33 protein-coding genes are annotated in these 43,015 nt (G+C 37.7%); 21 read left to right on the top strand and 12 right to left on the bottom strand.

What is annotated here, in order from left to right; translation table 11 throughout:
- Window positions 1-71 precede the first annotated feature (71 nt).
- From H5084_RS15465 to putP, 6 genes are all read left to right on the top strand, one after another.
- Complete coding sequence (locus H5084_RS15465) at window positions 72-551, top strand: peptidylprolyl isomerase (protein ID WP_028867224.1); 480 nt, start codon at window positions 72-74, stop codon at window positions 549-551.
- A gap of 164 nt (window positions 552-715) precedes the next feature.
- Window positions 716-946, top strand: a complete 231-nt coding sequence (locus tag H5084_RS15460; RefSeq protein ID WP_028867225.1) for a glutaredoxin family protein — start codon at window positions 716-718, stop codon at window positions 944-946.
- A gap of 495 nt (window positions 947-1,441) precedes the next feature.
- Complete coding sequence (locus H5084_RS15455) at window positions 1,442-2,206, top strand: helix-turn-helix domain-containing protein (RefSeq protein ID WP_028867226.1); 765 nt, start codon at window positions 1,442-1,444, stop codon at window positions 2,204-2,206.
- Window positions 2,207-2,632: 426 nt separating this feature from the next.
- Window positions 2,633-5,767 (top strand): bifunctional proline dehydrogenase/L-glutamate gamma-semialdehyde dehydrogenase PutA, encoded by a 3,135-nt coding sequence (gene putA / locus H5084_RS15450; RefSeq protein WP_182691321.1) that lies wholly within the window; start codon window positions 2,633-2,635, stop codon window positions 5,765-5,767.
- An 11-nt stretch (window positions 5,768-5,778) separates the two neighbouring features.
- Window positions 5,779-6,492, top strand: coding sequence for a hypothetical protein (locus H5084_RS15445; RefSeq protein WP_182691319.1), 714 nt, complete (start codon window positions 5,779-5,781; stop codon window positions 6,490-6,492).
- Between the two features lie 30 nt (window positions 6,493-6,522).
- A complete protein-coding gene (gene putP, locus H5084_RS15440) occupies window positions 6,523-8,019 on the top strand; it encodes a sodium/proline symporter PutP (protein WP_182691317.1) in 1,497 nt (498 codons plus the stop codon).
- A gap of 268 nt (window positions 8,020-8,287) precedes the next feature.
- On the opposite strand, the gene H5084_RS15435 is transcribed toward putP, so the two are convergent.
- The 5 genes from H5084_RS15435 to H5084_RS15415 all read right to left on the bottom strand — a co-directional run bounded on the left by H5084_RS15435 (window position 8,288) and on the right by H5084_RS15415 (window position 14,455).
- On the bottom strand, window positions 8,288-9,010 hold the full coding sequence (locus H5084_RS15435; protein WP_028867230.1) for a YebC/PmpR family DNA-binding transcriptional regulator: 723 nt from the start codon (window positions 9,008-9,010) through the stop codon (window positions 8,288-8,290).
- 189 nt (window positions 9,011-9,199) lie between these two features.
- The gene (locus H5084_RS15430; RefSeq protein ID WP_182691316.1) at window positions 9,200-10,909 is read right to left on the bottom strand and encodes a DUF342 domain-containing protein; all 1,710 of its coding nucleotides are present in this window, start codon (window positions 10,907-10,909) and stop codon (window positions 9,200-9,202) included.
- A gap of 180 nt (window positions 10,910-11,089) precedes the next feature.
- Window positions 11,090-12,721 (bottom strand): YdiU family protein, encoded by a 1,632-nt coding sequence (locus H5084_RS15425; RefSeq protein WP_182691314.1) that lies wholly within the window; start codon window positions 12,719-12,721, stop codon window positions 11,090-11,092.
- A gap of 148 nt (window positions 12,722-12,869) precedes the next feature.
- On the bottom strand, window positions 12,870-13,220 hold the full coding sequence (locus H5084_RS15420; RefSeq protein ID WP_028867233.1) for a RidA family protein: 351 nt from the start codon (window positions 13,218-13,220) through the stop codon (window positions 12,870-12,872).
- 281 nt (window positions 13,221-13,501) lie between these two features.
- Window positions 13,502-14,455: an HPP family protein gene (locus tag H5084_RS15415; RefSeq protein WP_028867234.1), complete on the bottom strand. Its 954-nt coding sequence runs from the start codon at window positions 14,453-14,455 to the stop codon at window positions 13,502-13,504.
- A gap of 372 nt (window positions 14,456-14,827) precedes the next feature.
- Here H5084_RS15415 and H5084_RS15410 point away from each other — a divergent pair, with 372 nt between their 5' ends.
- The 4 genes from H5084_RS15410 to H5084_RS15395 all read left to right on the top strand — a co-directional run bounded on the left by H5084_RS15410 (window position 14,828) and on the right by H5084_RS15395 (window position 19,698).
- Window positions 14,828-15,667, top strand: coding sequence for a LysR family transcriptional regulator (locus H5084_RS15410; protein ID WP_182691312.1), 840 nt, complete (start codon window positions 14,828-14,830; stop codon window positions 15,665-15,667).
- A 711-nt stretch (window positions 15,668-16,378) separates the two neighbouring features.
- Window positions 16,379-17,404: a zinc-binding alcohol dehydrogenase family protein gene (locus tag H5084_RS15405; protein WP_182691310.1), complete on the top strand. Its 1,026-nt coding sequence runs from the start codon at window positions 16,379-16,381 to the stop codon at window positions 17,402-17,404.
- 260 nt (window positions 17,405-17,664) lie between these two features.
- Window positions 17,665-18,213 carry a thioredoxin family protein gene (locus tag H5084_RS15400; RefSeq protein WP_182691308.1) on the top strand — a complete coding sequence of 183 codons (549 nt, stop codon included), beginning with the start codon at window positions 17,665-17,667 and terminating at the stop codon, window positions 18,211-18,213.
- Window positions 18,214-19,407: 1,194 nt separating this feature from the next.
- Window positions 19,408-19,698, top strand: a complete 291-nt coding sequence (locus H5084_RS15395) for a hypothetical protein (RefSeq protein WP_259396846.1) — start codon at window positions 19,408-19,410, stop codon at window positions 19,696-19,698.
- A 538-nt stretch (window positions 19,699-20,236) separates the two neighbouring features.
- Here the strand turns inward: H5084_RS15395 and H5084_RS15390 are convergent.
- The 3 genes from H5084_RS15390 to H5084_RS15380 form a co-directional block, all read right to left on the bottom strand.
- The gene (locus H5084_RS15390; protein ID WP_182691306.1) at window positions 20,237-20,842 is read right to left on the bottom strand and encodes a YitT family protein; all 606 of its coding nucleotides are present in this window, start codon (window positions 20,840-20,842) and stop codon (window positions 20,237-20,239) included.
- Between the two features lie 554 nt (window positions 20,843-21,396).
- The gene (locus H5084_RS15385) at window positions 21,397-22,524 is read right to left on the bottom strand and encodes a zinc-binding dehydrogenase (RefSeq protein WP_028867240.1); all 1,128 of its coding nucleotides are present in this window, start codon (window positions 22,522-22,524) and stop codon (window positions 21,397-21,399) included.
- Between the two features lie 122 nt (window positions 22,525-22,646).
- Complete coding sequence (locus tag H5084_RS15380) at window positions 22,647-23,327, bottom strand: glutathione S-transferase family protein (protein ID WP_028867241.1); 681 nt, start codon at window positions 23,325-23,327, stop codon at window positions 22,647-22,649.
- Window positions 23,328-24,069: 742 nt separating this feature from the next.
- Here H5084_RS15380 and H5084_RS15375 point away from each other — a divergent pair.
- Both H5084_RS15375 and H5084_RS15370 read left to right on the top strand, forming a co-directional pair.
- Window positions 24,070-24,654, top strand: a complete 585-nt coding sequence (locus H5084_RS15375; protein ID WP_182691304.1) for a sugar O-acetyltransferase — start codon at window positions 24,070-24,072, stop codon at window positions 24,652-24,654.
- 266 nt (window positions 24,655-24,920) lie between these two features.
- A complete protein-coding gene (locus H5084_RS15370; protein WP_182691302.1) occupies window positions 24,921-26,402 on the top strand; it encodes a carboxypeptidase M32 in 1,482 nt (493 codons plus the stop codon).
- A gap of 268 nt (window positions 26,403-26,670) precedes the next feature.
- Here H5084_RS15370 and H5084_RS15365 read toward each other — a convergent pair whose 3' ends face one another.
- A complete protein-coding gene (locus H5084_RS15365; RefSeq protein WP_182691301.1) occupies window positions 26,671-27,591 on the bottom strand; it encodes an ornithine cyclodeaminase family protein in 921 nt (306 codons plus the stop codon).
- 339 nt (window positions 27,592-27,930) lie between these two features.
- Between H5084_RS15365 and H5084_RS15360 the strand changes: the two genes are divergently transcribed.
- From H5084_RS15360 to H5084_RS15340, 5 genes are all read left to right on the top strand, one after another.
- The gene (locus H5084_RS15360) at window positions 27,931-28,920 is read left to right on the top strand and encodes a GlxA family transcriptional regulator (RefSeq protein ID WP_220485984.1); all 990 of its coding nucleotides are present in this window, start codon (window positions 27,931-27,933) and stop codon (window positions 28,918-28,920) included.
- A gap of 20 nt (window positions 28,921-28,940) precedes the next feature.
- On the top strand, window positions 28,941-30,080 hold the full coding sequence (locus H5084_RS15355) for an MFS transporter (RefSeq protein ID WP_182691299.1): 1,140 nt from the start codon (window positions 28,941-28,943) through the stop codon (window positions 30,078-30,080).
- A gap of 251 nt (window positions 30,081-30,331) precedes the next feature.
- A complete protein-coding gene (locus tag H5084_RS15350) occupies window positions 30,332-31,921 on the top strand; it encodes a hypothetical protein (protein ID WP_182691298.1) in 1,590 nt (529 codons plus the stop codon).
- Between the two features lie 316 nt (window positions 31,922-32,237).
- Window positions 32,238-32,561 carry a hypothetical protein gene (locus H5084_RS15345; protein ID WP_182691297.1) on the top strand — a complete coding sequence of 108 codons (324 nt, stop codon included), beginning with the start codon at window positions 32,238-32,240 and terminating at the stop codon, window positions 32,559-32,561.
- A gap of 345 nt (window positions 32,562-32,906) precedes the next feature.
- Window positions 32,907-33,260, top strand: coding sequence for a hypothetical protein (locus tag H5084_RS15340; protein ID WP_182691296.1), 354 nt, complete (start codon window positions 32,907-32,909; stop codon window positions 33,258-33,260).
- Window positions 33,261-33,478: 218 nt separating this feature from the next.
- Here the strand turns inward: H5084_RS15340 and H5084_RS19810 are convergent, their stop codons facing one another.
- Window positions 33,479-33,883, bottom strand: coding sequence for a type II toxin-antitoxin system ParD family antitoxin (locus tag H5084_RS19810; RefSeq protein WP_259396845.1), 405 nt, complete (start codon window positions 33,881-33,883; stop codon window positions 33,479-33,481).
- 236 nt (window positions 33,884-34,119) lie between these two features.
- Here H5084_RS19810 and H5084_RS15325 point away from each other — a divergent pair, with 236 nt between their 5' ends.
- Window positions 34,120-35,007: a DMT family transporter gene (locus tag H5084_RS15325; RefSeq protein WP_182691294.1), complete on the top strand. Its 888-nt coding sequence runs from the start codon at window positions 34,120-34,122 to the stop codon at window positions 35,005-35,007.
- A gap of 195 nt (window positions 35,008-35,202) precedes the next feature.
- Window positions 35,203-35,730 (top strand): hypothetical protein, encoded by a 528-nt coding sequence (locus H5084_RS15320; RefSeq protein ID WP_220485983.1) that lies wholly within the window; start codon window positions 35,203-35,205, stop codon window positions 35,728-35,730.
- A gap of 675 nt (window positions 35,731-36,405) precedes the next feature.
- Here H5084_RS15320 and gcvP read toward each other — a convergent pair.
- Together gcvP and gcvH are read right to left on the bottom strand one after the other, a co-directional pair.
- A complete protein-coding gene (gcvP, locus tag H5084_RS15315; RefSeq protein ID WP_182691291.1) occupies window positions 36,406-39,321 on the bottom strand; it encodes an aminomethyl-transferring glycine dehydrogenase in 2,916 nt (971 codons plus the stop codon).
- Window positions 39,322-39,507: 186 nt separating this feature from the next.
- Window positions 39,508-39,885, bottom strand: a complete 378-nt coding sequence (gene gcvH, locus H5084_RS15310) for a glycine cleavage system protein GcvH (protein ID WP_028867254.1) — start codon at window positions 39,883-39,885, stop codon at window positions 39,508-39,510.
- Between the two features lie 366 nt (window positions 39,886-40,251).
- On the opposite strand from gcvH, the gene H5084_RS15305 reads away from it, so the two are divergent.
- Both H5084_RS15305 and gcvT read left to right on the top strand, forming a co-directional pair.
- Window positions 40,252-40,878 (top strand): helix-turn-helix domain-containing protein, encoded by a 627-nt coding sequence (locus tag H5084_RS15305; protein WP_028867255.1) that lies wholly within the window; start codon window positions 40,252-40,254, stop codon window positions 40,876-40,878.
- A 448-nt stretch (window positions 40,879-41,326) separates the two neighbouring features.
- Window positions 41,327-42,445, top strand: coding sequence for a glycine cleavage system aminomethyltransferase GcvT (gene gcvT / locus H5084_RS15300; protein ID WP_182691289.1), 1,119 nt, complete (start codon window positions 41,327-41,329; stop codon window positions 42,443-42,445).
- Window positions 42,446-43,015 lie beyond the last annotated feature (570 nt).

Below are 43,015 nucleotides of genomic sequence, written 5' to 3'. Positions count from 1 at the left end.
TAGTAAAGTAGTTTAGTAACAATTAATCAATATCAATTATTTAGTAACAAAAAAATTAACAAGGATATAAAATGCAAATAGCTAAAAACAGTGTCGTTGAATTCCATTATCGCTTAACAGAAGGTAATGAATTATTAGAAGACAGTAATGGTAATGATCCGCTTATTTATTTACACGGCGGCGGTGGTCTATTTGAAAAAATGGAGCAAGCCTTTGTAGATAAAACAGTTGGTGAAAAATTTGAAGTAACCTTATCTCCTGAAGAGTCTTATGGTGAACGTCGTGAAGGTGCGTTACAACGCATTCCGATTAAACACTTACAAGGTGCAAAGAAATGGACTGCTGGTATGACTGCTGTGGTTGAATCTAACCAGGGTAAACAAGAAGTCACCATCGTTAAAGTAGGACGTTTTAATGCAGATTGCGACTTGAACCATCCCTTTGCCGGTAAAACTTTAACATTTGCCATTGAAGTAGTCAGCGTACGTGCGGCAACTGAAGATGAGTTATCACACGGCCATGCACATGCAAAAGGAGGTTGCGGTCATTAGACCATAAAGCGCAAATAAATTTACACATTTGATTGTTATTTGTGTGCGTTTTTACGAATTTCGCCTGTGTTTATAGTGGTGCCGTTGCCATGCTTCATTGCATGTTCACAGGCGTTTTAATTTCAAATTAAGCACCTATTATTTGAACCGAAGGAATCCCTAAAATGAAACGTGTTTCATTATATACGATGGCAAATTGTCCTCATTGTAAAACAGCTAAACAATATCTTGAGCAACAAAAAATAAACTTTAGATTAGTTGATGTTAAAAGTGCTGCTGGCCAAAAAGAGTTTGCAAAAACCGGATACCGAGGTGTACCTGTATTGAAAATAGGCGACCAGTTCTTGAATGGTTTTAGTGTTAAAGGTTTTCTTAATTTATACAACAATGATTAAATTATACAATCGGGCAATGCCTACCTAGCAGGTTAATCGTTTGAGACCGGCAGTGTTTTATTTTTGAGGGCTGATTGGATGTCAGCTGCCCCTGTTCGTTGATATAAAACGTTTACTTTGTGTCACTAGCCTCTATTATTTTGCATACTCTAATTAACTCGTTTTAACCTTCCTATCAATTTACTGCTTTTGATTTTTGTTCATATCCATTTTATCAATCTGTATACAATTTTATTAGTAATGTCATGTTGCACAACAATAAATTCGATTTGTACTTGTTATCAATCATCAATCATCAATCATCAATCATAAATTATCAGTTACAAGTTGCTGGTTGTTAGCTAGCTTTTGAAAATGCTTAACAACCGCTCATTTTATTGCTAATAAATGACCACTTAATGACAGTCGTTCAAAAATATAATTTTTTTATTAGGTAATTCAACATTTCGCTTTTATATTTGGATTTTTAATATTACGCATTACAAGGAGTGAGTTATGAATCTAATTGAAACTGTTTTAATCCGACCGGCTGAAGTCATAACTTTACCCAATGAAATACAGCATCATGACCACGATCATCATCAATTAGTGATTGCATTAAATGGTAACTCTGAATTTAGCATAGAAGGTATGCAGAATATTATTATACCAGGGCAGGGATGTGTGGTGACTGCCTCATCTGATCATGCTTTTAATGGTTTAGGCTTTGCCGAGATATTAACACTAAATTTACCCACTGAGTCTCAATTAGATAATTATACCGCTCAACATATTCAACCTTTGATTCATTCTAATCAATATTTTAAATTAGATACCCAGTTTCAAATACTATTACAGTTATTAGTAAAGGAGATGCGCCAAGCCCCTGATGATATATTGGTAGCAGAAGCATGTAAAAATACAATTATTGCTTTATTACAGCGTCATATTAAAACCGACCTAAGTAAAAAGAATCGCATTAATATAGAAGTGATTGATAATTTTATTATTCAACACATTACCACTAAGATCAGTGTCGCTCAGCTAGCCGGTTGTGTGTTCTTGGGAGAAAGTCAATTTCACTTATTATTTAAGCAACAAATGGGCATGACCCCGCATCAATACATCATGCAAGTGAGAATGAATCTTGCAAAACAGCTACTAGAAGACCGCTCTTTGACATTAGCGATGATCGCCAGTGCCAGTGGCTTTGCTAATCAAAGCAGTTTTACTCACACCTTCACTAAGTTTCAGGGAACTTCTCCTTCTCGGTACCGCTAATAATTCAACCATCGAAATAACGTCAACAACCTTTTTACTTCAAACTAATTAACTTCTCTACCTCAACGGATGCCTTTACTGGCTTAGAAGTAGGGAGGGGGGCTCTTGCAATTCTTTATAGTCAATCACCACTTCAAAAGTCATCAGGTTAAACCTGACCTTAATGTTCGAGCTAAGAACATATAACTATAGCAGAGGGCATAAATGCTATTTATAGCTAAAATCCGCGCATAATTAATCATTTTTTATAAAGCTGGATTATAATTTTCCATGACTCAGGTCACAAAAAAAAATCGATCGTACTTTTTGACATATAAATCGTAGTTTTAGGTAAGAACTTAAAAACTTTTACCAATACTATCCGTGCTTAGTTACATTTGCATAACATAACATTAACAGGTGTTATGACTTTTAGGAGAGTTGGGTATGTCATCATTTATTGCAACGGATGTGTTGCACAAAGATTTTATAAATACAGAGCTAGCAACGCTTTGGGCGCATATTTCACCATTGTATATGGCTGATGAGTCTGCTTGTTTAAAGCAATTAATACCACTTGCTACGCCATCTAAAGATGAATCAAATACGATGGCAGATTATGCGACGGATTTGATTAAGCGTGTGCGTAAAGATAAAAATGCTGTGCAGATGATTGATGCATTATTACTAGAATACAGTTTAGATACCAAAGAAGGTATTTTATTAATGTGTTTAGCTGAAGCATTAATGCGTATTCCTGATGCAGCAACTGCAGATGCCTTAATTAAAGATAAACTCAGTGTTGCTGACTGGAAATCTCATCTTAAAAAATCAGATTCTATTTTTGTAAATGCCTCAACTTGGGGTCTTTTATTAACGGGTAAAATTGTTAATTTAAAGAAAACGAGAACCAATAGTACAACCAATGTTGTTAATAGCTTGGTTAATAAAATGTCTGAGCCTGTTATTCGTAAAGCCATGCATCAAGCGATGAAAATAATGGGGCACCAGTTTGTATTGGGCCGCAATATCGATGAAGCACAAAAGAACGGTAAAGGGTTTACTAACAAAGGCTGCAGTTATTCCTTTGATATGCTTGGTGAATCAGCGCTAACTGCCAGTGATGCCAAAAAATATTACGCTGCATATTTAACCGCTATAGAGTCAGTAGGCAGCAAGTCTATTAATAAAAATCAGGCTAATAATGCCGCGACGGTATCGATTAAATTATCTGCGTTACATCCTCGTTATGAGCCAGCTAACAAACAACGCGTGATGACTGAAATGTTTGACTCGGTGTTATCTTTAATAGAAAGAGCGCGTGCTTTAAATGTTGGCTTAACGATTGATGCAGAGGAAGCGGATCGTCTTGAGCTTTCATTGGCATTATTTGAAAAATTATACCGAGATCCAAAGACGCAAGGCTGGGGTAAGTTCGGTATTGTGGTGCAAGCTTACAGTAAACGTGCTTTACCTGTTTTAGTTTGGTTGGCTGCATTAGCTAAATCCCAAGGTGATGTTATTCCTTTACGCTTAGTGAAAGGGGCATACTGGGATAGTGAAATAAAATTATCTCAACAAAATGGTTACCCGGCTTATCCTGTCTATACGCGTAAAGAAGCAACTGATGTTTCTTATTTAGCCTGTGCACGTTTTCTTTTATGCGAACATGTTAAGGGCCTTATTTACCCGCAATTTGCTAGCCATAATGCACACACGATAGCCGCTATCAATTCGATGTCGACTCACAAAGAGTTTGAGTTTCAAAGATTACACGGCATGGGAGATGCGTTATATAACCATGTAATGACCATGTCTAATAGTAATGTACGTATCTATGCCCCAGTAGGGAGCCACAAAGATCTATTACCTTATTTGGTGAGACGTTTATTAGAAAATGGCGCAAACAGTTCATTTGTACATCGTTTAGTTGACGCTGATTGTCCTATTGCTGAACTTATTGAGCATCCTGTTGAAACATTATTGAAGCGTCAATCATTGCATAATAGTTTAATTGAATTACCGCCTGCTATTTTCCCTGATCGTAAAAACTCGTTCAGTGTAAATATTGACATAGAAAGCGAAGCACTTCCTTTTGAGAAAAAAGTGGAAGCATTCACAGGCCATTTTTGGAAAATGGGGCCGATTGTTGATGGGACTCATTACAATGATGTTACTGAGAAAACAGACGTTTACCAATGTACAGCTCCCTACGACCGTACGATTAGTGTTGGGTCTGTTGTGTTTTCTGAAACCCAGATGATTGAACAAGCACTAACAACTGCACATCAATATTTCCCTGAGTGGACTAATACCGAAGTACAGCAACGTGCTCAGTACTTGTATAAACTTGCTGACTTACTTGAATCGAATATGCCTGAGTTAATTGCTTTATGTCACCATGAAGCAGGTAAAACAATTCATGACTGTATCGATGAAGTACGAGAAGCAGTAGATTTTTGTCGTTATTATGCTCAACAAGCCGTTGATAACTTCTCGAATGCTGAAACAGATGTCAGCTTTGATGGCATTACGCAACAAATTCGCCATCAAGGTAAAGGTGTGTTTGTTTGCATCAGCCCTTGGAACTTCCCGTTAGCTATCTTCCTCGGTCAAATTGGTGCCGCGTTAGTGGCTGGTAATACAGTGATTGCAAAGCCTGCAGAACAAACTTCGTTAATTGCTGTACGCACTGTTTTATTGATGCTTGAAGCTGGATTCCCTAGCCAAAGTATCCAATTATTAACCGGTAATGGTGCCCAAATTGGTTCTGCGCTAACCGCTGATCATCGTATCGCTGGTGTTGTATTCACTGGCTCTACGGGGACTGCGCAAGTGATTAACCGCAATCTAGCTAAACGCCCATTATTACCGGCTACCTTTGTAGCAGAGACGGGTGGTCAGAATGCAATGATTGTTGATAGTACTGCATTACCAGAGCAAGTTGCTCGTGACGTTGTTCGTTCAGCTTTTGCTTCTGCAGGACAACGTTGTTCGGCATTAAGGGTGTTATTTATTCAACAAGATGTTGCAGAACGTGTTATTGAATTAATTAAGGGAGCAATGCAAGAACTTGCCGTTGGTTTACCTTATCTTCATAGCACCGATGTGGGACCTGTTATTGATAAAACAGCAAAAGACAAACTCAACGCGCATCTTAAAAAAATGACCGCTGAACATAAGTTATTAGCACAAGTGGCTTTAAATGACAGTTGTGCAAAAGGTGACTTCATTTCACCTACAGCGATCGAGATTGATAATCTTGGACAATTAAGTGAAGAACAGTTTGGGCCGATCTTACATGTGATCCGTTTCAAAGCGGCTGAATTAGATAACGTGATTGAACAGATTAATAACACTGGTTTTGGTTTGACGATGGGTGTGCATAGCCGAAATGAAAGAGCTTATACACATATCGCAGAAATGAGCCGAGTGGGTAACTGTTATATCAACCGCGATCAAGTAGGAGCCGTAGTAGGTGTACAACCTTTTGGTGGCCAAGGTCTATCTGGTACTGGCCCTAAAGCAGGTGGTCCACGTTATTTACATCGTTTTACTCAACAAATCGTAAGTTCATGTTAGGAGAAAGTACCATGTCAGAATCAGTAACTGTAATGATCAAGCAAGCAAAAAAATCATGGTTAACATGGAATGATATCAATATACATCAACGCATAGGGATCACTGCCCAGTGGGGCGAGCGTTTAAAAGATAATCCAAATATTGGCGACACGCCGGCACACGTGATTGAATTTCATAATCGCCAAGCTGTTTCGTTAATTGCAGAATCGCAAATGATGCCAGGGCCAACGGGGGAGAGCAATATACTGAGCACCTCTGGTCGGGGCATATTTTTGATGATGATGGAACAGGACTCCTCCGTTCCAGCATTAGTGGGGCTATTAAACTGTGCATTAATTGCAGGTAATAGTGTTTTATTACTATCTAACTCTAATAATAAGGAAATTGTCGCGAGTTTACAGCAAGCTTGTTCATTATCTGGTGTTGAAATGCCAGTGTTCATCGTAAACGAGAAGGAAGCATTACAGGCTATCATTTCAGACCCTAATATTGCCGGTGTTTGCTATGTAGGTAATGAGGCACAGGCAATTAGTTTGAATCAAGCGTTAGCAGCTCGAACAGGACAAATTGCTCAATTAATTGCAGAAACGGATTTAGCACTGTTACCAACAGTACGAGATCAACATTTAGTATTACGCTTTATTACCGAAAAAACGTTGTCGACAAATGTCACTGCGGTAGGTGGTAACGCTACTTTATTAGCTTTAGGTTGCGGTGAGCAATGAGAGCATTAATGATCAAAAACGGAGTGATCTATGATAGAAAATAATTTTACTATAATAGCAACATTTATGGTGTACCTCGTCATGATGTTAGCTATTGGTATTTATGCTTATAAGCGTACCTCTGATGCGAAGGACTACTTCCTAGGTGGACGCCGCCTAGGACCATGGCCAGCAGCATTATCTGCAGGTGCATCGGATATGAGTGGGTGGTTGTTGTTAGGTTTGCCAGGTTATGCCTATGCTGCTGGTTTAGAATCATTATGGCTGGCAGGCGGTTTATTAGCTGGGACGTGGTTGAACTGGTTGATCGTGGCTAAGCGTTTACGTACTTATAGTATTACCGCTAACGATTCTTTAACTTTACCAGCGTTCTTATCACGTCGTTTTGCTGATAAGTCAAAAATAGTGCAAAGTTTAGCGGCTTTCTTTATCCTTATGTTCTTCCTTTTCTATACTAGTTCAGGTTTAGTGGCCGGTGGTAAATTATTCGAAACAGTATTCTCTATGGATTATACGGTTGCGGTCATTATCGGTACTGTCTGTGTCGTTTCATATACGTTATTTGGTGGATTTTTAGCGGTAGCATGGACTGACTTAGTGCAAGGTTTATTAATGTCAGCGGCATTATTAATTGTGCCAATTGCAGCTATGAACGGTGGGGTGGATCAATTATCTGCTGACTTGTATGCAATTAACCCAGAGCTGTTATCTATTTGGAATGGTGTCGATGGTGAGCCTTTATCTTGGATTGCAATTGTATCCTTGGTTGCATGGGGATTAGGGTATTTTGGACAGCCTCATATCTTAGCGCGTTTTAAAGCAACACGTAGTAATAAAGACTTAACCACTGCACGTCGTATCGCTGTGATATGGACTGCATTATCAATGACAGGTGCGGTATTAGTTGGTTTAGTGGGTATGTTGTATATGAACAACTCATTAACTGGCGGCCTTGAAGATGGCGAAAAAATATTCATGGTATTAGTGAACACTATCTTCCATCCTGTTATCGCTGGTATTTTATTAGCGGCTATTTTAGCAGCTATTATGAGTACTGCTGATTCACAATTATTAGTTTCTTCGTCTGCTTTAGCTGAAGATTTCTACAAACAACTGATCAAACCTAATGCAACGTCGAGTGAAATTGTAATGGTAGGTCGTTTAGGTGTTGTGTTTATTTCATTACTTGCTTTGTATCTCGCAATGTCGCCTGATAGCTCTGTATTAGGCCTTGTTTCTTATGCTTGGGCTGGATTCGGTGCTGCATTTGGACCGGTACTTATCTTAAGCTTATATTGGAAACGTATGAACCGAAGTGGTGCTATCGCAGGTATGTTAGTGGGGGGGATTACAATTGTTCTTTGGAAACAGTTATCTGGTGGTATATTCGATTTATACGAAATTGTACCAGGGGTGATTTTTGCTACTATCTCTATCGTAGCAGTGAGTTTATTCACTGATGAACCATCAGCTGAAGTAATGGCTCAATTCGATAAATATGAAAGGCAATTAAAAACACTTGATTAATTAAGGGTCAAACCCTAGACGATTAAGTGACTATTCATTCGTTATTAAAATGCCACTATTGAGTGGCATTTTTTATGCAAAAAATGTGCTCGACTAATTGATAGCAAACCCATTAATTATGTGAGCAAATATTACGCAGGAAAAATGCATCATTTCAACCAACAAGGTTGATCAGTTAGTTAACGGAGTTAGTATTAGATCACAGGTATAAAAAAACCACACAGAGTGTGGTTTAATCGATTTTATCAGAGTCTGTAACTGTTAATAACTACTCTGGCAAAACTGCATTATGATATACGTTTTGTACATCGTCACAATCTTCTAACATCTCGATAAATTTCTCGAATTTCTCGACATGTTCTTCTGTTATCTCAGTATCTGTTTGCGGTACGTAAGTGATCTCTTCAACTTCAAGCTCTACATCTGGGTAACTCGCATGCAATGCGATTTTAGCGTTGTTAAACTCTGTGTGAGGGCAGAACACGGAAATCTTTCCATCTTCACTGACTACGTCAACGACATCTACATCAGCCATCATAAGGTCTTCTAAAACGGCTTCATCATCTTCACCTGCAAATACAAATACAGCTTGATGTTCAAACATATGTGCAACTGTGCCGGGTGAACCAATTTTAGCACCTGTTTTATTAAAACAGTTACGTACATCAGTCCATGTGCGGTTACCGTTATCAGTTAAACAGTCTACAATGACAGAGCAACCTCCGGGGCCAAAACCTTCATAACTAGCACGTTCGTAATCTTCACCGCCACCACCTTTTGCTTTCTCAATAGCACGTTCAATAACGTGAGCAGGTACTTGGTCTTTTTTAGCGCTGTCGATCAAACGACGAAGTGTTAGATTACCCTCTGGATCAAAGCCGCCATTTTTAGCGGCTACATAAAGCTCTTTACCGTATTTAGAATAAACTTTAGTTTTAGCGCCTGCAGTTTTAGCCATAGACTCTTTTTTGTTTTGATATGCTCTTCCCATCTGAATGCTCTCTTTTTTCTTAAAATGATTGTCTGGAAAAATAATGGCAAGAATTTTAGCCTGTAATTGCTTACGGTGCTAGAGGGGGAACGCTAAATTTAAGGGATTAAAGAATGATATTGTTAATTTTGTATGTTTATAAGCATAATATGACTATAAATATATGTTCCGGTTGATAGGAAATAAATTCTAGCTAGCTTCATAAGGTGATATGCGTAAGTTTTTATCAAATAATGAGACCGTGCTTGGCCCATATTCTTCATTACTACACCAAGTTTGATTTCCAAATGACACCGTGGTATCACTAAATAGCTTTCTAGTTGCTGTAATAAAACAGGAGTTGTAACTTGCCTCGATGTCGGATTTAGTTATTGCCATCTCATTTTGAATTCGATCGCTCGCATCTCGATACTGCTGTTTTTCTAGCATAATTTGACGCTTTGCTTTTTTACGTTCAGCGATGTTCAATATCGCATCTGCTTTTTTATCTGCCTGTTTAAATTTATCTAAAAAATTATTTACTAACTGTAAATCATGTAACTGAACGTCTTTCACTTTTTCTAAATTAGATACATCACCCTTCAATTCTATGATCGTTTTTGTGCTACCACTTGTACCTATTATTGCCGTTATTATGTTACTTTTTACTTTGGTGAGCCCACCAATAATCGACCCTTTTGTTAATGACTTATTATGTACTTTAATTGAACCATCACACTCAGTATCACAATGAATTAATTGAGTACTTAACAACAAATCTTTACCAATTTTGAGACGAGCATATTGCGCAAGAGTGCCTGTGAAATTACCTTGGCAATTGATTTCACAACTAAACTGTTCTTCTTCAGTATTTTTATGGTAACCAATAACAGTTTGCTGAACGGTTAAGTCACCACCACAGGTTATATGAGCAGAATCAACCCTTCCCATTACTGTTACATCACCTCGCACATTAACATTCATCCCTTTTTCTACATCGCCAGTGATCACTACGGTACCGTTATAATCAACATGACCTGTTTTGTTAGTGACTTCCTCTAATAGCAGTACATCATCAATACTAATAAAACCTTGTTTCTCGATTGGTACGCCGTATTTAGTCGCGATTAATTGCAGCGGGTCAGCTGGGTTAATTTGCACATTGTCATTTATGACAAAAGGATGATCTATGCCTTGTTGCTGTGGTACTGTTTCTGAGGTTACTGTTTTACCAGGCTCTCCTAAATAAACAGGTGTTTTTTGCATTAACACAGCACCCACGTCAACGGTGATAAACTCACCAAGGTTAAGCATATCAACCTTGCCATTTGGCAGAATAGTAGGAGCAGGTTTACGATGATTATCGGTGCTGACTAATTGTTTAAACTCAGCATCGATTCCGTCAATAGGAGGCAGGCCTTTAGCTATCTTTAATGTATATATTCTGCCAGGGTAGGAATGTCTGCAAATATCTAATAGTTGAATTATATACAGGGTAGATAGGCCGAACTTAATATCTAATTGCTCACAACGCTTTTTTATATCATCTAAGGTGATTGATTTACCCCCATAGGCGACCGTAATTCTGGCGTAAGCGCTCATTTTATCGTTATCTATATCTATATGTAATATGGCATCTACTTTATTGGCTATCGCAATAGGTGGGAAGTCGATACTTTGTTCTTGCTCACTTTCGCCTAATCCTTCACGCAACATAGTAAAAACGGCAATAGCTTTATTAACGCCATCAATATTGAGTTTATAGCGTGGCAGTGTAGGATTTTGTAATAGACGAACAATATCCTCAACAGAGATCACTGATTCAGTTTGAAAAATCTTTAATGTTAACTGTGAACTATCAGGAGACAACATTACATGTTGTACTGATAAAGATAGTGCCTCTGTCATCGTTTCGGCCATAAATACCCATTTAGAGATGTATATTAAGTGATAATATGAGTCTTATATCAACTCTAGTGTCAAATATCAACACATACCAAATGTCAACACATATCAACTTAAAGTCTATTTATTTAAAGTAACATAAATTTAAATATTGAGGCTTATATTTATGCTGATATTGTGAGTTTACATAATAAACTATGAACTACATGAAAGCGCAGAGCAGCCAAATTTATTAGTCGCCCAATCCGGGCGTTTTACTGCAAACTCTTGATACTGTTTCTGTTCTTGATAAGGTGCCTTTAATAATTCAGCCAAGGTTAACACCCTAGAATAATCTCCTTGTTCAGCGAGTTCTATCGCTTCTTGTACTTGAAAGTTACGCAAAATATAACAAGGGTTCACTTTATTCATGGCCTCTTTCCGTTGCTCGTCATTAACTTGTTGAGTGCTTAATCGTGTTTGATATTGGCTTAGCCACTCTGCAAGCTGTTCTAAATATTCAGGCGTAATTTCTTCTAATTGATAAAAACACGTCGCAAAATGGGTTAATAATACAGTTCGGTCTGTAATATATGTATGCTGAGAAAAAGTAGCAAGGTGACGATAAAATAACGTCATATCGGTATTAACCAAGGACATTACTTTTTCTAACGCTTTACACAATAGTAAATCCGTTTCATCCTGCTTGCTGTTTTTGGGGTTAGCTTCGAGACCCAGTTTTGCTTGCATCATTGCTAGCCATTTTTGTTGGTAGATATGATTGTAATCATTTAATAATTTCTGCAAAGGTTCTGCTTCATTAATTAAAGGGTAAATAGCATTACCTAATTGGAATAAATTCCACTGCCCAATATACCCCTGTTGTCCAAAGCGATAACGTTTCTCTGCTGCATCGGATGTATTAGGAGTCCAATTTAAGTCAAAATTATCAATCCAGCCATAGGGACCAAAATCAATAGTTTCACCAATTAAAGACATATTATCGGTGTTTAATACACCGTGTACAAAACCTACGCGCATCCATTCAACAATTAAATGAGCAGTGCGCTGAGAAATTTCTTGAAACCATTGCAAATAAACAGATTTATCAATTTCACCCGATGAAGGCAGCAGTTCTGGATAATCATTATTAATGCTAAATGCGACGGTTTGTTTTAATAAGGTCAAGTCACCACGAGTAGAGGGTAATTGAATCGAACCAAAACGTAAAAATGAAGGAGAAACGCGGGCAACGATTGCGCAGGGCTCATAGGCCGCCCTACCATCGTATAATTTGTCGCGTACGACTTCTTCACCGGTTAAGGTCAAGCTTAACGCTCTAGTAGTGGGAATGCCTAAATGGTACATAGCTTCAGAACATAAATATTCACGGATAGATGAGCGTAGTACTGCCATGCCATCGGCGCGACGAGAGTAGGGAGTTTGCCCCGCACCTTTAAGTTGTAACGTGACGTATTCTTTTCTTTCTGCACCATTATTAAACAATGAATATTGGCCTAAGTTAATCGCTCGGCCATCACCTAATTGCCCAGCCCATTGACCAAACTGATGTCCGCCGTAATTCATTGCATAAGGCTGCATAGTCGAGGGTAGGTTATTACCACTAATTAACTCTGAAAACTCAGTTGATTGTAATGCCGCGTCACTAAAGCCGAGTGTGTAAGCAAGTTCAGTATTACAGCATATAATTTTGGATAACTTAGTGGGGGTTGGGGTAACGTATGAGTATGCAGCATGTTCCACACTACGGCAGGTATTACTTAACTCAGTATCTGCAGGTAATTGTGAAACAAATACAGGATGTAGTGTCGGCAATAATGAACTCATTCAGTTTTCCTAACGGTAAAAAAAGAGGAGAACATATCGATGCTATTACAATACACACTTATTATTTACAGGGTCTGTAAACATCGATATGGTTATTCAGCATCATGTTTACTCAGGTAACATATTCAGCCAAATATTAAAGCGATTGTTATTTAACCGCCGCTATCACAGATATTTCAACTAACAATACATCTCTTGCCATACTCGCTTCAACACAGGCGCGTGCAGGTGCATGACCTTCAGGAACCCAAGCATCCCACACTTCGTTCATGCCAGCAAAATGTAACGCCATATCTTTAACGTAAATAGTGGCAGATAGCATATGTTCACGTGAACTACCTGATTCTTTTAATAGCTCATCTACCTTATCTAACATAGTTTGTGTTTGCTCTTTGATATCTTTAGTCGCATCAGCACAGACTTGACCACATAGGTATACAGTGCCGTTATGTTTTACTACACGACTCATGCGTTGTTTAGTTTGTTGACGTTCAATCATTGCTTTTCTCTCGTTACTGTTAGTTAATGAAATATTAAATAATTGTAACGTGTCAGTATTAAAAGGCGAGTTTTTTAGGTTATTTATACTTACCAGCACTGAAAATGCATTTCAAATAAATTTATGCAGTAAGGAAGTATACTAAAAATTAGACTCGTTAATGGAAGAGAGGCACTTCGGTGGGTGGATAGATGTTTTAAAGCATTGATACACGATTAATCAATGCTTTCCATGCAATTAGCGATGCCAGTTATGAAAGTTGGCATGTATATGGCCAACTTTTAATGAAGTCTTGACCATATACCGATATCATTTTTTGTAACTTTAAACTTAGACCAAGCCGTAAACGCGTTAACTGAGCATGAGCCAGACAAATTGGTGTGTTCGCCAGCCAACACAAGGTATTTTATTGTCTTTTTTCTATCTATTGCTAGTACTTCCCTTATCTCCCATTCTTTCCCTATTTTGCCATTGCTATAGCGTTGACCTAATTCAATCGTGTCCGGGTGAACGTTATCATATTCAGCATGTTGCTTGGCTTTTTCAAAGATTTCATTCCAACCTTCATCGGTCATATCGATAAATGATCCATGTTCAGTTACCGCTTTCATAAAATCTTCAACGGTAACTTCATTGGTTCGGGCACCCGGTGAAATAGTGGTAGTTAGGTTGTACTTGTAATATAAATGAGACGGATAACGACGCCAGTGAAAGGGATAGTTGAAAGCAATAGCCACTGAAATGATGATTAAGCAGTTTAATAATGTTGGAATCAGTAAGTAGCTATAACCTAATTGGTGGATCGTATCACCACCTAAAACGGCCCCCAATGCAGTGGCTCCACCTGGCGGATGTACACACCTCAACAATGACATCGCCATGATCGAGATTGATACAGACAAAGCCGCAGCGGTTGCTAGATCTTGACCTAAATATTGATAACAAGTCACTCCGATAAACGCACTAATGAGATTACCGGCAATCACTTGCCAAGGCTGAGATAAGGCACCATGAGGCACAACAAACACAAGAACTGAAGTGGCTGCAATAGGGATTAATATATAAATATTGGCATGCACATTAAAGTAACTTAATACATCTTTGGAGATATAAATAATACAAAGTGTCGCTAATAAAGCAGTGAATGATGAAACAATGATCTCCTTAAAAGTGGGGCCTATTGTCGGGATACCTAAAAATAATTTTATCTCTTTGGTAAATGCGCTATTTATCATTCAGTAAAACCCACCGCGTTGTATTGAGTGTTACAGTCATTTCCTAATCTAAATCGATAAAACAAGCAGAAAGTGACCTTACGATTAACCAGTTGGACGATTGTTAGCGCTGTCTTGATCAAATAGATAAAAATGCTTGTTGTGCCGCTTATAGAAACCCCGAATAACGTGAATAGATGAATAAGATTCGACGACTTAACAATATTAAAAGGATTAATATAATTCTCCTGAAATAAATCGATGATTTAAGTGTGCACTATTATTGGTCGTGAGCACTTCTTTGGTGCGTTAGGATATAGGAAATGAATGAATCATGTATAATGAATAATATATCGATTTATTATTCAATATTTTCATATAAAGGTGGGTGTAGTGGATTATATATTAGCCAAAACGTTTCTGACTATTTGCGACTTGAACACTTTTGGTGCAGCCGCTGTTGAGCTGAATGTCACACAAACAACAGTAACAGCGCGTATAAAGTCGTTAGAGAAAAGCTTACAATGTGCTTTATTTACGCGTAACAAAAGTGGGGCATCATTAACTAAAAATGGTGCGCATTTCAAATCTTACGCCACCCAAATTGTGCAAACATGGGACGCTGCAAAACGAGATTTACCCTTACCGGAAACCGTCAAAGGCAGCTTAGCGATAGGCGTAGACTTAACGTTATGGAACCCCATAGCTGCAACACTCATTTCTCATTTAAACGAAACATCTTCAGAGTTGGTAATAACCATTGAGGTGGGTGATAACAAGCAAATGTGTGAAAAAGTACGCGCTGGTGGGTTAGATATTGCGCTTGTACATCAACCAGAATATAGCGCACCTATTGTGGTAGAGCATTTGTTAGATGAAAAGCTAGTCAGGGTTCAATCCGTCAATAAACCTTTCCCATATCTCTTTGTAGACTGGGGTGACAAGTTCAAAAAATTACACGATTCTGCTTTACCAGAGTTAGCTAGAAGCAATATTTCGATTAGTTTGGGGCCTGTGGCTTTGCAAGTGATGCTCAAAAGTGGAGGTAGCGGCTATTTTCGTACAAGGGTCATTAACAGATATATAAAGCAAGGCATCTTAGAATTGACACCAGACTCTCCGCAGTTTTCTTATCCTGTGTATCTGATTCGATACGCTCAAAAAGAGTTAAATATTGCAAACTTAAAGCAACACCTGATTAAAGTGTTAGAAAGTGAAGATGACTGGTTTTAATTACTATCCCTAGTATTTAAGTGAGCTGTAATTATTCAATTTATTGGTTTTTAAAACCGATAAATTGTAATTTTTTAAGTTGAATTATCTTTATAAGTTCATACATTGAGTTTTTATCACTATTAAGCTGTTTTTTTGTTAAGTGTTCTTCAATGCACTTTTATTCACAACATGGCATTAAAGAGTAGTGAGTGTTGTTTACCTTATTGAAGGTAAATATCTATCAATGACTTCACTATTTAACTTAAACGTTGACTAATGTTTATCCAACATTTTCTTAACTCAGAATCACCTTAGTTAAAAAATGTTAGTTAAGAATACATTTGTTCATCATCCTTTTTTCAATCAACTCTTTAAGACATAGATTTTCAAAAAACTTTTCAAAACACTTTTGATACATTGGGAGCTTTTCTTTCAAACTATCGCGGATTACTCGTGTGGTGGGTATGTTCGAGAGTTTATTATGAAAAATAAAGCACAGCTCAGTGGTTATATCGCAGCGGCTCTTGTCATGCTGAGGTAGTGCAGAGGTACTGTTGCGAAACTCTGCAACTTTAAGAATAACTTGTAGATTTTCTAATAGTATATTCTCCAATATTTTTTGATAATGTTTCAAATCTTGTGCTGTTTAATGAGAATAAAACAAGGGCTATTATACTTCCCATCAAACATTCATTTAAACATAAGACAGACATTTAACGGGAACATATTATGAAAGCCATTGGATATACTAAATCATTACCTATTACCGACGTTGCATCTTTAACAGACATCGAGTTACCACAACCTATTGCATCAGGCCGCGACTTATTAATTAAAATCAAAGCGATTGCAGTTAATCCAGCTGATTATAAAGTGCGCTTAAATATGGCACCATCAGAAGGCGAACATAAAGTTATTGGTTGGGATGCAGTAGGCGAAGTCGTAGCAACTGGCGACAAAGTATCAAACTTTAAACCAGGTGACACTGTTTATTATGCAGGTGATATTACGCGTCAAGGTTGTAATGCTGAATACCAATTAGTTGATGAACGTCTTGTGGGTAACAAACCAAAAAGCTTATCAGATGCTGAAGCAGCGGCATTACCATTAACGGCGATCACCGCTTATGAAATATTGTTTGAACATCTTGCTATTAAACAACAAAACCCAGATTCAAAAGATGTTTCTAAAGAAGTTATTTTAGTGGTTGGTGCTGCGGGTGGTGTTGGCTCTATCTTAGTACAGTTAGCTAAAGCCATTACCGGCGCCACTGTTATTGCGACCGCATCACGTGCTAGTTCTTCTGATTGGGTTAAGAAATTAGGTGCTGATCATGTTGTTGACCATACCAAACCATTATTACCACAAATAGAAGCGTTAGGCCTTGGTTCAGTAACACATGTTGCTAGTTTAAATAGCACGGATAGTTACTTTGAAAGCTATACAGAGCTACTGGCACCTTTTGGTAAAATAGCGATGATTGATGATCCAAAAGCGTTGGATGTGACTAAGTTGAAGATGAAAAGTCTTTCACTACATTGGGAATTCATGTTTGCTCGTTCAATGTTTAATGCAGCAGATATGGATGAACAAAGTAAATTGCTAAACCGTGTAGCAGATTTGATTGACCAAGGTTATATCCAAACAACTTTGGGCCAACACTTAGGCGCGATTAATGCTGAGAACCTACGTTCAGCGCATGAGCTTTTAGAAACAGGTCGTTCAATTGGTAAGATTGTTTTAGAAGGTTTTTAAGCGATTTCTAAGCTGGCTATCTTAAAAAAGACTAAAAATTATTCTGTGCACCTTCATTGTTTGTGTCTAACAATGAAGGTGCACTTAATTTACTTATGAATCACATAGTTTAATCATGATACTAAAGTGGGAAGATAAAGTTGATTTGAACCTGCTTTCCCACTTTTTACTAAATCAGATTTTGTTTTTTGAATCTAAGATTTATTCACAGTATTGCTCTGTAAACAGTCATTTTATAACTTACCAATGGGATTTTAATTATGTTACTCGATACACCAATTTGTAATTTTGGCTGGAAAGCCACTGACTTTACATTAACAGATGCTTTTGGTGAGACGTTCACAATGAGCGAACAACTAGGAGAAAAAGGTTTATTAATTGTCTTCATTTGTAACCATTGCCCATACGTTCAGCGCATTGGCCATCGCCTAGCAGACGATGCAAAGTTACTGATTGCAGATGGTATTAATGTATTGGCCATTATGTCTAACGATTATGACAATGTAGCAGCTGATTCACCGCAGAATATGAAATTATTTTCTGAAAAATATGCTTTTACGTTTCCTTATTTAATCGATAAAGATCAGTCAATTGCTAAGCAATATCGTGCAGTATGTACGCCAGACTTCTTTGGGTTTAATAGCAAAGGTGAACTTCAATATCGAGGGCGACTAGACGATGCACGCATGGCTGACGCAGAAAATAGGGTACCTGAACTAATCAATGCAATGCGTTTGATAGCTAACACCGGCCAAGGCCCAGAACAGCAAACGCCGAGCATGGGTTGCTCAATAAAATGGCGAGCATAAGATTGCTCATTTGATAATGTATATTCTCTTTAACTTAATTGAATCTCGACAACGACAACTACAACGACAAACCAATCCAATAAGAGCCAATGATAGCTATCATTTTATATAAAGAAATAGCTATTATGTTAACTATAGAAGTAGGAATGCTTGTTTGATGCTTTCTTAGCTCTTTCTTGATACTAGCTGGTTAGAAAGAAAAAAACACATTCGCATGATGACGAGCAAATAGACGTTTTTTGGATTAAAGTTAATATAGTTTTGAATTCTATATATACAATCTTGGAGCGTTTATTCTGCATAGAATTTTAAGCACATATTTTCGTTGTGTAGTGGTCACTGTCAATACGAAAGCATTCTGTTTAATACGTCGTTGTAGCTCATTCTTATCTCGTATCATCTGGCTTTTTATACCTTACTTACGTACATTTAATTAATAAAATGTATATTTTTAGAATAAAAAACATATGAGAAATATCGAGATGTTCACCTCAGTGATGAATAGTTTAGACTGTTTAAATCATAATTATCGTCAAATCCGAAGCAGGGTATGTGATTCAAGGTAGATGGTTTGCGGAAGATTCGAGTCGCGAGTTAGGGTAAAGAGAAGCATGGTGTTTAGCGAATTATCTATTACTTCCTTGATGGGAAGTGACGCTTTTATTTGATCACTATTTATAGCAAATTGCGGAATTGATTTTTAGTGGGTTTGTTTTTTTTAACTTTTTTAAGTGAGTCTGGCTAATCCATAATTAATCAATATGCGTAATCTCAATTTTTTAGACTCCTACGTAAAAAACATAACCCCTTACTCGCTGTAACCCTTTGGATAACACATGCTGCAATATCAACCATAGAAACGACAAGGTAGTTAATATTAAAGTGATTAAGGCATTAATAAATTCACGAACCTGGGCCAAGATAAAGTCTATTCCTAATAAATCGTTAATGTGAAATGCACTGTTTTGTTCATACTGTTCCTTATAACGACGAAAAGTTAAGGAATAGTTTACATCAAGCCAAGGGCAAAGCCCTTTAGGCTCAATAACACAGCCTAATTAGCCTCACAAACGTTTTTACAACTCAATTTAATCAATCATTTATCGAAAAATCAATAATCTATTTGAATCTCAATAAAAGATAAAATACTGTGTTTATATTGGTACAATTTTTATAATTAAAATTCGAGCGAGAATGATAAATTATAAAGCCTCGTTAGCTGATAAACCTGGGAAAGGGATTTTAATAATGTTAAAGCAATTTTGCGATCATTGCGGTGAAGAAACTGAGCATAGAGAAATTATCAAGCAGAAGCCTTCAAAGTACGGTAACAGTAGAAAAGAACAATTTAAAGCTTTCCTATCTGGATTTTTTGCAGGCACAGTGAGCCCCGCTGGAGCTTCGTTAGATCTCATTGACAGGTATGTTGTTTGTAAAAAATGTGGCCATAAAAAACGAGAAAACCTTGGTGATGAATTTCAATAACTTAACCACGGAATAAGTTAATTAAATGGATGTATTACGGTTATCATCGTCTTTGCAAAAGAAAAAGCCGCAAAAATAACATCAACCTACACGGCAGTTATTAGGGCGCTATGTTTCTTGGGGGCTGTGATTTTAATGGGGGACAATGATTTTAATTTTTCTCACAACATTATTAATATATGCGATCATTTCGTCGTTGGCTTGGTTAAAAACAAAAAACGTAGTATTTACTGGAGAGACCTTTGCTCTCCTTTAGTGTTACCTTTTTTTGGTTAATTCTTTGATTTTCTGGCTATGGTTTTAGTGGTTTTTATGACGTTGTTATTATTTTAATTTCTAGCGCTTTGTTCCTGAACATATGTGCTTCATCCTTGACCGATATTATACAAACTATAAAATAAACTCTTATCTTATGATGATTTTAGGTTTTATATTGCTATTTTTGTTACGAACATATTATGCAATATAGCTTGGATTGATTGAAATACAACGATGCGATTCAGGTACACCACATGCTCTTTAATTCCATTATTTTGTACTATCTGGCGCTATAACGGCCCGGTTTATGGTTTATAACCAGTATTAAGTTATAGGAAATAGCACCAACGATGGATAAAGCAATGGCACTCAAATCAACAATGAAAACGGCAAGAATAAGAACAATACAATCCACAGCCATTTGAAACTTACCAATGGAGATACCGTGTTTTTTTGCTAAGTATTGCGCGAGAATAGTGAGGCCACCTAAGCTCGCTTGATGTCTAAATAATCCAAGTAAACCAGATCCCACCAATAATCCGCCAATGAACGCCGCATATATCGGATCCAAATATTTAAATTGCATAAAAGAAGGGGCGTATTCAACAAAAATAGACAGAAGAAAAACTGAAATAAAGGTTTTTATTGTAAAAGCTAATCCCAGTTGTCGGTATGACAAATAGTAAAAAGGCAGATTAATAACAAAAAACACATAACTAAATGAATATGAAGAGGCATATTGTCCTAAGAATGCTAAACCCGCCGTGCCACCAATAAGTAACCCTGTCGATTTGAAAAATGTAATGCCAAGTGCAGCAAGTAAAGTGCCGATCAGTATGCCTTGAGCATCTTCAAACAATGAGTGTTGAGCTGATTTTGTAGACATAAGGAGCCTAATTATATGTTTGAGAATAAAAACTAAGGATAAATTAATGTACTTTGAATGTTTGAAGCCCTTTAGGTCATTAACGACCTATTCCACTTCTTTACAACAAACTATTAAAAATTAAAGAATAATTAGCAACAATTAACAATTAATAGCAATAATTAGACCAATAGTTAATATTCAATACCCCACATAACAATGGCGCTAATCTAGTTCTGTTTTAGCTATAAAACAACCTCATTATCAAAGAAAGTTGCATTAATAGGGTGCAACAATCACAAATACTTGCATTGAAATTGCACACGTCACTTTTTAAAGGACTACCTTTTAACATTCCTACGTTAAGAGGGGATGTTCTATTTATTCAAAGTAGTAAAGACATGAGCATTGCACTATCGAAACAACGGTATGGCAAACAAAGGTATGAATAAGTCAGGTAATAAAAAAGCAGATACCATTATTGGCATCTGCTTTACTTAACACTTAACTCTTAACACTAAGAACTAAGCACGTAACCTACTAAGCGGTGATGTTTTAGGTCTCTCTACAAGATGTTATTTTTGAGGGGTAATGAGGTATTTTTCACCCGTTGCTTGCTTAGAATAAGCGGCTATTGACTGTAGTTGTAATGCTTCAGACAATGACACTTCATGTGTGTAGTGGCTAGCAAAGGTGGTGGTGATTTCATCTGCTACACGTTGTCGCATTGCAGCTACCGTTTCAGTGCCTAATTTACCAAGCGCATTGAATAATAAGAATCCATTCACACCCCAAGCAAAACCAAAGTTACGATTTATTGTAATAGGACCGCGATTTAATGCGCCATAAATATAAACTTGTTTGAACGTGTCAGAGCCGTAAATAGTATGCTCTTTCATGTCACGTGCTGCAGCGACTTCCATACAGTTAAGAATATCACTGGTTAATTGACCACCACCAATCGGATCAAATGCAATCGTTGCACCTGTTTCAATAATTGCTGCGGTTAAGTCATCAAGGAAAGACTCACTGCTTGAGTTCACAATGTATTTAGCGCCCATGTCGCGTAATAGTGTTTCTTGTTCAGGTTTGCGCACAATATTAATTAAATCAATACCGTCTGCAATACAAATACGGTTTAACATTTGCCCGAGATTAGAGGCTGCGGCTGCATGAATTATCGCCTTATGACCTTCTGCTCGCATGGTTTCAACCATTGTTAATGCGGTAAGCGGGTTAACAAAAGACGATGCGCCTTGCTTAGCCGTTGTGCCTTCTTTTAATACAAGGCAGCTCTTTATATTAGCACAATGATATTGGCGATAAGTACCACCACCAATCACTGCAACCATTTTACCCATTAGGGCTTGTGCCGCTGGGGATGGGCCAGCTGCGACTACTGTTCCAGCACCTTCGTTGCCAACAGGGGTTGCTTTACCAACGCGTGTTTTAAGCGAAGGCATAAACTGAGCTGGTACATCTGCGCTAATAATAGGGTTGTTTTCTGTACCAGATTGGACTGCCGTTGATAGATCTGCCGCGCTAAATAGAACACCTAGATCTGATGGATTTAAGGGCGCTGCTTCAATGCGAATAACCACTTCATCGGCGCTAGGTTGTGGCATCTCGATGTTTTGTAAGGCAAGTGTTAGTTTGTTATCTTCGCTGATAGTTGAAGTCAGTTGAATATTGGTATTTGTCATTTATATTATCTCCTGCAAATAAGTAAGGTATTAACTAATTATTTTTGGTTTGGTTATATTTTTATGAATGAACTAATTCAGTAAAAGAATCTTTTTATTTTCGTTTTAGTGTCATCGAGCAATTACTGTTTAGCCTTTGATGCTCTTATTTGAGCGGTTACTTTTTTAATAAAGTCGGGCATATTTGCTAAGCGATCGGCTTCAATTTTTTGAGCAATCGAAGATTGACTCATAGACTCATTCCATTCTGTCATTCCAGGGATCTCAGCCAGTACATCCCATTCAAGTTGGCTAGATGCAAATTTACTGACAATGCTATTAACATAATGTACGTAAATGTCAGCCATAGTGAATTGTTCACCCGCAATCCAAGGTGAAAATTGAGATAAATGACTTATTGCAGTAATACCACGTTTTAATACTTGGCGTACTTCTGCTTTAACGGGTTCAGGCGCTTCAGTACCGGAAAGTGCATAAGGTATAAAACGTCTGCTTGGCAGCTCAAAGTAAAGCTCTGCTATTTTCATTATTTGACGCACAACAGCTCGTTCGCCACTGTTTTCAGGGTAGAGTTGAATCTCAGGGTAAGTTTCTTCTAGAAAGTCACAAATAACACTCGACTCAGAAATATTTAAACCTTCGGCAGTGGTGATAGCAGGTACTTTGCCTACAGGGCTGATTGCTAATAATTCTTTGCTGCCCGCGTAGAGGAGGTTTTCTTGGAATGGCAACTGTTTATAGAGAAGTACATGTTTCACTAGGTTGTAATAGTTACTAGCGGCAAAACCGTGCAAAGTTATCATAGTTTACTCTTCTATTTGTAATGGAAAATCTTAACTAAAACATCAACAGCAAGCCTTAATATAAGATGGTTGTTAATTGCTTAAAAATGCAATTAAAGCATTTATATTTAAGACGTTGTAATCGTATTAAGGTTGCAATGTTTAAGCTAAATACATTATTACTGGTTTTAATGTGATGATATATGCTGCTTTATGTGAATCACTATTGCTTTTAAAGCAATAATAAAGAAAGTTATGCTTAAAAAACATTCAATCATTGATGAAAATCACAACCGTATTTACTTTTTCGTTTATACGTAATGATCATTGGAATGAATGGAGACCTGATTTATATTCAGAATATAGTTATTATTCCGAATATAGGCCGTGGCGTTAATATTCATTTAGGTGTGAATTAGAAGGGGGCTGTATTGTTTGTGCCATTTTAAATAGTGCTCATATTAAATATAAGTTTTATCTATATTGTGTACTAGTAGAAGCATAAGAACATTTAGCTATTTTTGTTTTATGAGAAAATTCGGGGTGAGGGGAAATCATCATGCTTACAAATAAAACAGTCATCTAGCACTTGCAGTGGACAGCCCCTGTTGTCATGATTGAGCTATTGATAAATAGGCTTTGATAACTGGATTCTGATAAATTGCTTTTCATACGTTGTGAAGGATTCACTGTTAAGTATTCATGCTTAAATAAACACCCTTAAATAATGACTCTTAAATAAACAAGCAAAATAGGGAACACAATGAGCTTCTTAGAAAAACTAACTAAACCTGAAGCCTATATTGCGCAGTTTGAACCTTCAAACCTTGAACTGCAAAAGCCGGCCAAGCAACTTTGTTGGGAGTTTAATCAAGCACAACCCAATGATGTGGATAAAAAAAGTGCAATATTAGCTAAGTTATTTGGAACCTATAATGACACAGTGTTTGTAGAACAAACTTTTCGTTGTGACTATGGTTTTAATATCCATTTTCATGGCATGGCACTTATCAATTACAATTGTGTGATGCTAGATACTTCTCCAATTAATATTGGTGCCGGGGTATTTATTGCACCTGGCGTGTGCCTTAGTTGTGCAGGGCATTCCATCGATCCCCAAGAGCGCATAAAAGGGATCATCACATCTGCCCCCATCACGATACAAAATGGAGTCTGGATTGGCGCTAATTCAACAGTTTGTGCTGGAGTCACCATTGGCAAAGGCAGTATTATTGGTGCGGGCAGTGTCGTCACTAAAGATATTCCAGCTGGTGTTGTTGCGCTAGGCAGCCCTTGTAAAGTGCTGAGAAAAGTCACTGAACAAGATCGAATTGAAAAGTGCATATAACAAATGCTAACAAACAAAAATTGGTACCGCACAGCCGATTCATATTGGAGGCTGCACAGGGGTATTTAACAATTGGTAGCTTAATTAGTAGATAGTCGAGACTGTTGGTTAATAACAATTTTATCTGTAAACAACGTTGATTTTTCTGTTCACTTATTGCGAGTCTCGTTAATATGTTATTGATAGCTTAATAATATCGGCATCTGCTTTTTTAGTGCCAGTATCCTGTAGCCGCAAAGACGAAACTTATAGGAAGTAACCGGATCATGTCAAACTACGACCAACTTACCGCTCATTATCAAACAATCAATCACTTCAACCATGCTCAATCTATGTTGGGTTGGGATGCCGCTGCGAACATGCCATCGGGTGGCAGTGATGCTCGCTCTCAGGCTATGGCAGAGTTATCAGTTCATATACATCGTCTATCGACACAACCGCAACTTGAAGAATGGTTTGGCGAGGCAGAACAAGAGTCACTTAATTCAGAGCAACAATCTAGCTTACGTGAAATGAAACGGCAATGGCATCAAGCGACGATTGTGCCAGAGGACTTGGTTCAAGCACAATCTATTGCAGGTTCTAAATGTGAGCATGCGTGGCGTTCACAGCGTCAAGAAAATGATTGGACAGGGTTTGAAAAAAACTGGAAAGAGGTTGTTAAGTTATCTCGTGAAGAAGCTAAAATTCGCAGCGAAGGGTCGGGACTTAGCCCTTATGATGCGATGCTAGATAAGTATGAACCGGGAACAACAACCGCGTCACTTGATTGCTTGTTTTCAGATGTTAAGAGTTGGTTACCCGACTTAATTGAAAAAGTATTGCAGAAGCAACAATCACAATCGATCATCATGCCAACAGGCAAATTTTCGGTTGCTAACCAAAAAGCACTGGGTTTAGAAACCATGAAGTTGTTGAAATTCGATTTTGACCATGGACGATTAGATCAAAGCGTGCATCCATTTTGTGGCGGCGTACCAACAGATGTGCGTATTACCACTCGATATGATGAAAAAGACTTTGTGCAAGCCTTAATGGGAATAGTCCATGAAACTGGCCATGCACGTTATGAACAAGGGTTACCAAAAGCATTGGCAGGATTGCCTGTTGGTGAAGCTCGTTCAATGGGCGTTCATGAATCTCAGTCACTCTTTTTTGAAATGCAGATTGGCCGTAGCAAGCCGTTCATTTCTCACTTATCACGCCTTTCAGCAAATGCTTTTAACGCACAAAAAGATCCCGTATTTGCAGAAGAAAACCTGTACAAAATCTATACGCAAGTTGAAAAAGGTTTCATTCGAGTCGATGCTGATGAAATTACTTACCCAGCACATGTGATCATGCGTTATGAAATCGAACGCGACTTAATCAACGGTGTTATCGAGCACACCGATGTGCCTGAATTGTGGGATCAAAAGATGAAAGCTTCGCTTGGTCTTTCCACTAAAGGTAATTACAAAAATGGCTGTATGCAAGATATTCACTGGACCGACGGCGCATTTGGTTATTTTCCTTCTTATACATTAGGTGCAATGTATGCGGCACAATATAAAGCGACAATGCAAAACACAGTGGATATAGACGGGGCGATTAAAAGTGGCGATCTCAGTCCTATCTTCCAATGGTTGAGCGATAATATTTGGACACAAGCATCACTGCATACCACGGATGAGTTGATCAAACGTGCAACAGGTGAAACACTCAACGCGGACTATTTCAGAAAACATTTGGAAGCTCGTTATTTATAATGGTTATTAAATAACAGGGGTAGGGCTAGGAAGATTTCTGTCTAGCCTTTTTGCTTTTAGTAAGTACGTGACATAAATATTTAAGTTTTACCTACTTGTATGAACCACACGCTAAGCCTTTAATTCGTGTAATAAAGGCATCATTAAAACTTATCAATCTCACCGTTATATACTAGCGAAATAGGGCGGTACTTTGTCTTACCTCATTCATCAATAAGACGAATAAAAGTAAAGCAAGAACTGCCCCCACTGTGTTAAATGATATAAGTTATTTTCTTGCCATTTTCATAATATAAAGCGCAGTCATTAAATCTAAATGGGCACCACCGCCATTTTTGAAAAGCGTTATTTCCGATTCGTTTTGGCGTCCTTGTCCGTCATTACACAGTTGATAAAAGTCTGCTAACACGTCACTTTCTTTAATTATTCCATCCTTTATTGGCTTCGCGAGCTCGCCAATATCATGAATTGCAGTATCTCGTGAATCAACAAAGATTCGCGATTTGATTAATAGTGAGTCATCAGCTTCACGCATATCAGGACGATAGGCACCAATTAAATCCACATGTGTGCCTGCTTTGATCCATTCACCTTTAATAAACGATGACGTTGACATGGTAGAAGAAGAGACAATATCAGCGTTGCTTAATGCTTCAGGCAGATCTTGAATGGCAATAGCGTTTTTTTCTTGCGCTAGTTTTTGGGCTTTTGCAAAGGTACGATTCCATACCTGAACCTTTTCCAGTTTAGGGAACAAAGCTCTATAGGCATCAATCATTGATGATGCGACTGCTCCAGCACCAATAATGGTTAACACTCGACTATTTGGTCTCGCCAATAATTTAGCGGCAAATACTGAATCGCCAGCTGTTTTCCATTTTGTGACTAAATTGCCATCAATAAATGCTAATGGTTTTCCTGTTTCATCATCGAACAGGGTGAACACCGCTTGTACATTTGGGAGGGGCTCTGCGAGGTTGGCATTATTGGGAAAAATGGTCGCTGTTTTTACACCTATTCCCTTACCTTTGATCCATGCTGCTCGGTTTAATAGCGCATTGTCTCCTTGCTTGAATAAAATGTCATCGATATCAGCTTGGGGAGCTTGATGACCTTCATGCAAAGCATCACAAAGCGCTGTCCATGATAAATTATCCTTAACGTCTTCCGCATTAATAAATAAAAGCATGTAATTGAAATCCTTGGTTTAAGTTAACGTTTTTCTATCATACTCGTTTTGTGAAAATTAACCGACTGTGCGGTTCGCACAATTTTAAATTTATTTTTTAAGTTTAAAAAAATGTTTAATAGTTTTGCCCTGTCCGGCGACAAAATTGTCTGTTATCAGAATAACTTTTTAACAACAATAAACAGACAAAGAAATAGATACCGAATCGCTTAGGAACATACGTCATCATTACCCCTACATGATTTATAATTTTTTGGCTGAATAAGGCGGTAATATGTCCTTTCGGACAGCTGGTTGTGCGTATAATTCATATCACTAACTCAAATGGAAGTGATACCCATGAAAATACAATATCCAATCAAAGTTGCTGTTATCGCTTATGATGGTGCAAATGCAGTTGATATTTTTGGTCCTTTACAAGTTTTTGCCAGTGCCAATGAAATGTATAAACGCATGCATTCTGAAAACTTTGATATTTACGAAATAAAATTATTTAGTCTTACTCAACTGCAAATTAAACTTCATACGGGAACCAGTGTTTTAACTGATGGTGTGCTTGACGATCTTGTTCAATATCAAGCTGATACTATTATGATCTCAGGAGGAGAGGTGGCATTGTCGTTAGCTGATCAACCTGAAGTGATTTCTCAATTACTGCCCATTATGGATCAAGCAAGGCGTGTATCTTCAGTATGTAGTGGGGCGTTTATTCTTGCCGCAACAGGGCTAATGGAAAACCGTCAAGCAACGACACACTGGGGGCGTTATGAGGAGTTTTCTACACGCTTTCCTTCAGTCAAACTCAATATTGATGCTCTGTTTACTAAAGATGATAAGTATTACTGTTCAGCTGGTGTGACTTCAGGAATAGATTTGTCGCTTTATTTGATTCAAGAAGATTACGGGCATCGGATAGCTTTGGAGACCTCTCGCGAGATGGTTGCATTTTATCATCGTCCTGGTGGACAAAATCAGTTTTCTAGTATTAAAACCACTGTTAGCGCAAGCAGTGATGCGATAGTGCTAGCTCAGAATTGGATTGATAAAAACCTAAATAAGGTATTGATGGTAAGCCAGCTTGCAGAATTAGTGGCAATGAGTGTTCGTAATTTCTCTCGAAAATTTACACTGGAAATAGGTTTACCTCCTTCACGCTATATTACCAAAGCGCGCTTTAACAAAGCACGTTTATTGTTGGAAGAAAACAACACATCAATACAACGAATCGCTTACTTATGTGGCTATGAAAATAGTGAATCTTTTAGGCGTTTATTCAAACGCGAGTTAAATATCTCACCTTCAGAATACCGCAAACGTTTTCATATTTAATTTAAAAAAGGACTGATTAGATGAATGTTAGCATTATTGCCCTGTCTTTCTCCCAGAGTTGTTACTGGTTTGCTGTATTAATTGGGGTCAGTTTATCATCAATTATTGGTATTCAACTTGCGCCTTATTCTTCATTGGCGACTCTCCCATATGGTTTAGTAAGCTTAGGTGCTTTAATAGCGACTTATAAACTATCTATTTTCATGCAGCAACATGGGCGTCGTAAGGGCTTACGTCTCGGCGCAATTGCAGGCGCTATTTCTGGTTTGTTGTGTATGTTAGCTATTTTACAAGAGAGTTTTTATTTGTTTTGTTTGGCCAATTTTTTAATGGGGATTTATCAGGCATCCTCAGTTTTTTATCGACTAGCAGCAATTGATGAAACACCAATAGGTCAACATGGCCGTGTCATGGGCTTAGTGTTGTCTGGGAGCTTGCTTGCTGCTGTTTTAGGACCTAGTTTGGCGATGCAAGCAAATCAATGGATAAAACAACCTGCCTACCTAGGCGCATACTTAATGTTGACTGTGTTTACTCTCATTGCCTATTTTTTACTAGGTAAACTGAACGTTCAGGTTATTGCTCAACCTATAATTAAAAGCGCAAGCTCTCGCTTTATTAAACATTCAGGCTTTCTGATAGGCGTATTTAATACAGCCTTCACTCAGTTTGTGATGGTGTTGATGATGGTAGTAACACCCTTAGCAATGCATTCAGGTCATCACTCTACAAATCAAGGGATATCTGTTATCGGTTGGCACATTATTGGCATGTTTTTACCCTCATTTTTTAGTGGAAAATTGATTGACCGATTCGGCACAAAATCGATCACAATAACAGGCCTATGTATCTTATCTCTTAGTGCAATGATGGCCATATTAGGGATGGAGTTGATCAATTACTACGTGAGTTTATTTCTACTCGGAATGGGATGGAATTTTATGTATATGGCTGGCACTGCACAATACACAAAATCCATTGAACCAATAGAAAAAGGAAAAGCACAAGGAGTGTCAGAGGTGATTATTGCCCTATCAAGCATTATCGCGGTTATCAGTGGAGGAGTACTTATAAATTGGTTTGATTGGCAACAGATTAATCAGTGTGTTTTATTGATATTAGCCTGCATATTGTTACTTAATTTGTGGTTTAAAGATTAGCTTATAAGCCCTAATGGGTAACCTATTGCACTCCTTTTGCGTTTGAAAAATGGAAACTTCATTCATTTTACTTCTTTTACCTTTCTATATGATTTTTATACAGTGCATTTGATGTTTCGTATTTCTGTTTTTAATACAGATTTGTCTATCTATTCGCATGATTACAATTTGATTAAAATCTTAATTATTTGATTTTATGTGCTATAAATGTTTTTTAGGTTAATTTTGACAAATTGAATATTAGGTGAATGATGAGTAAAAATGTAGACATGGATGATTTTTTACAATTTGTTCGTGATGAATTGGGTGAAGAAAACTGGATTCCTCTTCACAAAAACCTTAACAAAGATGACAAATCCGAAGATGGATCTTTATATTCATGTTTGGTTTCCCCCGATGAAACAGAACAAGCTATGGAGGGATATGGTTGGGATTTATTGCCTGGTGATGGAGGTCCGTCCATAGTATCAAGTGGTCATAATAATATTTGGTATGAACCAAACAGTTCAAAATATATTCCTTTAGTTATTCGCAGAGAGTTCCACGGAAGGCGCGAGCCTTATCGTGAAATTTTACAAGAGTTAGTTCTCTACCTTGAGTTATATCATGATTCAGCTAATTGTAAGTATGTTGTAGATGATGAAAATGGGACTGAAATTGACGTCATCAAATACTCGGAAATGGAAACTGTAATAAGAAAGTCATTTTTGAGAGCATTTATGTCGGCTAGACAAATGAACCTACTTCTGTTTTTCGAAAACTCCAGACATAAAATAGGTAGTGAAAGGTTGGCGGATGAGCACGTTAATGAAACCGCTATTTCATTCACTAGGTTTTGGGATAGCTCATATGTTAAAGATTTTGATACCTTTACTCGAGTTCTAGGAAAGAAACTTTATCGATGTTTACCCAGACTAGAGGAGAATTATAGCCCGTTTAAGACTGAGAAAGATTATGAATCGTTTATAATAGAAGGCGATGCTCATGATAATACGGTTCACTCAAGTAACCCTTCATTGCTTGCTGACTACTTTGGGAAAAACCAAGGTGCTCCACACTATCTAACTCCTATTTATTTTGATAAAGGTGTTCTCCAAAAATATTTCGGAGCGTCAACAGAATACGATGTACAAGATAGTGTAATTCTTAAGCATGGTTATTGGAGATTGCGTTTTGATAATAATTCATCAGATCATATTTGCGTTTTTTTAGGTGATTTAGGCAGAGATATACCTCACGCGGAGGCTGTTTATTGGAAAAGTTTTAATTTACCTCCAGAAGAAAGGAAAATGAGTGGCACTTATTTCAAGCGTAGTATTATGGGAAATTTTGCCGATGCTGAAAGCCCTGACTTAGTATTTAAATCTGAATTTGAACGCTTCCAAAGTCAGTGGGTAGAACAAAAAGGATGGTCATTATTTTTACCGTTAATTGAAGCTGACAAACATTGCTTTAAGACTTTGCATTCTTTAACAAAAAATGAACAATCTGAATTTGACTCTCAAGTCCTCTCTTTGGTAAAAGTCACTATCGATTCTATTAACGTTAAGAGTCTTAAAGAACATGTATCCATCGAAGAAAGTGGCTCTATAAAGTTACTTTCAGCCTACCTTAAAGAGAGTGGAGTAAAATTCGACGCGGCTTCTTTCTTTGGTGGTCTGCAAGGTGTTCGTTCATCGGGTGTCGCTCATAGGCGAGGCTCAAATTATGAGAAAACTATTGGAAGGCTAGGTTTTGATGATACTACGTTAATAGAAGCATTCGATCATATTTTAGAGCAAATGACAGAGTTACTAAAAGAAATAAATCATGTATTTATTAATACAGATAGAGTCACATAACAACACGCCCTGCGGTGGAGCGCTAGTAAAATTTAACTATCAAGTGCAAATTTTAAAAGCGGTGAGTCCCTTCTTTTTAGCGTGGCTAAATAGGTTGATTCATCATAAGGTGTGTTGGTATTCAAATATCTAAGTACTATCCTGAACCACTTAAAAGCTAAGGCTCTAATTATACTGTTATGCGGCGTCTCTTTAGCTTGTTGTTGCTCATAATAAGCCTTTGCCAGAATGAATAACGAATCGAAAAACCAGCCTACTCAAATGTAGGGTATTTTAGTTCGCTTAAGCTGGCGTTGATATCGCACAAGGAGGTTTTGTGAATAAATTACATATCGCAATTGCTACACATAATATCAAAGAAACTATCAAAGATTACACTATTCGTTTAGGCGTGGAACCATGCTCATTTGTTTTAAATGAATATGCCTTATGGAGAACTGAGTCACTTAATTTATCAGTCAGACAAGATTCAACCTGTAAGCCTGGAGAATTACGTCATTTAGGTTGGGAAGATTCATCAGCAGAAGAGTTTAGCCAAGATACTGATGTAAACTGTATCGTTTGGGAGCGTTTTACTGCTCACCAGCAAGCAGATGAAATAAATGAAATATGGCCAGAAGCTAATTTTATTCCAGAGTGAGTGCGTTATAAAAAACAAGAATTGGTGCAGCACAGCCGGCACCTTATCTGGGTGTTGGACAACCTCAAGCGATGGACCTAATGGGTGACGCCATAATGAGATACATTATGCCTATTAAGATTTTTGATTCCATTGGGGTTTGACCTTGGTGCTTCTAAACTCAAAAAATGCCTCAGTGTTAGCCTTATAATTCTATCTATGACCCAATTTAATCAATTAGTTAATAAAAATAAAATAATCTATTTAATCTCAAGTAAATGTAAGTTACTGTCATTTTTATTTATAATAATTAGGCTAAAATGAGAAATATTACAGTCTATTTAGGTTTATTTATAGGAGAGTCATATGGATGATATAAGGTTTAAATTGCAGAGCACAATCGATGAAATTGTAAAAATTATAAATCAGGACTCAATGCTATCAGTATTCGCGTGGAAAAAAGAAGATGGCTTTGATTATTTACGCGTAACCGATTTGAAGTCTGGTTTCATTATATTTGAAATAATACCAGGGCGTGAAATTCAGTTCGATAACAATAGTACTCGCGTTGGAAGTATTGAGATCGATAGTGGTTCTAAGAAGTTAAGACATATAGTTATTCATAAACAAGGTAATGATGAACTAACCATTGAAATACCTGATGGACTGGATTTACAGTCATTTATTCAAAAAGAAGTGTTAATGGCTTCTTCTCAATAGCACCCAAAATCTAATAAGTGCTTGAAACAATAAAAATTGGTTAGGTTTCACTTCGCGACACATTTTAACCCGCTTAATGCGATGTTATATTTTTATAGAGCATGGTTAACACCCATGTTTCTATGTAAAGTTCGAACAATTAGTATTTGATTTACTTTATGTTCTTTGTAGTAGATTACATGACTAGATTGAGGGTATGTACTATAACCTTCTCTAATTTAATCGCAGTTAATTCTTAGCTCGGGCTCATCTGCTAATAATTGAAATGAGTTATCCGTTATTTTTAAATAGTTATTATGTTGTGCTTGTCTCCAAGTTAACTGGGTATACTTTACTATTTCAGTTACATCTGACTTTGCTTTAACTGATAATACAATTTTTTCATTAGTGATTATCTTTATCAAGCTCAGCGAGCAAAGAGCCATAGCTTTAGTCACGGTTTCACTTTGCTCACCTTGAATTAGTATATTACGTAAATTCAATGACTTGCTCTCTTGGTCTTCTAATGCGCATAAGCTAGCTCGTAGTAATTCACTTGCTGAATCATAGCGACCAGAGTTAATTTTTTGGCTTATGAACTGTCCAAAATGATTACCTAAAGTAACGCTAGTACTTTTAGCCATTTTTAGAACCCTTTTAGATAATAATAAGTTATTTTATTAAATAAGTGGATTGGTCAAACTATAAGTTATTAAAGCAGGACGAAAAACAGTTGGCTTTTGTTCGTATCTCACAAAGTATCGTCAACTATTGTTTACAGTTTATTGCGGTTTTAGAAGTCATTTAAACTTTAAAACATCAAAAACGTAGGAGGTTGTCGGTTAAACTCTCCAGTAATAATGCTAATTGGATCAGATATATGACTCACAACTATACACCTACTGTTAAAGACTGGCTTTCTCTACTGTTACTTATTCTGCTGTGGGGGACATCCTTTATGTTTACCGCTGTCTCACTGCAAAGCTTTAGCCCTGTGGGGATCGTTTCTCTTAGAGTATTGATTGCTGCGATTATTCTAACGCTGTTTATGTATGCCAAGGGCTGGCGTTTGCCTGCGGAGCCGTTGGCTTGGGCGATATTTTTGTTGCTGGGTATTATGGGTAACTTATTGCCATTTCTTCTGATCTCTACAGGTCAGAAGGATATTAGCTCGGGCATTGCGGGATTGTTGATGGCATTTATGCCGCTGGCGACAATGATTTTGGCACATTATTTTGTGTTAGGGGAGCGTCTCAATCGCTTTAAAATATTCGGTTTTGTACTGGGTATCACTGGCGTGGTGATTGTGCTTTGGCCTTCGTTAGTAGGAGCGCACAGTAACTTACTGAGTGGTCTATTGATTTTACTCGCCACTTTTAGTTATGCGATCAATACTATTTTGGTGAGACGATTGCCTTCCTATAACCCTGTTGTAAAGTCGGCTGGCGTGATGATTATTTCCAGCATCGTGATAGTGCCATTGTGGCTGTGGCAAGATTTACCGTGGCAGCAAAGCTATTCTTTAAAAGCTACGTTGTCCGTGTTGTGGTTAGGTATCGGCCCAACTGCGTATGCCACTATTCTCTTGTTTGCAGTTATCGGCACGGCAGGCCCTACGTTCCTATCGTACATTAATTACGTGATCCCTGTCGTGGCGTATTTTACTGGTGCGCTTCTTTTGGGCGAAGTCATTGAATGGCATAGCCTAGCGGCGATGTTATTAATAATTTTAGGGATAGCACTAACGCGCAAGCGGGTTGCTCATTGAATCGGCTGTTGGTGCGATCTCGGGGAATGTCGTGTTAATCAGTGGTATTCCACTTACACATTTTCCAACAAGTGACTTAAATGGACGCAAAATGGCTGTTGCTGTTTTTGTCAACAAACGAAAGCCAGCAAAAATTATACTATTCTAGGCGCCAGTTAACGAAGCGTGATATTCAATCGGGAGCGTATTAAACCTATGTGCGCTAAAACTATGTATGATAAAATTAAATACTTAACCGCTACATTGTTACTTATCTCTTTTGTGTTGTTGAGTATTATGATACCCGGCGGTGCAATTGAAACGAGAAGCTTTACTCACATAGATCCCTACATATTAGGCTCATTTAATATATTTCTAACCTTTTTAGGAATGACAAGCTTGCTCCTCACTTATTTCGTGATCCGGAAACTGAAGTGGGCGTACTTTATTTCAATTATTTGTGCGGCTTCGTATTTATCTGTATATGCTCTCGATCTTGCCGGTATATTTCCTATCTCACCTGATCAAATGCCAACTGGCTTATTTGTAATAGAAATAGTTGGCTCCATTATATCAATCCCGTTGGTGTACTTTTCAATACTAGGGCTATCAAATAACAGTAATGATAATAAACCCGAAGTTGTTAATATCCACTCTAAGAAATTTGCTTTTATTGCCTTAATATTAATTGCCGTGTGCGTGAATATTATTATCTTTGCTACCAAATCAGCAATGGGTAACTAATAGTAATCTTCATAAAATCCTGAACAATTTTGCTGGTTAAAATTAATTAAAACTTCGTTGTTCTCAATCCCAATAGCTCGTTATTACTCAATCAAACGTCTTAATCTCATTGATTTTTCCTTTGCATCTTTTGACAATTAATTAAGCTGAAATGTATGCCATACAAGATACATAAAAGGGCTGATAACCATTGGTTTTTAGGTTTTAGCCGCTTGTTTTAACCAACTATTATTTACCGCTTAGAGGCGCGTTAGTTGCTATCATAGAGCTACGGAGGATTTACGAAGAATTATTTAAGGTACGATTCGAAGTAGTTGAAAGAGCAACAATATCAATTCCTTTCGAAAATACATATGTTGTATGCAAAATGTTGGAAGTGTTGTAGTACTTTAAAAATACTGCTCAGTTAAAAATTTTTATGAGAAATTAGATAATAATCAGGAACGCTCTGTTATTGATGCAAAATGCCGCTTGTTGAATGGTTTAAATCAGCGCTATAGCAAAACGAATTATTTATTAGCAATAACGTTTGTCTCTGAATAAGGGGATATTTCTCCTTGAACGATAAGACTACAGCCATAAAAAAGGCGAGACATATTTGTCTCGCCTTTCGGCTATTGTTAGTTTGAAACGCTATTAAAGTTTCAAACTTTATTCAAAACTAGCAAGATACAATTAATCTTCGATATAGCTTTCAATACTTGGGCATGAACAGATCAAATTTCTGTCCCCAAATACATTATCTACACGATTTGCAGTTGGCCAGTATTTAGCGCCTTTGCTGAACTCTGATGGGAAACAAGCGACTTCACGTGAGTAAGTATGTGTCCACTCAGTTTCCATTACATCCACTTGAGTATGTGGCGCATTCACTAGTGGGTTATCTTCTAGTGTCCATTCACCTGATTCTATTTGGCTGATTTCCTTACGGATTGCAATCATCGCGTTACAGAATCTATCTAACTCGTTTAAGTTTTCAGACTCAGTGGGTTCAATCATTAATGTTCCCGCTACAGGGAATGACATGGTTGGCGCATGAAAACCGTAATCCATTAAGCGCTTAGCAACATCTTCACCTGAAATGCCTGAGGCAGCTTCAATTGGTCGAATATCGATAATACATTCATGCGCAACACGTCCTTCTTTACCAAGGAATAAAATAGGGTAGTGTGGGCGTAAACGTTCCATCACGTAGTTTGCATTTAATATTGCTAATTTAGTGGCTTCCGTTAACCCTTGCTCACCCATCATTGCAATGTAGGCATATGAAATAGGCAAGATAGACGCTGAACCTAGCTCTGCTGCTGATACTGCATAATGTTTGTTATCTGCAGATTCAGTTACTTCGATGTGTCCTGGTAGGAACGGGATCAAGTGTGCTTTAACGCCAATTGGTCCCATACCTGGGCCGCCGCCGCCATGAGGAATACAGAATGTTTTATGCAAGTTAAGGTGTGAAACATCTGAACCGATAAAGCCCGGTGTTGTTATTCCTACTTGTGCATTCATGTTGGCACCATCAAGATAAACTTGGCCACCAGCTTCATGCACCCATTCACATACTTCTTGAATCGACTCTTCGTAAACACCGTGTGTCGATGGATAAGTGATCATGATGCACGATAGGTTATCGCGATGTTTATCTATTTTTGCTTTTAAGTCTGCATGGTCAATATTACCTTGTTCATCACAGCCTACAACAACCACTTTCATTGAAACCATAGAGGCTGATGCAGGGTTCGTACCATGTGCTGAACTTGGGATTAAACATACATTACGGTGACCCTCACCATTATGTTGATGGTAACGTTTAATCGCGATTAAACCGGCATATTCACCTTGCGCACCTGAATTTGGTTGCAATGAGATGCCGTCGTAACCAGTGATTTCACATAACATGGTTGATAGTTTCTCAGCTAATTCTTGGTAACCAAAGCTTTGTTCTGTCGGTGCAAAAGGGTGCATTTGTCCAAATTCAGGCCATGTAACAGGTAGCATTTCTGCTGCTGCATTTAACTTCATGGTACAGCTACCCAATGGGATCATACCGTGTGTTAATGAGTAATCTTTGTTTTCTAGTTTTTTCATGTAACGCATCATTTGCGTTTCACTTTGGTGATCTGAAAACACAGGGTGTGTTAAGTACTTACTAGTACGACGACAGTTACTTGGGATTGCTGCAAATTCATCTTTAGCAATGTTTTCACTGAAATCACTAACTTTAAGTGCTTTACCAGTAATGGCTAATAACAAATCCTCTACATCTTTGGCAGTGGTTGTTTCGTCTAAACTGATGCCTAGTTGCACAGTGATATTATCTGGCGATGGGACTTGTTTTGCAGGGTATAGACGTAAGTTCATGCCTTCTGCTAATGCACGGTGGTAAATCGCTTTACTGTGTTCATTTGTATTAATGGTTAACGTATCAAAGAAAGTGGTGTTTTCTAATTCGATACCTTCACTTTGTAAACCAGCAGCAAGAACGGCTGTGTAATGATGAACACGACGACCGATTTTTAATAAACCTTCTGGCCCATGGTATAAGGCATAAAATGCGGCCATGTTGGCTAATAGTGCCTGTGCAGTACAAATGTTGGAAGTGGCTTTTTCACGACGAATATGTTGCTCACGTGTTTGCATCGCCATGCGTAATGCTGGTTTGCCTTTGCTGTCTTTTGACACACCAATTACACGACCCGGCATAGTACGTTTGAATTTATCACGTGTTGCCATGAATCCTGCGTGCGGACCACCAAACCCCATTGGTACACCAAAACGTTGTGCGCTACCGATAACAACATCTGCGCCCATTTCACCCGGCGCTTTTAATAGCGTTAATGCTAATAGGTCTGATGCAACAGCGACTAAGGTATTTTTAGAATGAGCTTGTGCAATGATGTCTGTTAGGTCAATGACATGACCGGTAGTATTTGGGTACTGTAAAATAGCGCCAAACACATCTTGGTTGTCTAATTCTTGGGCAGTACCTGTAATGATTTCAATGCCGATATATTCTGCACGTGTACGAATAACATCGACTGTTTGTGGGTGTAATCCGTCACAAACAAAGAAAGCATTACTTTTACTTTTACTGGCACGTTTACATAAGGTCATTGATTCTGCAGCAGCGGTTGCTTCATCTAATAAAGACGCATTCGCTAAATCCATTGCTGTTAAGTCCATTACCGCTTGTTGGTAATTTAATAAAGACTCTAAACGGCCTTGAGATATTTCAGGTTGATAAGGTGTGTAAGCTGTGTACCAACCTGGGTTTTCTAATACGTTACGCAGAATAACATTAGGCGTTAAAGTGTTGTAATAACCTTGGCCGATGAAGCTTCGGTTAACCACATTCTTTTCTGCAATCGTTTTTAGTGAAGCTAACATGTCAGATTCACTTTGTGCTTCGGCTAAGTTTAATTTTTTTGGAAGGCGAATAGCGGCGGGCACAGTTTGGTCAATTAATTGATCTAAGCTAGTTGCACCAATGGTGTCCAGCATCCGTTTTTGTTGTGCAGGGTTAGGGCCGTTGTGACGCGTTGCAAATTCTTGTTGGTCGCTTAATAAATCGAGTAATGTTGGAGCAGTCATATTCATCCTAAACAGTCGCTGTTGCAGAAAATGTAAGAAAGATTTTTTATAAACCCGCTAAAAATATATGGTGTTAAAAGCGCAATGGTTTATAAAATAAAGGCGATTTTCTATGAAGTCGCCTTAATCATCATTGTTAATGGTTTGCTTTAAACTTGTTGGCAATTGCAGAACAAAGCAAAAAGCTTATTCTTCGTTTGCTGCGTGGTAGTCTTCGCTTGACATCAAGGTATCTAGCTCAGCTGCATTTTCAAGTTTAATTTTAACAATCCAACCCGCAGAATAAGGTGATTCGTTAATCAACTCTGGGCTACCTTCTAGCTCGTCGTTAATTTCAACGACTTCACCAGTAACAGGCGCATAAAGGTCAGACGCTGCTTTTACTGATTCTACTAAAGAAAAAGCTTCTCCAGCTTCAGTAGTATCGCCAACAGCAGGTAAGTCAACAAATACCACATCACCTAATAACTTTTGTGCTTGGTTTGAGATGCCGATAGTAACGGTACCGTCACCGTTGTCTAATACCCATTCGTGTGATTCTGTGAACTTTAATGCACTTTCCATAGTTAAATCCTTCGCTAGTAAATGATATTGAGGCTGAGTGTTTCGCTATCAAGCATAACACTCACAAATTCTATTTCTACTACATTGTTAAGGTTCTGCCAACCCAAAAGTTTCCAGTAGTGGAATTATCTCTATCCAATAGAAACAACTCATTAACATGGTGCTTTTAGCTTTTAATAGGCTTTAGCCTAAATAAGTTAACAATATAATAACAAGTGCTGGTCATTATAAGGACTTATTTGCTCAATGTTGAGCAAAAGTTTCCAAAAGGAAACTTTATTTCCGTAATGTGACATTGATCTTTATTTTAAAGTGCGCTTTTATTTTTGTTCGATAATATAGTGTCTCATAGACAGGAGAACGAGAATGACTGATCACCAACAACAAGATATTTATCCATCAATGACGATTTCTACAGATCAGCATGAACAGAAGATAGCTCCTATTAAATTAGGTGAACGATTGAAAGAGATCCGTCGTTCATTGGGGTTAACATTAGAAGAGGCGAGTCAAAAAACCGGGTTAGCGCGTTCAACTTTATCTAAAATTGAAAATGAGCAAATATCACCGACTTTTCAAGCAATGCAAAAGTTAACGAGTGGATTACAAATCAATATTCCACAATTATTTGCGGCGCCCAAGCAAGTGCATACAACCGGTCGCCGTGATATTACGCGAAATGAGGAAGGAAAAGCACATCCAACTTCAACCTATGAACATGAGTTATTAGCGACGCAATTAACCAATAAAAAAATGATGCCGTTTAAATCATTAATTCGTGCACGTAGTTTTGATGCGTATGCCGATTGGATAAGACATGACGGTGAAGAGTTCCTGTTAGTGTTAAGTGGAGAAATTACATTTTTCTCTGAATTTTATGAACCGGTCAATTTAACTGAAGGTGATTCAGTTTATTACGATGCCAACATGGGACACATGTTGATCTCGGTAAGTGAAGACGACGCCAGTATTTTATGGGTGACCGCTTCTTAGTTAATCATCGAAATTTTTTGGTGGTAAGTTATTAACTCAGGTAGTTGCTGAGACCGTATGTGAGGGAAATGGTAAGTAAGTCGATAAGTGACGCAGTCAGCAAGTGGGATATTAATGCAGATATTTAACAAGCATCTAGCATTTTACCAAACATGATTACTTAACACGATTAATTAACATAGTTACTTAGCATAGTTACTTAACATAGTTACTAAACATGACTCGCTAACACTATTATCGAACATTATTAATAAAGATAAACGGAAGCATCAATAAATCACATTAACAACGAACAACATTATTAATAGTCAAACACAAAATACATTTACAAATAACGAGCTACGATAACGTTTAAATCAACGTTAAAAATAGCTTTAAACAACACAATTAAATTTACTAACTAAACGTAAGTGACGTTTAATAAATTATAGCCTTTGGAGTAAAAACAATGTCAGAACAATTATTAGTTACACCGTTTCATGCTTTACATATTGAAATGGGCGCAAAAATGGTTCCTTTTGCTGGTTATGATATGCCGGTGCAATATGCATTAGGTGTAAAAAAAGAGCACTTACATTGTCGTCAATCGGCGGGTTTATTTGATGTGTCTCATATGGGGCAGCTGCGTTTAAAAGGTGCTAATGCAGCGGCGGCGATAGAAGCTTTAGTTCCTGTCGATATTATTGACTTGCCGGCGGGTAAACAGCGTTATGCTTTTTTCACTAATGAGCAAGGTGGTATTAGTGATGATTTAATGGTGACTAACTTTGGCGATCACCTGTTTGTTGTAGTCAATGCGGCTTGTAAAACACAAGATATTGCTCACCTACAAGCTAATCTTCCTGCTGATGTTGAAATTGATATTATTGAAGACCGCGCTTTATTAGCGATTCAAGGCCCAAAAGCAGCTGATATGTTAGCGAAGTTAAATGCTGACGTACAAAAGATGGTGTTTATGGATGCTGAAAAAATACAGCTCGTTGGGGTTGAATGTTATGTCAGTCGTTCTGGTTACACGGGGGAAGATGGTTTTGAAATATCAGTACCTGCTGCGCAAGCTGAACAACTTGCTCGTGAACTATTAGCAAATGATGAAGTGGAGTGGGTTGGGCTGGGTGCTCGTGACTCATTACGTTTAGAGTGCGGGTTATGTTTATATGGCCATGACCTAGATGAAACAACAACCCCTGTTGAGGCAAGTTTGTTATGGGGTATCAGCAAAGCTCGTCGTGCTGATGGCGTGCGTGCCGGTGGTTTCATAGGTAGTGATATTATTCTGGAACAAATCGCGACAAAACAAGTTTCTTGTAAACGCATTGGTTTAGTGGGTCTAACTAAAGCACCGGTTCGTGAAGGTGCTAAATTGTTTGATGCCGCTGATAACGAAATTGGTATTGTGACCAGTGGTACTTTTGGCCCGACAAAAGGCATTCCTGTTGCTATGGGGTATGTTGGCACTGATTATACTGCGATTGGTACTGAATTATTTGCAGAAGTGCGTGGTAAAAAATTAGCAATGGTTGTTGAAAAAATGCCATTTGTAGCACAAAGCTACTATCGCGGTTAAATAAACTCAGTGATATGCAGGTTTCAACTATTTCTGATAGTGTAATTTGGTAGGTTAATAACGTCGTCGTTATTAACCTAGCGCTTTAGATCCTGATACTGAAAGCACGTTCTAAACGTGCAATTAAAGCTGACAATCACATTGTCAGCTTTAATTTTTTAAGCGGGTAGATAATGTTAATAAAAGGGGATGCTACGGAACTACCAATTTATGTAGTGGATGCCATTATGATACACAATTCAAAGGTAATTCAGCTGCAGTCGTCCTGCTAACATCATGGGTAGGCGATGAGTTAATGTAGAACATCGTGATTGGAAATAACTTATCTGAAACGGCCTTTATTAAAAAGTAGCGGCCAATAAGTTTGAAATCCCTTGGTTTTCACCGTTAACTGAAATTGACTTTTGTGAGTATGCCACGTTAACGTCTTCTTTCATTTTATGTCGATACTATATCATTTGTTTAAGCAGCCTTGGTTTTACCATTTCTGGTTTACACAGCCTGGCTTAATAGGTTTAGTCGAATCGGTATTTACATAGAATTACTTGGTTATGGTTATGGTTATGGTTA

Source organism: Psychromonas sp. SR45-3 (assembly GCF_014163575.1).
GTDB classification, from domain to species: domain Bacteria; phylum Pseudomonadota; class Gammaproteobacteria; order Enterobacterales; family Psychromonadaceae; genus Psychromonas; species Psychromonas arctica.
Note: the sequence above shows the minus strand (reverse complement) of the source record. Positions and strands in the feature narration are given on the sequence as shown.

Excerpts from the sequence above, each read along its gene's own strand:
- H5084_RS15465 (WP_028867224.1), top strand. The coding sequence starts at position 72 with ATGCAAATAGCTAAAAACAGTGTCGTTGAATTCCATTATCGCTTAACA.
- H5084_RS15460 (WP_028867225.1), top strand. The coding sequence starts at position 716 with ATGAAACGTGTTTCATTATATACGATGGCAAATTGTCCTCATTGTAAA.
- H5084_RS15455 (WP_028867226.1), top strand. The coding sequence starts at position 1,442 with ATGAATCTAATTGAAACTGTTTTAATCCGACCGGCTGAAGTCATAACT.
- putA (WP_182691321.1), top strand. The coding sequence starts at position 2,633 with ATGTCATCATTTATTGCAACGGATGTGTTGCACAAAGATTTTATAAAT.
- H5084_RS15445 (WP_182691319.1), top strand. The coding sequence starts at position 5,779 with ATGTCAGAATCAGTAACTGTAATGATCAAGCAAGCAAAAAAATCATGG.
- putP (WP_182691317.1), top strand. The coding sequence starts at position 6,523 with ATGATAGAAAATAATTTTACTATAATAGCAACATTTATGGTGTACCTC.
- H5084_RS15435 (WP_028867230.1), bottom strand. The coding sequence starts at position 9,010 with ATGGGAAGAGCATATCAAAACAAAAAAGAGTCTATGGCTAAAACTGCA.
- H5084_RS15430 (WP_182691316.1), bottom strand. The coding sequence starts at position 10,909 with ATGGCCGAAACGATGACAGAGGCACTATCTTTATCAGTACAACATGTA.
- H5084_RS15425 (WP_182691314.1), bottom strand. The coding sequence starts at position 12,721 with ATGAGTTCATTATTGCCGACACTACATCCTGTATTTGTTTCACAATTA.
- H5084_RS15420 (WP_028867233.1), bottom strand. The coding sequence starts at position 13,220 with ATGATTGAACGTCAACAAACTAAACAACGCATGAGTCGTGTAGTAAAA.
- H5084_RS15415 (WP_028867234.1), bottom strand. The coding sequence starts at position 14,455 with ATGATAAATAGCGCATTTACCAAAGAGATAAAATTATTTTTAGGTATC.
- H5084_RS15405 (WP_182691310.1), top strand. The coding sequence starts at position 16,379 with ATGAAAGCCATTGGATATACTAAATCATTACCTATTACCGACGTTGCA.
- H5084_RS15400 (WP_182691308.1), top strand. The coding sequence starts at position 17,665 with ATGTTACTCGATACACCAATTTGTAATTTTGGCTGGAAAGCCACTGAC.
- H5084_RS15395 (WP_259396846.1), top strand. The coding sequence starts at position 19,408 with ATGATAAATTATAAAGCCTCGTTAGCTGATAAACCTGGGAAAGGGATT.
- H5084_RS15390 (WP_182691306.1), bottom strand. The coding sequence starts at position 20,842 with ATGTCTACAAAATCAGCTCAACACTCATTGTTTGAAGATGCTCAAGGC.
- H5084_RS15385 (WP_028867240.1), bottom strand. The coding sequence starts at position 22,524 with ATGACAAATACCAATATTCAACTGACTTCAACTATCAGCGAAGATAAC.
- H5084_RS15380 (WP_028867241.1), bottom strand. The coding sequence starts at position 23,327 with ATGATAACTTTGCACGGTTTTGCCGCTAGTAACTATTACAACCTAGTG.
- H5084_RS15375 (WP_182691304.1), top strand. The coding sequence starts at position 24,070 with ATGAGCTTCTTAGAAAAACTAACTAAACCTGAAGCCTATATTGCGCAG.
- H5084_RS15370 (WP_182691302.1), top strand. The coding sequence starts at position 24,921 with ATGTCAAACTACGACCAACTTACCGCTCATTATCAAACAATCAATCAC.
- H5084_RS15365 (WP_182691301.1), bottom strand. The coding sequence starts at position 27,591 with ATGCTTTTATTTATTAATGCGGAAGACGTTAAGGATAATTTATCATGG.
- H5084_RS15360 (WP_220485984.1), top strand. The coding sequence starts at position 27,931 with ATGAAAATACAATATCCAATCAAAGTTGCTGTTATCGCTTATGATGGT.
- H5084_RS15355 (WP_182691299.1), top strand. The coding sequence starts at position 28,941 with ATGAATGTTAGCATTATTGCCCTGTCTTTCTCCCAGAGTTGTTACTGG.
- H5084_RS15350 (WP_182691298.1), top strand. The coding sequence starts at position 30,332 with ATGAGTAAAAATGTAGACATGGATGATTTTTTACAATTTGTTCGTGAT.
- H5084_RS15340 (WP_182691296.1), top strand. The coding sequence starts at position 32,907 with ATGGATGATATAAGGTTTAAATTGCAGAGCACAATCGATGAAATTGTA.
- H5084_RS19810 (WP_259396845.1), bottom strand. The coding sequence starts at position 33,883 with ATGGCTAAAAGTACTAGCGTTACTTTAGGTAATCATTTTGGACAGTTC.
- H5084_RS15325 (WP_182691294.1), top strand. The coding sequence starts at position 34,120 with ATGACTCACAACTATACACCTACTGTTAAAGACTGGCTTTCTCTACTG.
- H5084_RS15320 (WP_220485983.1), top strand. The coding sequence starts at position 35,203 with ATGTGCGCTAAAACTATGTATGATAAAATTAAATACTTAACCGCTACA.
- gcvP (WP_182691291.1), bottom strand. The coding sequence starts at position 39,321 with ATGACTGCTCCAACATTACTCGATTTATTAAGCGACCAACAAGAATTT.
- gcvH (WP_028867254.1), bottom strand. The coding sequence starts at position 39,885 with ATGGAAAGTGCATTAAAGTTCACAGAATCACACGAATGGGTATTAGAC.
- H5084_RS15305 (WP_028867255.1), top strand. The coding sequence starts at position 40,252 with ATGACTGATCACCAACAACAAGATATTTATCCATCAATGACGATTTCT.
- gcvT (WP_182691289.1), top strand. The coding sequence starts at position 41,327 with ATGTCAGAACAATTATTAGTTACACCGTTTCATGCTTTACATATTGAA.